This is a genomic window from Pseudomonas bananamidigenes (assembly GCF_001679645.1).
Taxonomy (GTDB): domain Bacteria; phylum Pseudomonadota; class Gammaproteobacteria; order Pseudomonadales; family Pseudomonadaceae; genus Aquipseudomonas; species Aquipseudomonas bananamidigenes.
Genome location: NZ_LRUN01000014.1, coordinates 56,011 through 112,405 on the forward strand (window position 1 = coordinate 56,011; position 56,395 = coordinate 112,405).

At 60.4% G+C, this 56,395-nt stretch carries 55 protein-coding genes and 1 pseudogene (2 of these 56 running past the window's edge); 26 read left to right on the top strand and 30 right to left on the bottom strand.

The features are described 5' to 3' along the window. The 5 genes from BBF94_RS06150 to dadA form a co-directional block, all read right to left on the bottom strand. A protein-coding gene (locus BBF94_RS06150; protein ID WP_082302372.1) for a c-type cytochrome crosses the window boundary here: on the bottom strand, positions 1–178 show its 5' portion. Its footprint begins 239 nt before the window's first position; the window shows 178 of its 417 coding nt (coding positions 1–178); the start codon lies at positions 176–178; its stop codon lies off the left edge, out of view. 182 nt (positions 179–360) lie between these two features. After that, positions 361–909, bottom strand: a complete 549-nt coding sequence (locus tag BBF94_RS06155) for a cupin domain-containing protein (protein ID WP_003229444.1) — start codon at positions 907–909, stop codon at positions 361–363. 89 nt (positions 910–998) lie between these two features. After that, positions 999–2,072 (bottom strand): alanine racemase, encoded by a 1,074-nt coding sequence (alr, locus tag BBF94_RS06160; protein WP_065258159.1) that lies wholly within the window; start codon positions 2,070–2,072, stop codon positions 999–1,001. A gap of 95 nt (positions 2,073–2,167) precedes the next feature. Further along, positions 2,168–2,521 (bottom strand): RidA family protein, encoded by a 354-nt coding sequence (locus tag BBF94_RS06165; RefSeq protein WP_065258160.1) that lies wholly within the window; start codon positions 2,519–2,521, stop codon positions 2,168–2,170. After that, positions 2,493–3,797 (bottom strand): D-amino acid dehydrogenase, encoded by a 1,305-nt coding sequence (gene dadA, locus BBF94_RS06170; RefSeq protein ID WP_065258161.1) that lies wholly within the window; start codon positions 3,795–3,797, stop codon positions 2,493–2,495. Before dadA ends, BBF94_RS06165 begins: the two co-directional genes overlap by 29 nt. 155 nt (positions 3,798–3,952) lie before the next feature. Between dadA and BBF94_RS06175 the strand changes: the two genes are divergently transcribed. Beyond that, positions 3,953–4,441, top strand: coding sequence for an Lrp/AsnC ligand binding domain-containing protein (locus tag BBF94_RS06175; RefSeq protein WP_003177284.1), 489 nt, complete (start codon positions 3,953–3,955; stop codon positions 4,439–4,441). 109 nt (positions 4,442–4,550) lie between these two features. Here BBF94_RS06175 and BBF94_RS06180 read toward each other — a convergent pair whose 3' ends face one another. Continuing rightward, a complete protein-coding gene (locus tag BBF94_RS06180) occupies positions 4,551–4,904 on the bottom strand; it encodes a YkgJ family cysteine cluster protein (RefSeq protein WP_065258162.1) in 354 nt (117 codons plus the stop codon). 145 nt (positions 4,905–5,049) lie between these two features. Between BBF94_RS06180 and BBF94_RS06185 the strand changes: the two genes are divergently transcribed. Beyond that, complete coding sequence (locus BBF94_RS06185; RefSeq protein ID WP_065258163.1) at positions 5,050–6,360, top strand: NAD(P)/FAD-dependent oxidoreductase; 1,311 nt, start codon at positions 5,050–5,052, stop codon at positions 6,358–6,360. Between the two features lie 34 nt (positions 6,361–6,394). Here the strand turns inward: BBF94_RS06185 and BBF94_RS06190 are convergent, their stop codons facing one another. Further along, positions 6,395–6,640: a DUF1127 domain-containing protein gene (locus BBF94_RS06190; protein ID WP_065258164.1), complete on the bottom strand. Its 246-nt coding sequence runs from the start codon at positions 6,638–6,640 to the stop codon at positions 6,395–6,397. A gap of 180 nt (positions 6,641–6,820) precedes the next feature. On the opposite strand from BBF94_RS06190, the gene BBF94_RS06195 reads away from it, so the two are divergent. Continuing rightward, on the top strand, positions 6,821–8,242 hold the full coding sequence (locus BBF94_RS06195; RefSeq protein WP_065258165.1) for an aminotransferase-like domain-containing protein: 1,422 nt from the start codon (positions 6,821–6,823) through the stop codon (positions 8,240–8,242). Between the two features lie 60 nt (positions 8,243–8,302). Then, positions 8,303–9,871: a phospholipase D family protein gene (locus BBF94_RS06200; protein ID WP_065258166.1), complete on the top strand. Its 1,569-nt coding sequence runs from the start codon at positions 8,303–8,305 to the stop codon at positions 9,869–9,871. 21 nt (positions 9,872–9,892) lie between these two features. Here the strand turns inward: BBF94_RS06200 and BBF94_RS06205 are convergent, their stop codons facing one another. Both BBF94_RS06205 and BBF94_RS06210 read right to left on the bottom strand, forming a co-directional pair. Beyond that, a complete protein-coding gene (locus BBF94_RS06205; RefSeq protein WP_065258167.1) occupies positions 9,893–11,038 on the bottom strand; it encodes an MFS transporter in 1,146 nt (381 codons plus the stop codon). Positions 11,039–11,225: 187 nt separating this feature from the next. Beyond that, entirely contained in the window at positions 11,226–12,719 is a 1,494-nt protein-coding gene (locus BBF94_RS06210) for an aldehyde dehydrogenase (protein ID WP_065258168.1), read from the bottom strand. A 235-nt stretch (positions 12,720–12,954) separates the two neighbouring features. Here BBF94_RS06210 and BBF94_RS06215 point away from each other — a divergent pair, with 235 nt between their 5' ends. Then, positions 12,955–13,317, top strand: coding sequence for a cupin domain-containing protein (locus tag BBF94_RS06215; RefSeq protein WP_065258169.1), 363 nt, complete (start codon positions 12,955–12,957; stop codon positions 13,315–13,317). Between the two features lie 72 nt (positions 13,318–13,389). Here BBF94_RS06215 and rpmG read toward each other — a convergent pair whose 3' ends face one another. Together rpmG and rpmB are read right to left on the bottom strand one after the other, a co-directional pair. After that, on the bottom strand, positions 13,390–13,545 hold the full coding sequence (gene rpmG / locus BBF94_RS06220; protein WP_003177274.1) for a 50S ribosomal protein L33: 156 nt from the start codon (positions 13,543–13,545) through the stop codon (positions 13,390–13,392). 11 nt (positions 13,546–13,556) lie between these two features. Then, on the bottom strand, positions 13,557–13,790 hold the full coding sequence (gene rpmB, locus BBF94_RS06225) for a 50S ribosomal protein L28 (RefSeq protein ID WP_003229474.1): 234 nt from the start codon (positions 13,788–13,790) through the stop codon (positions 13,557–13,559). Between the two features lie 446 nt (positions 13,791–14,236). Between rpmB and BBF94_RS06230 the strand changes: the two genes are divergently transcribed. Further along, the gene (locus BBF94_RS06230; protein ID WP_065258170.1) at positions 14,237–15,823 is read left to right on the top strand and encodes an ABC transporter substrate-binding protein; all 1,587 of its coding nucleotides are present in this window, start codon (positions 14,237–14,239) and stop codon (positions 15,821–15,823) included. Positions 15,824–15,962: 139 nt separating this feature from the next. On the opposite strand, the gene radC is transcribed toward BBF94_RS06230, so the two are convergent. Beyond that, entirely contained in the window at positions 15,963–16,637 is a 675-nt protein-coding gene (gene radC, locus BBF94_RS06235; RefSeq protein ID WP_065258171.1) for a RadC family protein, read from the bottom strand. Positions 16,638–16,772: 135 nt separating this feature from the next. On the opposite strand from radC, the gene coaBC reads away from it, so the two are divergent. The 4 genes and pseudogenes from coaBC (at position 16,773) to argB (ending at position 21,072) form a co-directional block, all read left to right on the top strand. Beyond that, positions 16,773–17,981 carry a bifunctional phosphopantothenoylcysteine decarboxylase/phosphopantothenate--cysteine ligase CoaBC gene (gene coaBC / locus BBF94_RS06240; protein ID WP_065258172.1) on the top strand — a complete coding sequence of 403 codons (1,209 nt, stop codon included), beginning with the start codon at positions 16,773–16,775 and terminating at the stop codon, positions 17,979–17,981. A gap of 5 nt (positions 17,982–17,986) precedes the next feature. Then, positions 17,987–18,442, top strand: a complete 456-nt coding sequence (gene dut, locus BBF94_RS06245; protein WP_065258173.1) for a dUTP diphosphatase — start codon at positions 17,987–17,989, stop codon at positions 18,440–18,442. A gap of 330 nt (positions 18,443–18,772) precedes the next feature. Then, positions 18,773–20,149: pseudogene (locus BBF94_RS06250) on the top strand (phosphomannomutase/phosphoglucomutase); the annotation flags it as partial. A 17-nt stretch (positions 20,150–20,166) separates the two neighbouring features. Further along, positions 20,167–21,072 (top strand): acetylglutamate kinase, encoded by a 906-nt coding sequence (gene argB / locus BBF94_RS06255; protein WP_065258175.1) that lies wholly within the window; start codon positions 20,167–20,169, stop codon positions 21,070–21,072. 70 nt (positions 21,073–21,142) lie between these two features. On the opposite strand, the gene pyrE is transcribed toward argB, so the two are convergent. Next, positions 21,143–21,787 (bottom strand): orotate phosphoribosyltransferase, encoded by a 645-nt coding sequence (gene pyrE, locus BBF94_RS06260; RefSeq protein ID WP_065258176.1) that lies wholly within the window; start codon positions 21,785–21,787, stop codon positions 21,143–21,145. An 82-nt stretch (positions 21,788–21,869) separates the two neighbouring features. Here pyrE and BBF94_RS06265 point away from each other — a divergent pair, with 82 nt between their 5' ends. Further along, positions 21,870–22,649, top strand: coding sequence for an exodeoxyribonuclease III (locus BBF94_RS06265; protein ID WP_065258177.1), 780 nt, complete (start codon positions 21,870–21,872; stop codon positions 22,647–22,649). Between the two features lie 63 nt (positions 22,650–22,712). Here the strand turns inward: BBF94_RS06265 and BBF94_RS06270 are convergent, their stop codons facing one another. Together BBF94_RS06270 and rph are read right to left on the bottom strand one after the other, a co-directional pair. Next, entirely contained in the window at positions 22,713–23,081 is a 369-nt protein-coding gene (locus BBF94_RS06270; RefSeq protein WP_065258178.1) for a DUF4870 domain-containing protein, read from the bottom strand. Between the two features lie 29 nt (positions 23,082–23,110). Beyond that, positions 23,111–23,833: a ribonuclease PH gene (rph, locus tag BBF94_RS06275; protein ID WP_065258179.1), complete on the bottom strand. Its 723-nt coding sequence runs from the start codon at positions 23,831–23,833 to the stop codon at positions 23,111–23,113. Positions 23,834–24,101: 268 nt separating this feature from the next. Between rph and BBF94_RS06280 the strand changes: the two genes are divergently transcribed. The 6 genes from BBF94_RS06280 (at position 24,102) to BBF94_RS06305 (ending at position 29,420) form a co-directional block, all read left to right on the top strand. Continuing rightward, positions 24,102–24,965: a YicC/YloC family endoribonuclease gene (locus BBF94_RS06280; RefSeq protein WP_065258180.1), complete on the top strand. Its 864-nt coding sequence runs from the start codon at positions 24,102–24,104 to the stop codon at positions 24,963–24,965. A gap of 13 nt (positions 24,966–24,978) precedes the next feature. Further along, complete coding sequence (gene gmk, locus BBF94_RS06285) at positions 24,979–25,599, top strand: guanylate kinase (protein WP_065258181.1); 621 nt, start codon at positions 24,979–24,981, stop codon at positions 25,597–25,599. Positions 25,600–25,767: 168 nt separating this feature from the next. After that, positions 25,768–26,037, top strand: a complete 270-nt coding sequence (rpoZ, locus tag BBF94_RS06290; RefSeq protein WP_065258182.1) for a DNA-directed RNA polymerase subunit omega — start codon at positions 25,768–25,770, stop codon at positions 26,035–26,037. A gap of 57 nt (positions 26,038–26,094) precedes the next feature. After that, positions 26,095–28,200, top strand: coding sequence for a bifunctional GTP diphosphokinase/guanosine-3',5'-bis pyrophosphate 3'-pyrophosphohydrolase (gene spoT / locus BBF94_RS06295; protein WP_065258183.1), 2,106 nt, complete (start codon positions 26,095–26,097; stop codon positions 28,198–28,200). Positions 28,201–28,224: 24 nt separating this feature from the next. Next, complete coding sequence (locus BBF94_RS06300) at positions 28,225–28,605, top strand: RidA family protein (RefSeq protein WP_065258184.1); 381 nt, start codon at positions 28,225–28,227, stop codon at positions 28,603–28,605. A gap of 74 nt (positions 28,606–28,679) precedes the next feature. After that, the gene (locus BBF94_RS06305; RefSeq protein WP_065258185.1) at positions 28,680–29,420 is read left to right on the top strand and encodes a putative periplasmic lipoprotein; all 741 of its coding nucleotides are present in this window, start codon (positions 28,680–28,682) and stop codon (positions 29,418–29,420) included. Between the two features lie 138 nt (positions 29,421–29,558). Here BBF94_RS06305 and BBF94_RS06310 read toward each other — a convergent pair whose 3' ends face one another. Beyond that, positions 29,559–30,416 carry an SDR family oxidoreductase gene (locus tag BBF94_RS06310; RefSeq protein WP_065258186.1) on the bottom strand — a complete coding sequence of 286 codons (858 nt, stop codon included), beginning with the start codon at positions 30,414–30,416 and terminating at the stop codon, positions 29,559–29,561. A 188-nt stretch (positions 30,417–30,604) separates the two neighbouring features. On the opposite strand from BBF94_RS06310, the gene exbB reads away from it, so the two are divergent. The 8 genes from exbB to BBF94_RS06350 all read left to right on the top strand — a co-directional run bounded on the left by exbB (position 30,605) and on the right by BBF94_RS06350 (position 38,517). Further along, entirely contained in the window at positions 30,605–31,564 is a 960-nt protein-coding gene (exbB, locus tag BBF94_RS06315) for a tonB-system energizer ExbB (RefSeq protein WP_065258187.1), read from the top strand. Positions 31,565–31,570: 6 nt separating this feature from the next. Continuing rightward, the gene (exbD, locus tag BBF94_RS06320) at positions 31,571–31,999 is read left to right on the top strand and encodes a TonB system transport protein ExbD (RefSeq protein WP_065258188.1); all 429 of its coding nucleotides are present in this window, start codon (positions 31,571–31,573) and stop codon (positions 31,997–31,999) included. Then, positions 31,996–32,745 carry an energy transducer TonB family protein gene (locus tag BBF94_RS06325; protein WP_065258189.1) on the top strand — a complete coding sequence of 250 codons (750 nt, stop codon included), beginning with the start codon at positions 31,996–31,998 and terminating at the stop codon, positions 32,743–32,745. Before exbD ends, BBF94_RS06325 begins: the two co-directional genes overlap by 4 nt. Positions 32,746–32,921: 176 nt before the next feature. After that, entirely contained in the window at positions 32,922–33,851 is a 930-nt protein-coding gene (locus tag BBF94_RS06330) for a hydrogen peroxide-inducible genes activator (RefSeq protein ID WP_065258190.1), read from the top strand. A gap of 9 nt (positions 33,852–33,860) precedes the next feature. Further along, a complete protein-coding gene (gene recG, locus BBF94_RS06335) occupies positions 33,861–35,936 on the top strand; it encodes an ATP-dependent DNA helicase RecG (protein WP_065258191.1) in 2,076 nt (691 codons plus the stop codon). A 79-nt stretch (positions 35,937–36,015) separates the two neighbouring features. After that, the gene (locus tag BBF94_RS06340) at positions 36,016–37,416 is read left to right on the top strand and encodes an aminoacyl-tRNA deacylase and HDOD domain-containing protein (protein ID WP_065258192.1); all 1,401 of its coding nucleotides are present in this window, start codon (positions 36,016–36,018) and stop codon (positions 37,414–37,416) included. 85 nt (positions 37,417–37,501) lie between these two features. Further along, positions 37,502–37,759, top strand: coding sequence for a hypothetical protein (locus BBF94_RS06345; protein ID WP_065258193.1), 258 nt, complete (start codon positions 37,502–37,504; stop codon positions 37,757–37,759). After that, positions 37,756–38,517 (top strand): Fic/DOC family protein, encoded by a 762-nt coding sequence (locus BBF94_RS06350; protein ID WP_065258194.1) that lies wholly within the window; start codon positions 37,756–37,758, stop codon positions 38,515–38,517. The genes BBF94_RS06345 and BBF94_RS06350 overlap by 4 nt, the downstream gene beginning before the upstream one ends. Before the next feature lie 22 nt (positions 38,518–38,539). On the opposite strand, the gene BBF94_RS06355 is transcribed toward BBF94_RS06350, so the two are convergent. Further along, the gene (locus BBF94_RS06355) at positions 38,540–38,923 is read right to left on the bottom strand and encodes an SCP2 sterol-binding domain-containing protein (RefSeq protein WP_065258195.1); all 384 of its coding nucleotides are present in this window, start codon (positions 38,921–38,923) and stop codon (positions 38,540–38,542) included. A gap of 425 nt (positions 38,924–39,348) precedes the next feature. Between BBF94_RS06355 and BBF94_RS06360 the strand changes: the two genes are divergently transcribed. After that, complete coding sequence (locus tag BBF94_RS06360) at positions 39,349–39,711, top strand: DUF6124 family protein (protein WP_065258196.1); 363 nt, start codon at positions 39,349–39,351, stop codon at positions 39,709–39,711. Positions 39,712–39,765: 54 nt separating this feature from the next. On the opposite strand, the gene BBF94_RS06365 is transcribed toward BBF94_RS06360, so the two are convergent. From BBF94_RS06365 to tagH, 13 genes are all read right to left on the bottom strand, one after another. Then, positions 39,766–40,191, bottom strand: a complete 426-nt coding sequence (locus BBF94_RS06365; protein WP_065258197.1) for a hypothetical protein — start codon at positions 40,189–40,191, stop codon at positions 39,766–39,768. Between the two features lie 22 nt (positions 40,192–40,213). Further along, positions 40,214–40,813 carry a lysozyme inhibitor LprI family protein gene (locus BBF94_RS06370; protein ID WP_065258198.1) on the bottom strand — a complete coding sequence of 200 codons (600 nt, stop codon included), beginning with the start codon at positions 40,811–40,813 and terminating at the stop codon, positions 40,214–40,216. A gap of 336 nt (positions 40,814–41,149) precedes the next feature. Continuing rightward, on the bottom strand, positions 41,150–41,878 hold the full coding sequence (locus tag BBF94_RS06375; protein WP_065258199.1) for a hypothetical protein: 729 nt from the start codon (positions 41,876–41,878) through the stop codon (positions 41,150–41,152). Positions 41,879–41,880: 2 nt separating this feature from the next. Next, positions 41,881–44,937, bottom strand: coding sequence for a hypothetical protein (locus tag BBF94_RS06380; RefSeq protein ID WP_176704424.1), 3,057 nt, complete (start codon positions 44,935–44,937; stop codon positions 41,881–41,883). A gap of 18 nt (positions 44,938–44,955) precedes the next feature. After that, positions 44,956–45,975, bottom strand: a complete 1,020-nt coding sequence (locus tag BBF94_RS06385; RefSeq protein WP_065258241.1) for a tetratricopeptide repeat protein — start codon at positions 45,973–45,975, stop codon at positions 44,956–44,958. 5 nt (positions 45,976–45,980) lie between these two features. Beyond that, positions 45,981–48,017, bottom strand: coding sequence for a type VI secretion system Vgr family protein (locus BBF94_RS06390; protein WP_065258200.1), 2,037 nt, complete (start codon positions 48,015–48,017; stop codon positions 45,981–45,983). A 28-nt stretch (positions 48,018–48,045) separates the two neighbouring features. Then, positions 48,046–49,047 carry a serine/threonine-protein kinase gene (locus tag BBF94_RS06395; RefSeq protein WP_065258201.1) on the bottom strand — a complete coding sequence of 334 codons (1,002 nt, stop codon included), beginning with the start codon at positions 49,045–49,047 and terminating at the stop codon, positions 48,046–48,048. After that, entirely contained in the window at positions 49,044–49,772 is a 729-nt protein-coding gene (locus tag BBF94_RS06400; RefSeq protein ID WP_065258202.1) for a PP2C family protein-serine/threonine phosphatase, read from the bottom strand. Before BBF94_RS06400 ends, BBF94_RS06395 begins: the two co-directional genes overlap by 4 nt. Further along, positions 49,772–53,311, bottom strand: a complete 3,540-nt coding sequence (gene tssM, locus BBF94_RS06405) for a type VI secretion system membrane subunit TssM (RefSeq protein ID WP_065258203.1) — start codon at positions 53,309–53,311, stop codon at positions 49,772–49,774. The genes BBF94_RS06400 and tssM overlap by 1 nt, the downstream gene beginning before the upstream one ends. 13 nt (positions 53,312–53,324) lie before the next feature. Continuing rightward, complete coding sequence (gene icmH / locus BBF94_RS06410; protein WP_065258204.1) at positions 53,325–54,200, bottom strand: type IVB secretion system protein IcmH/DotU; 876 nt, start codon at positions 54,198–54,200, stop codon at positions 53,325–53,327. Between the two features lie 5 nt (positions 54,201–54,205). After that, positions 54,206–55,537 (bottom strand): type VI secretion system baseplate subunit TssK, encoded by a 1,332-nt coding sequence (gene tssK, locus BBF94_RS06415; protein ID WP_065258205.1) that lies wholly within the window; start codon positions 55,535–55,537, stop codon positions 54,206–54,208. 2 nt (positions 55,538–55,539) lie between these two features. Continuing rightward, positions 55,540–56,040, bottom strand: coding sequence for a type VI secretion system lipoprotein TssJ (gene tssJ / locus BBF94_RS06420; protein WP_065258206.1), 501 nt, complete (start codon positions 56,038–56,040; stop codon positions 55,540–55,542). A gap of 5 nt (positions 56,041–56,045) precedes the next feature. After that, on the bottom strand, positions 56,046–56,395 hold the 3' portion of the coding sequence (gene tagH / locus BBF94_RS06425) for a type VI secretion system-associated FHA domain protein TagH (protein WP_065258207.1). It continues 844 nt past the right edge of the window; the window shows 350 of its 1,194 coding nt (coding positions 845–1,194); its start codon lies off the right edge, out of view; the stop codon is at positions 56,046–56,048.

Sequence of the window (56,395 nt, forward strand, 5' to 3'; positions counted from 1 at the left end):
TCTTCGCTCCGCCACCGCCGCCCGCCGAAGCGGCCACTTCCATCCCCTTGCACTCTTGCCCTTGAACACACACCTGGCCGACAGGCTCGAGGCGTTTGGCAATGTCGTCATTCGTCGCAGCTTGAGCGCTGACAGCCCAGAGGGCCAGTACGGTTGCTGGTACAGCCAGCATTTTCATAATTAGATTCACGCGTTCACCCTCAATGGTGGCTATTCACGCCTGCGGCCACGGTTCGCAGGCGGGCGCAAGTATAGCGGGTAGCCCGCCACACTGAAACAACCCCAAAGTTAAAGGGGTCTTGTTGCGCATCGGTCAGACAGTCCGGACACCTTTGCCGCGGTGGTCTGGCGTCTCTCGGTTTAAAAGTTCGCCGGCGTGGCTGCGCTGATTAGTCGCGCCGGTGCGTCGAACGGATTACGAAAACGATGCGGCTTGGTACTTTCAAAGTAGTAGCTGTCACCGGCTTCGAGGATAAAAGTTTCAAGGCCCACCACCAGTTCCAGACGACCTTCCACCAGAATTCCGGTTTCCTCGCCTTCGTGGGTGAGCATTTCTTCACCGGTGTCGGCGCCAGGCGGATAGATCTCGTTCAGAAAGGCGATGGCCCGGCTCGGGTGCGCGCGACCGACCAGTTTCATGGTCACGGCGCCGTCGGAAATGTCGATCAGCTCGTTGGCCTTGTAGACGATCTGGGTCGGTTTTTCCTGGAGGATCTCTTCGGAAAAGAACTCGACCATGGACATGGGAATCCCGCCCAGCACCTTCCTCAGCGAACTGATCGAAGGGCTGACGCTGTTCTTTTCGATCATCGAAATGGTGCTGTTGGTGACGCCCGCGCGTTTGGCGAGTTCACGCTGGGAAAGCCCTTTGAGCTTGCGGATCGATTGCAGTCGTTCACCGACGTCCAAGGCTTGGGCCTCCTGAGTGTTGTAGAAATATTGAGCGTTATCATGGCGACAGCGTTCAGTATTTACAACACTTGGGCCCGGCCCGGGCTTCAACCCCCGGAATAGAGCCTTGGCACCCGGCGCAGGTTGCAGAAGATCTGGTATGGAATGGTGTCCGCCCACTTCGCCACGTCGCTGGCGAGAATGTTTTTGCCCCACAGCTCCACGGTCGAACCGAGACCGGCTTGCGGTACGTCGGTCAGGTCGATGCACAGCATGTCCATCGACACGCGGCCCAATATGCGACTGCGCTTACCGGCCACCAGTACCGGGGTGCCGGTCGGCGCCTGACGCGGATAGCCGTCGGCATAACCCATGGCAACCACGCCGATGCGCATCGGTTTGTCGGTGACGAATTTAGCGCCGTAGCCCACCGGCTCGCCGGCCGGCAGTTCGCGCACGCTGATGACTTTCGATTCCAGGGTCATCACCGGTTGCAGGCGTTCTGCCACGGCGTTGGCTTCTTCGAACGGAGTGGCGCCATAGAGCATGATGCCCGGGCGCACCCAGTCACTTTGAATCTGTGGCCATCCCAGCACCGCCGGGGAATTGCGCAGACTGACTTCGGCGGCAAGGCCCTGACGCGCAGCTTCGAACACGGCAACCTGATCGGCGCTGCTTTGCTCATGCAGTTCATCGGCCCGGGCGAAGTGGCTCATCAGCACGATCTTCGCCACTTTGCCGCTGGCCAGCAGGCGTTGGTAGGCCGCCGGGTAATCCTTCGGATGCAGGCCGACGCGGTGCATGCCCGAGTCGAGCTTCAGCCACACGGTGATCGGTTTGCTCAACGCGGCCTGCTCGATCGCTTCGAGCTGCCACAACGAATGCACCACACACCAGAAGTCATGCTCGACGATCAGCGCCAGCTCATCGGCCTCGAAAAAGCCTTCAAGCAACAGCACCGGTGCGCGAATCCCCGCAGCACGCAGCTCCAGGGCTTCTTCGATACAGGCCACCGCGAAGCCGTCCGCTTGTGCCTCCAGCGCCTGGGCACAACGTACTGCGCCATGACCGTAGGCGTCGGCCTTGATCACCGCCAGTGCCTTGGCACCGGTGACTTCACGGGCGATACGGTAGTTGTGACGCAGGGCTTCTAGATCGATCAGGGCACGGGCAGGACGCATGGCAGCAGACTTCTTGGCGGTCATGGGAATAAAAACCGGCGCTGGCTGGCGGCGTGAACCGCCAACAGCACCGGGAGAGGGATCTTTGCAGCAGGTTACGGCAACGCGGCGACGATGGAGATTTCCACCAGGATGTCCGGCCTGGCCATCTTCGCTTCGACTGTGGCACGGGCCGGCGCGGCGCCTTTGGGCAGCCACTGGTCCCACACCGAATTCATCCCGGCAAAGTGCGCCTCGATGTCGTTCAGGTAGATCGTCGCCGACAGCAGATGCTGTTTGTCGGTACCGGCCAGATCCAGCAGACGCTCGATATTGGCGAGTACGTCGCGGGTCTGCTGTTCTACCCCGGCGTTGAAGTCATCACCGACCTGACCGGCCAGATACACGATGCCGTTGTGGCTGACGATCTGACTCATGCGCTCATTGGTGAGCTGGCGCTGGATTGCCATGCTTTGCGGACTCCTGGGTCTTGTTGCCATAACGGGAAATATCGAGGCCTTCGGCGCTGATCTGCGGCTTTTTCTTCGCCATCAGGTCAGCCAGCAGGCGACCGGAGCCGCACGCCATGGTCCAGCCGAGGGTACCGTGACCGGTGTTCAGGAACAGATTCTTGAACGGCGTGGCGCCGACGATCGGCGTGCCGTCCGGCGTGGTTGGGCGCAGACCGGTCCAGAAACTGGCTTCGGCCAGATTGCCGCCCTGAGGATAAAGGTCGTTGACGATCATCTCCAGGGTTTCGCGCCGACGCGGGTTCAGCGACAGGTCAAAACCGGCGATCTCCGCCATGCCGCCGACGCGGATGCGGTTGTCGAAACGGGTGATCGCCACCTTGTAGGTTTCGTCGAGAATGGTCGAAGTCGGGGCCATGGCCGGGTTGGTGATCGGCACGGTCAGCGAGTAGCCCTTCAACGGATAGACCGGGGCCTTGATGCCCAGCGGCTTGAGCATTTGTGGCGAATAGCTGCCGAGTGCCAGCACGTAGCGGTCGGCGGTTTCCAGCTTGCCGTCGATCCACACGCCGTTGATGCGATCACCGGCAAAGTCGAGGCGCTGGATGTCCTGGTTGAAACGGAATTCCACACCCAGGTTCACCGCCATTTCGGCGAGGCGGGTGGTGAAGATCTGGCAGTCGCCGGTCTGGTCGTTCGGCAGGCGCAGCGCACCGGCCAGGATGTCAGTGACGCTGGCCAGGGCCGGCTCGACGCGGGCAATGCCGGCGCGGTCGAGGACTTCGAACGGCACGCCGGACTCTTTCAGCACGGCGATATCCTTGGCGGCGCCATCCAGCTGGGCCTGAGTGCGGAACAACTGAGTAGTACCGAGGCTGCGGCCTTCGTAGGCAATGCCGGTTTCGGCGCGCAATTCGTCGAGGCAGTCGCGGCTGTACTCGGACAGACGCACCATGCGCTCCTTGTTCACTGCGTAACGGCTGGCGGTGCAGTTACGCAGCATCTGCGCCATCCACAGGTACTGATCGATGTCGGCTGTGGCCTTGATCGCCAGCGGCGCGTGGCGTTGCAGCAGCCACTTGATGGCCTTGAGCGGCACGCCTGGAGCAGCCCACGGCGAGGCATAACCCGGCGAGACCTGGCCTGCGTTGGCGAAACTGGTCTCCATGGCCGCGGCTGGCTGCCGGTCGACCACCACCACTTCAAACCCGGCACGGGCCAGATAGTAAGCACTGGCGGTACCGATGACGCCGCTACCCAAGACCATAACGCGCATTTTTTGTATCCCTCTCGCGGCGTGCCGCGTACGTCTGTTGTTAGAGCAATGATGCGCGCAGTGTAAGAAAGATTCGCCAGTGCTTTTCACTGTATAAGCGCCTATATTTGGCGACAATTCTCGGCAAAAACCCTTTTCACGGAGGCGCATCCCCTATGCGTACCAACACTCAGACCAAACGTGAGCTGGACAAGATCGACCGCAACATCTTGCGGATCCTGCAGGCGGACGGGCGGATATCATTCACTGAACTGGGCGAGAAGGTCGGGCTCTCCACCACGCCGTGCACCGAGCGCGTGCGGCGCCTGGAGCGCGAGGGGATCATCATGGGCTACAACGCCCGGCTGAATCCGCAGCACTTGAAGGGCAGCCTGCTGGTGTTCGTCGAAATCAGCCTCGACTACAAGTCCGGCGACACGTTCGAAGAGTTCCGACGCGCCGTGCTGAAACTGCCTCACGTGCTGGAGTGCCACCTGGTGTCAGGGGATTTCGACTATCTGGTGAAGGCGCGGATTTCCGAGATGGCCTCTTACCGCAAACTGCTGGGCGACATCCTGCTCAAGCTGCCGCACGTGCGCGAATCCAAGAGCTACATCGTGATGGAAGAAGTGAAAGAGAGCCTGAGCCTGCCGATTCCGGACTGAGATTTGTGGTGCCCCCCTTCGCGAGCAGGCTCGCTCCCACAGGAAAATACATTTCAAATGTGAGAGCGAGCCTGCTCGCGAAGGCCTCGACTCGATTCAGAATGAGCTGCTAAACCAGCACCTGCCGATTCGCAGCCATGTACTCGAACACCTGCTTCTCGACCCGTGGATGAATCAGCTCCACGGGCCGCCGGCCGTTGGGGCACGGCAAGGTCCGGGTGGTGCCGAACAACCGGCAGATCAGCGGCCGCTCGTCATACACCGTGCAGCCGTCCGGCCCAAGGTGCACGCAGTTGAGTGCTTCCATGGCCGTATCCTGCTCGGCGCGGGTCTTGCGCGGTAACCGGGCCATTTCCTCGGGCGAAGTGGTCACCGGCCCGCAGCAGTCGTGGCAGCCCGGAACGCACTCGAACGTGGGGATCTGCTGGCGCAGGGTGCGGATTTTCTGACTGTTGCAGCTCATTGCAGCGGTAACCGGAGCGGAATAGGCGGCAATTGTGCCGCAAAAGCCGTGATCCAGACACTACAGGCCGACCGATGTTGCCCGGCCTCGGGCCTGCGGCTTATGCTCCGTCAAATTTTCTCGACACCCGTTCAGGATGACGCCCATGAATGCCCGCGCCCACGCCTTCGCGAGCCAACCCCACATTGCCTCTTATTACGCCGCCAGCAGCCTGCCGCAGCCCGACCATCCGGTGCTGCAGGGTGAGCTGACTGCGGATGTGTGCGTGGTCGGTGGTGGTTTTTCCGGGCTGAACACCGCGCTGGAACTGGCAGAACGCGGCTTGAGCGTGGTGCTGCTGGAAGCGCACCGGATCGGCTGGGGCGCCAGCGGCCGCAACGGCGGGCAACTGATTCGCGGGGTCGGTCACGGCCTCGACCAGTTCGCCAACGTGATCGGCGCCGACGGTGTGCGTCAGATGAAACTCATGGGGCTGGAAGCAGTGGAAATCGTCCGACAGCGCGTCGAGAAATTTCAGATCCCCTGCGACCTGACCTGGGGTTACTGCGACCTTGCCAACAAACCGTCCGACCTGGAAGGCTTCGCCGAAGACGCCGAAGAACTGCGCAGTCTCGGCTACCGCTACGAAACCCGTCTGCTTCAAGCGAACGAAATGCACACGGTCGTCGGCTCCAAGCGTTACGTCGGCGGCCTGATCGACATGGGCTCCGGTCATTTGCACCCGTTGAACCTGGCGCTGGGCGAAGCGGCGGCGGCACAACGACTGGGCGTCAAACTGTTCGAACAATCGGCGGTCACCCGCATCGACTACGGCCCCGAAGTCCGGGTACACGCTGCACAAGGTTCGGTGCGAGCGAAAACGCTGGTGCTCGGCTGCAATGCCTATCTCAACAACCTGAATCCGCAACTCAGCGGCAAGGTGCTGCCGGCCGGCAGCTACATCATCGCCACCGAACCCCTGAGCGAAGCACAGGCTCGGGAACTGCTGCCGCAGAACATGGCGGTCTGCGACCAGCGGGTGGCGCTGGATTACTACCGGCTCTCGGCGGACCGGCGCCTGCTGTTCGGTGGTGCCTGCCATTATTCGGGGCGTGATCCAAAGGACATCGGCGCGTACATGCGGCCCAAAATGCTGGAAGTGTTCCCGCAGCTCGCCTCAGCGAAGATCGATTATCAGTGGGGCGGGATGATCGGCATCGGTGCCAACCGCCTGCCGCAGATTGGCCGGCTAAGCGATCAGCTGAACGTGTATTACGCCCAGGCCTATTCCGGCCATGGCGTGAATGCCACACACCTGGCGGGCAAATTGCTGGCCGAAGCCATCAGCGGTCAGCACAGCGGTGGCTTTGATCTGTTTGCCAAAGTGCCGCACATCACCTTCCCCGGCGGCAAGCATTTGCGCTCGCCGCTGCTGGCACTGGGGATGTTGTGGCATCGGCTCAAAGAGCTGGTCTGAGCTCGTTCCCACGCAGAGCGTGGGAACGATCCTTCTAGATCCGCCAGAACGGCTTCAACCCCTCCTCCAGCGCCTGCTCCCGGGTCAGCCCGACATCCTTGAGCTGCTCCGGCGTCAGCCCGAGCAGGGCCTTGCGCGTGTGCAGACGGTGCCAGAACAGGCCCCAGCGACTCAGGCCGGACGGTGCGTTGCGCAATATCTCGTTGCGCGCCTTGTCCTGTTGCCCCGCCTCCAGTTCCTGACTGTGTAACGTCAGCCGCACATCGCTCAAGCCATTCATTTTTTGTCGCTCCTGTTTACTTGGGTAGCCAGAGATTCCATGATGCGCGGGCCGACTAAAGCATTACAGATTCAACGCATCTGTATTATTTCCATACAGATTTGCTGTCTCCGGGACTGAATTGTCGATTTACGCCGCATCTGTACTGGTTTTTCGAATCACCTGCATCGAGGCAGTGCCATGACCCTGTATGTGAACCTTGCCGAACTGCTCGGCACCCGCATCGAACAAGGCTTCTACCGTCCTGGTGATCGCCTGCCGTCGGTACGCGCCTTGAGCGTAGAACATGGGGTCAGCCTGAGCACGGTGCAGCAGGCCTACCGAATGCTGGAAGACAGCGGCCTGGCCACCCCGAAACCCAAATCCGGGTACTTCGTGCCGGTCGGCCGCGAGCTTCCCGAACTGCCGGCCATCGGGCGTCCAGCCCAGCGCCCGGTGGAGATTTCCCAGTGGGATCAGGTGCTGGAACTGATTCGCGCCGTACCGCGCAAGGACGTCGTGCAACTCGGTCGCGGCATGCCGGACATTTCGTCACCGACGATGAAACCGCTGCTGCGCGGACTGGCCCGTATCAGCCGCCGTCAGGACATGCCCGGTCTGTATTACGACAACATCCACGGCACCCTCGAACTGCGCGAACAGATCGCCCGGCTGATGCTCGATTCCGGCTGCCAGTTGAGCGCCAGCGACCTCGTCGTCACCACCGGTTGCCACGAAGCGCTGTCCACCAGCATTCACGCGATTTGCGAGCCGGGCGACATCGTCGCGGTGGATTCGCCAAGCTTTCACGGCGCCATGCAGACCCTCAAGGGGCTGGGCATGAAAGCCCTGGAAATCCCCACCGACCCGCTCACCGGCATCAGCCTCGAAGCCCTGGAACTGGCGCTGGAGCAATGGCCGATCAAGGTCATCCAGCTCACGCCCAACTGCAACAACCCGCTCGGCTACATCATGCCGGAGTCGCGCAAACGCGCGTTGCTGACGCTGGCACAGCGCTTCGACGTGGCGATCATCGAGGACGATGTGTATGGTGAACTGGCCTACACCTACCCGCGTCCGCGCACGATCAAATCCTTCGACGAAGACGGCCGCGTGCTGCTGTGCAGCTCGTTTTCCAAGACCCTCGCGCCGGGCCTGCGCATCGGCTGGGTCGCGCCGGGTCGCTACCTCGAACGGGTGCTGCACATGAAATACATCAGCACCGGCTCCACCGCACCACAGCCACAGATCGCCATCGCCGAATTTCTCAAGGCCGGGCACTTCGAACCGCATTTGCGGCGGATGCGCACTCAATATCAGCGCAATCGCGACGTGATGATCGACTGGGTGACCCGTTATTTCCCTGCCGGCACCCGCGCCAGCCGTCCGCAGGGCAGCTTCATGCTCTGGGTCGAACTGCCGGAAGGTTTCGATACCCTGAAACTGAATCGTGCGCTGCACGATCAGGGCGTACAGATTGCCGTCGGCAGCATTTTTTCCGCCTCGGGCAAGTATCGCAATTGCCTGCGCATGAACTACGCTGCCAAGCCGACACCGCTCATCGAAGAAGCCGTGCGCAAGGTCGGTGCAGCGGCGATCAAATTGCTCGCTGAAACCGACTGACCTTTTTCAAGAGCCCCGCGTCCAAATGCCGACCCTTGCCGCCAATCGGAACGATCCCGCGTGAGCCTCAGACAGCCCCTGCTTGCCCTGCCTTTATTCGCCGCGCTCCTGGGCGGTTGCGCGACCCTCGACGTGCCGCGCGAGCCAAGCCAGGCATTGCCGGCCTCGGCATCGAGTTTCGGGCGTTCCATCCAGGCCCAGGCCGCGCCGTACAAAGGTCAGTCGGGGTTCCGCCTGCTGTCCAACAGCACCGAAGCCTTCACCGCCCGCGCCGAGCTGATCCGCAACGCTCAACGCAGCCTCGACCTGCAGTACTACATCGTCCACGACGGCATCAGCACCCGCATGCTGGTGGAAGAAGTGTTGAAGGCTGCCGACCGTGGCGTGCGGGTGCGGATCCTGCTGGACGACACCACCAGCGACGGCCTCGATTTGATCATTGCCACGCTGGCGGCGCATCCGAACATCCAGATCCGCCTGTTCAATCCACTGCACCTGGGCCGCAGCACCGGCGTGACCCGCGCTGCCGGCCGGTTGTTCAACCTGTCGCAGCAACACCGACGAATGCACAACAAACTGTGGCTGGCGGACAACAGCGCCGCGATCGTCGGCGGACGCAATCTGGGTGACGAGTATTTCGATGCCGAGCCCAACCTGAACTTCACCGACATCGACATGCTCAGCGTCGGACCGGTCGCCGAACAACTCGGGCACGGCTTCGATCAATACTGGAACAGCGCCCTGAGCAAACCGATCGAGGAATTCCTCTCCAGCAAGCCCTCGGCCAGGGATCTGCAAAACACCCGCACGCGCCTGGAAGAATCCCTGGAGGAAACCCGCAAACAGAACCACGCGCTCTACCAACAGCTGATGACCTTCACCACGCATCCGCGCATGGACATCTGGCGGCGGGAACTGATCTGGGCCTGGAACCAGGCGTTGTGGGACGCACCGAGCAAGGTGCTGGCGGACGGCGAACCAGACCCGCAGCTGCTGCTGACCACGCAACTGGCGCCAGAGCTGCGGGGCGTGAGCAAAGAGCTCATGATGATTTCCGCCTACTTCGTGCCGGGCCAGCCGGGGCTGGTTTACCTGACCGGGCGGGCCGATGCGGGCGTGTCGGTGAGCCTGCTGACCAACTCACTGGAAGCCACCGATGTGCCGGCGGTGCACGGGGGTTACGCGCCCTATCGCAAGGCGTTGCTGGAACATGGCGTGAAGTTGTATGAACTGCGACGCCAGCCTGGGGATAACTTCGGCAGTGGCCCGCACCTGTTTTACAGCAAATCGTTTCGTGGCTCGGACTCCAGCCTGCACAGCAAGGCGATGATCTTCGACGGGAAAAAATCGTTTATTGGCTCATTCAACTTCGACCCGCGTTCGGTGCTGTGGAACACCGAAGTCGGCGTGCTGGTGGACAGCCCCGAACTGGCTGCCCATGTCCGGGAATTGGCCTTGCAGGGCATGGCGCCGGCGCTGAGTTACGAGGCAAAACTGCAGGACGGGAAACTCGTCTGGGTCACCGAAGACAACGGCCAGATGCACACGCTGACCAAGGAACCCGGCAGCTGGTGGCGGCGCTTCAATGCGTGGTTCAGCACCACGGTGGGACTGGAGCGGATGCTTTAGCCATCCGCCCCGGGGGGCCTGTCAAGCGGGCTCCGGCACCTTGCCGAACGCCCCTTGCCGCGACAACAGAATCACCAGCCCGAACGCTCCGGCCGCCATCAGCCACGGCAGCGCATGCCCGCTGATCCACTGACTGCCCGCCCCCGCTGCCAGCGGCCCGATGAGGCAACCGACACCCCACAACTGCGCGACATGCGCATTGGCGCGTACCAGCGCGTCGTCGCGGTAGCGCTCGCCGATCAGGATCAGCGACAGGGTGAACAAGCCACCGGCACTGGCGCCGAACAGCACCCACAACGGCCAGATCAGCAAGGTGTCGAGCAGTATGGGAATCGCCAGGCTCGACAACATCAGCACCACCGCGCAACCGGCAAACAGGGTTCGCCGTGACAGGTAGTCGGCCAGGGCCCCGATGGGCAATTGCAGCAGCGCGTCGCCCACCACCACGGTGCTGACCATCGCCAGCGCGATTTCCGCCGTGAAGCCCTGTTGCAGGCAGTACACCGGCAACAAGGTCAGGATCATCGCCTCGAACCCGGCGAACAGCGACACCGCCCAGGCGATCGCCGGCAACTCGCGACTGAAACCCCACAGATCGCCGAAGGTCACGCTGCTGGCCTCGCTGCTCGGCGCCCCGCTGCGACCCAGCAACAACAACGGCGAAGTCATCAGCAGAGCGACCCCGACCCAAAAGCCGTAATCATGTTCGGTGCCGAGCGCGCCCAGCAGCAACGGACCGGACAGTTGGCTCAACGCATAACTGCTGCCATACAGCGCCACCAGCCGTCCGCGCCACTGCTCGACCACCAGCTGGTTGATCCAGCTTTCGCCGAGGATGAAGACGATGGTCAGGATCACCCCGATCATCAAGCGCAGCACCAGCCAGATCGGGTAGCTCGGCAGCAGCGCCAGCAGACCGATGGACAATGCCCCGCCCCACAGGCACAGACGCATCAGGTTCGCCGTGCCGAAGCGCGCCGCCAGATGACTCGACACCTTCGCTCCCAGCAATACGCCAATCGCCGGCATCGCCGCCATCACACCGATGGCGAACGAACCGTAACCCCAGCCCTCCAGACGCAACGACACCAGCGGCATGCTGACGCCAAGGGCCAGGCCAACACTCAAGACAGACGCCAACACGGCGAAATACGTCGCCCAACGCATGGTCCACGCTCCTGTGGATAATTGTTATGTGCACCACAAAACACTGTGGGAGCGAGCTTGCTCGCGATAACGGTTTCACATTCAGCAGATGTGCTGACGGATACACCGCTATCGCGAGCAAGCTCGCTCCCACATGGGATCTCTGTTTCGTCAGGGAGCCCGGGGTGCCCGGGCTCCCCTCAACGGTTTACAGCTTGATCCAGGTCGCCTTCAGCTCGGTGTATTTGTCGAACGCGTGCAACGACTTGTCACGGCCGTTACCCGACTGCTTGAAGCCGCCGAACGGCGCAGTCATGTCGCCGCCATCGTACTGGTTGACCCACACGCTGCCGGCACGCAGGGCCTTGGCAGTCAGATGCGCCTTGGAGATGTCCTGGGTCCAGACCGCTGCCGCCAGGCCGTAAGGTGTGTCGTTGGCGATGCTGATCGCTTCCTCGGCCGTGTCGAAGGCGATGACCGAAAGCACCGGGCCGAAGATCTCTTCCTGGGCTATCTTCATCGCGTTACTCACGCCGTCGAAAATCGTAGGCTCGACGTAGGTGCCACCGGTTTCCTGAAGAATGCGCTTGCCGCCGGCCACCAGTTTGGCGCCGTCGGTGTGGCCCGACTCGATGTAGGACAGCACGGTGTTCATCTGTTGGGTATCGACCAGCGCACCGACATTGGTGGCCGGGTCCAGCGGATTGCCCGGTTTCCAGGCTTTCAGCGCCTCGATCACCATCGGCAGGAATTTGTCCTTGATCGATCGCTCGACCAGCAGACGGGAACCGGCGGTGCAGACCTCGCCCTGGTTGAAGGCAATGGCGCTGGCGGCGGATTCGGCCGCAGCCTGCAGGTCCGGCGCATCGGCAAACACGATGTTCGGGCTTTTGCCACCGGCTTCCAGCCAGATGCGCTTCATGTTCGATTCGCCGGAATAGATCATCAGTTGTTTGGCGATTTTGGTCGAACCGGTGAACACCAGGGTATCGACGTCCATGTGCAACGCGAGCGCCTTGCCGACGGTATGGCCATAACCTGGCAGCACGTTGAACACGCCTTTCGGAATACCGGCCTCGACTGCCAGGGCGGCGATGCGGATGGCCGTCAGCGGAGACTTTTCCGACGGTTTGAGAATCACCGAGTTACCGGTCGACAGCGCAGGACCCAGCTTCCAGCAGGCCATCATCAGCGGGAAGTTCCACGGGACGATGGCACCGACCACACCCACGGGTTCACGGGTCACCAGACCCAGTTGATCGTGCGGCGTAGCGGCAACTTCGTCGTAGATCTTGTCGATCGCTTCACCGCTCCAGCTCAGCGCTTGCGCCGCGCCCGGAACGTCGATGTACAGCGAATCGCTGATCGGTTTGCCCATGTCGAGGGTTTCGAGCAGGGCCAGTTCTTCGGCGTGCTGCTTGAGCAGGCCGGCGAAACGGATCATGGTGGCTTTGCGTTTGGTCGGCGCCAGGCGCGACCAGACGCCGGAGTTGAAGGTGGCGCGGGCGTTTTCCACGGCGCGCTGGGCGTCGGCGGCGTCACAGCTGGCAATCTTGCCCAGCAGACGGCCATCGACCGGGCTGATGCACTCGAAAGTCTCGCCGGAGACGGCATCGGTGTACTCGCCATTGAGGTAGGCGCGACCTTCGATCTTCAGGTCACGGGCGCGTTGTTCCCAGTCGGCGCGAGTCAGGGTGGTCATTCGAGTGTCCTCCTCTTGTTGAGTAAGAGCGCCGCGCGATCTTCGCCGGCGACCTCAGGAATTCTGCCCGGCCAGCCTGTTTTCGGCCCGAGGCACCCGCCACCCTAAACCAGCGGCCGGGTTTGTTTCAATATATTTGACATAAGCTCGCGATACGGCCTTGCGGTGTTCATTTTAATAAACATAGACTTTGGCCCCTCAAGCCACCGCGCCGTCACTACAGGAGAAAACAACAATGAACATCCAGAACGTCGTCGACATCAGCCTGACCATGGACCAGGCCGAGCGCTACCGCCCGGACTCGGCCAAAGTACTCAAAGGCGATCCCGAGCAGGCGGTGTTCAATCAGTACGACAGCCCTTGCGGGCAGATGGGCGTCGGTGTGTGGGAAGGCGCGGTCGGTCAGTGGACCGTGAATTACACCGAGCATGAATACTGCGAAATCCTGCAGGGCGTTTCGGTGCTGCGAGACAGCGAAGGTAACGCCAAGACCCTGCGCGTGGGTGACCGCTTTGTGATTCCGGCCGGTTTCCGTGGCACCTGGGAAGTGCTGGAAGCCTGCCGCAAGGTCTATGTGATCTTTGAACAGAAGGCCTGATGCCTTTCGCCAGGCAACAAAAAAGGCCCGTATCGTGAGATACGGGCCTTTTTTGTCGGTCGGGAAAATCAATTACTTGATTTTGCCTTCCTTGTAGATCACGTGCTTGCGAACAACCGGATCATATTTCTTGATCTCGATTTTGTCCGGAGTAGTACGCTTGTTCTTGTCGGTAGTGTAGAAGTGACCAGTACCGGCGCTCGAGATCAAACGAATCAATTCACGCATGATTAGCTCCCTTAGATCTTGCCGTCGCGACGCAGCTCGGCCAGCACAACGCTGATGCCACGCTTGTCGATGATGCGCATGCCTTTGGCGGAAACGCGCAGGCGTACGAAACGTTTCTCTTCTTCAACCCAGAAGCGGTGATGCTGCAGGTTCGGCAGGAAACGACGACGGGTTTTGTTGTTTGCGTGGGAAATGTTATTCCCGGTTACCGGACCCTTACCGGTAACTTGACATACTCTAGACATGCCTCAGCCCTCTAAAACCACATGCCCAACCCGGCATGGGTTGGCCGCTTAATCTCTAGTCATTGTGGCGCCAGGCGCCGCGATTCTTTAGAGGTCTTACCGGCTACACCTACAAGCGAAGGAACCGGGCCCCTAGAAAAGAGCGCTGCTTTATACCAGAAAGACCACGGAGCAACAACTTTCCGTGTGCAATGAATGGCTAAAAAGCCGTTTTTCCTGCCTGCAAGCGCCTTGGGTAAAGGCTGCCGGCAATTTTTACCATTCGTCGAAGAAAATCGATCATACCTGCAATCGCGACTTTTCCTGCCGCCATTTCCGACAATTTCCCCGCTCCCAGGCCCCGAAAAAGCAAAAAGGGGATAGTCATTTGCAATCGCGACCACTAGGGTAGGCCTTTTCCAGACTGCACTTGCAGATGGGCCTTCGATCTGTAAAGGAAGCCGACCATGCGCCTCGCTGCCCTCCCCCTGCTGCTCGCCCCGCTCTTGCTGAGCCCACTGGCCCATGCCGCCGCCCTGAGCGTCTGCACCGAGGCCAGCCCTGAAGGCTTCGATGTGGTGCAGTACAACTCGCTGACCACCACCAACGCTTCGGCAGATGTGTTGATGAACCGCCTCGTGGACTTCGACACGGCGACCGGCAAGGTGGTCCCGAGCCTGGCCGACAGCTGGGAAGTCAGCACCGACGGCCTCACTTATATATTCAAACTGCACCCGCAGGTGAAATTCCACAGCACCGAGTACTTCAAGCCGACCCGCGAACTGACCGCCGAAGACGTCAAATTCAGCTTCGACCGCATGCTCGACCCGGCCAATCCATGGCACAAGGTCGCCCAGAGCGGCTTTCCCCACGCTCAGTCGATGCAGTTGCCCAGCCTGATCAAGAAGATCGACGCACTGGATCCGCTGACTGTGCGTTTTACCCTCGACCATCCGGACTCGACATTCCTGGCGACCCTGAGCATGGGCTTCGCCTCGATCTACTCCGCCGAGTACGCCGACAAACTGCTGAAAGCCGGTGCGACCGACAAGCTCAACAGCCAGCCGATCGGCACCGGGCCGTTCGTGTTCAGCCGGTTCCAGAAAGACGCATCGATCCGCTACAAGGCCAACCCGGATTATTTCGGCGGCAAGCCAGCGGTGGATCCGCTGATCTTCGCCATCACCCCGGACGCCAACGTGCGCCTGCAAAAGCTGCGGCGTAACGAATGCCAGATTGCCCTGTCGCCCAAACCACTGGACGTACAAGCCGCGAAAGAAGAACCGGCGCTGAAAGTCGAAAAGACTGACGCGTTCATGACTGCTTTTGTTGGCATCAACAGCCAGCATCCCCCACTGGACAAGCCGGAAGTGCGTCAGGCGATCAACCTCGCCTTCGACAAGGCCAACTACCTCAAGGCCGTGTTCGAGGACACCGCCGAACCCGCCAACGGCCCTTACCCGCCGAATACCTGGAGCTATGCCAGGAATTTGCCGGGCTACCCGCACGACGTAAACAAAGCCAAAGCCTTGCTGGCCAAGGCCGGCCTGAAGGACGGTTTCCAGACCACCATCTGGACGCGCCCGTCCGGCAGCCTGCTCAACCCCAATCCGAGCCTTGGCGCGCAACTGCTGCAATCGGATCTGGCGGAAATCGGCATTCAGGCGGAAATCCGTGTGATCGAGTGGGGTGAACTGATTCGTCGGGCCAAGGCCGGCGAACATGACCTGCTGTTCATGGGCTGGGCCGGTGACAACGGCGACCCGGACAACTTCCTCACCCCGCAGTTTTCCTGCGCAGCGGTGAAGTCCGGGACCAACTTCGCCCGCTACTGCAACGCCGACCTGGACAAGCTGATCAGCGCCGGCAAGACCACCAGCGAACAGGGCGTGCGCACCAAGCTCTACGAACAGGCGCAGGCGCAGATCCAGCAGCAGGCCTTGTGGCTGCCGCTGGCGCATCCGACGGCGTATGCGCTGACGCGCAAGGATGTGCAGGGTTATTCGGTGAGCCCGTTCGGTCGGCAGGATTACTCCAAGGTCACCCTCAAGTAATCCACCACAACACAAATCTCCTGTGGGAGCGAGCCTGCTCGCGATAGCGCCAGACCAGTCACCGAATGCATCGACTGATATGACGCCATCGCGAGCAGGCTCGCTCCCACAGGGATTCACCTCGCTTTCTGAGTCTCGATTACATCCAGCCACACTCCGCCATCGACAACGGTTCCCCGTCACCAACGATGAAGTGATCGAGCACCCGAACGTCGATCAGCTCCAGAGCCTTCTGCAAGCGCTTGGTCAGCACACGGTCTGCCTGACTGGGATCGCTGTTCCCCGACGGGTGGTTGTGGCACAGGATCACAGCCGCCGCGTTGTTGGCCAGCGAGCGCTTCACCACTTCGCGGGGATGTACGGCTGTGTTGTCGATGGAGCCGCGAAACAGCGGCTCGAACGTCAGCACTTGATGCTTGGAATCCAGAAACAGGCAGCCGAACACTTCGTGCGGCTCGTGGCGCAGCATGGCTTTGAGGTAATCACGGACTACTTGCGGATTCTCCAGCGCCGTTTTCTGCCGCATACGCTCGGCCAAGTGTCGCCGCCCCATCTCCAGCACGGCTTGCAACTGGGCGAACTTCGCCGGCCCCAGACCCAATTGCTCGCTGAACGCGCCGAGATCAGCCTCCAGCAACGCACGCAGGCTGCCGAACTGATTCAACAAGTGTCGCGCCAGATCCACCGCGCTTTTACCGGATACGCCGGTCCGTAGAAAAATCGCCAGCAATTCGGCATCGGAAAGACTTCCCGAGCCCTGTTCAAGCAGCTTCTCCCGCGGCCTTTCCGCCGCCGGCCAATCGCGAATACTCATACACACTCCTTGTCTATGGGCGCCGCTGTTCCATAGCGGTCGCTGTGATATCGTAGCCCATCTTTTTTGCGGGCGAATTCACCCTGGGGAGGGGGTTTCGCCACGCATGTCACCCACGAAATGAAAGGCAGACCTATGCAGCGGCTGTATCGGAAACGCATCGTTCTGGGCGTCGGCGGCGGCATCGCTGCCTACAAGAGCGCCGATCTTGTGCGCCGCCTGATCGATCAGGGCGCCGAGGTGCGCGTGGTCATGACCCGTGGCGGCAGCGAATTCATCACCCCGCTGACCATGCAGGCCCTGTCCGGCCACCCGGTTCACCTGGACTTGCTCGACCCGGCCGCCGAAGCGGCAATGGGCCACATCGAACTGGCCAAATGGGCCGATCTGGTGCTGATCGCCCCGGCCACCGCCGACCTGCTCGCCCGCCTGGCCCAAGGCATCGCCAATGATCTGCTGACCACGCTGGTGCTGGCCACCGACGCCATCGTCGCGGTCGCTCCGGCCATGAACCAGGCCATGTGGCGCGACCCGGCGACCCAGGCCAACCTGCAACTCCTTGAAAGCCGTGGTCTGAAGACCTTCGGCCCGGCTTCAGGCAGCCAGGCCTGCGGCGATGTCGGCATGGGTCGCATGATGGAAGCCACCGATCTGGCCCAGCTCGCGGCGGACTGCTTCCAGCGTCAGGCACTGACCGGCAGGCACGTGGTGATCACCGCCGGCCCGACCCAGGAAAACATCGACCCGGTGCGCTACATCACCAACCACAGCTCCGGCAAAATGGGCTTCGCCCTGGCTGAAGCGGCGGTGGAAGCCGGCGCCCGCGTCACGCTGATCAGCGGCCCGGTGCATTTGCCGACGCCGGACCGCGTCACGCGGATCGACGTGGTCAGTGCCCGTGACATGCTCGCTGCCTGCGAAGCCGCGATCCCTTGTGACATCTTCATCGCCTCGGCGGCGGTCGCAGACTACCGCCCGGAAGTCGTCGCCCCGCAAAAACTCAAGAAAGATCCTACGAGCGGTGACGGCTTCGTCCTGCAAATGGTGCGCAACCCGGACATCCTGGCCACCATCGCCACCCGTCCCGACCGTCCGTTCAGTGTCGGCTTCGCCGCCGAGACAGAACACCTGCTCGACTACGCTGCGCGCAAGCTGAAAGACAAGAATCTCGATCTGATCGTCGCCAACGACGTCGCCAACCCGAGCATCGGTTTCAACAGCGAAGAAAACGCCTGCAGCGTCATCGACCGTGGGCTGCACGCCACGGTTTTCGCCCAGACCAGCAAGAGCAAGATCGCTCGCCAGCTCGTCACTTTTATCGCCGAACGTCTGAACCAGGTTTAATTTACATGCACGCTTTGCAAGCCAAGATCCTCGACCCACGCATCGGTACCGAATTCCCGTTGCCGCAATACGCCACACCGGGCTCCGCCGGCCTCGACCTGCGCGCCATGCTGGAACAGGACATCGTGATCAAGCCGGGCGAAACCGTACTGATTCCGACCGGTCTGTCGGTGTACATCGGCGACCCGAACCTCGCCGCGCTGATCCTGCCACGCTCGGGCATGGGCCATAAGCACGGCATCGTGCTGGGCAACCTCGTCGGCCTGATCGACTCCGACTACCAGGGCCCGCTGATGGTGTCCTGCTGGAACCGTGGTCAGACCGAATTCACCATGCCGGTGGGCGAGCGTCTGGCGCAGCTGGTGCTGGTGCCGGTGGTGCAGGCGCACTTCGAAATGGTTGAAGAGTTCGTCGAGACCGAGCGTGGCGCGGGTGGTTTCGGCCATTCCGGCACCAAATAACCGAGGAAAATCCATTGTGGCGAGGGCGCTTGCCCCCGCTTGGGTGCGCAGCACCCATAAGATTTCGGGTCTGCTTCGCGCCCCGCCGGGAGCAAGCTCCCTCGCCACAAATATGATTGTTCTTCGAAATTGGTTTTAGCGCCGAAAATCAAGGCATTGGCAGGTCCAAGCCACGCCGGACAAGGCGTCATGGCCCTTTCACACCACGAACTCTCTGTGAAAACCGCCGTCATACCCTTCAGTTTGAGCCTGCCGTCGAGATGATTCGCCGGTGTGTCCCGCCACTTTCGAGATGGAGCATTTTCGCAGATGAGCACCCCCGCCCAAGTCGCCCCGAAGCTTCCCGACAGCATCTTCCGCGCCTATGACATTCGCGGCACCGTGCCGGAATTCCTCAATGCCGAAACCGCTTACTGGATCGGTCGCGCCATCGGCTCCCAGAGCCTGGCCCAGGGAGAACCGAACGTGTCCGTCGGTCGTGACGGTCGCCTGTCCGGTCCGGAACTGGTTGCCGAGCTGATCCGCGGCATCGCCGAAAGCGGCTGCCATGTCAGCGACGTCGGCCTGGTGCCGACGCCTGCGCTGTACTACGCCGCCAACGTGCTGGCCGGCAAATCCGGCGTGATGCTCACCGGCAGCCACAACCCGTCGAATTACAACGGTTTCAAGATCGTGATCGCCGGCGACACCCTGGCCAACGAACAGATCCAGGTCCTGCATGAGCGCATCAAAAGCGGCAATCTGAGCAGCGGCACAGGCAGCGTGACCCAGGTCGAGATCCTCGATCGCTACACCACCGAAATCGTCCAGGACATCAAACTGGCCCGACGCCTGAAAGTCGTGGTCGACTGCGGCAACGGCGCGGCCGGCGTGATCGCCCCGCAACTGATCGAAGCGCTGAACTGCGAAGTCATCCCGCTGTTCTGCGACGTCGACGGCAACTTTCCGAACCACCACCCGGATCCGGGCAAACCGGAGAACCTCGTCGACCTGATCGCCAAGGTCAAGGAAACCAAGGCCGACATCGGCCTGGCCTTCGATGGCGACGGTGACCGCGTCGGCGTGGTGACCAACACCGGCAGCATCGTCTTCCCCGACCGCCTGTTGATGCTGTTCGCCCGCGACGTGTTGGCCCGCAACCCAGGCGCGGAAATCATCTTCGACGTCAAATGCACCCGCCGACTGATCCCGCTGATCAAGGAATATGGCGGCCGGTCGCTAATGTGGAAGACCGGTCACTCGTTGATCAAAAAGAAAATGAAGCAGTCCGGTGCGTTGCTGGCCGGCGAAATGAGCGGACACATCTTCTTCAAGGAACGCTGGTTCGGTTTCGACGACGGCATTTACAGCGCCGCACGGCTGCTGGAAATCCTCAGCAAGGAAAAATCCGACGCGGAAACGCTCTTCGCGACCTTCCCGAACGATATTTCCACGCCGGAAATCAATATCCATGTGACCGAAGAGAGCAAATTCAGCATCATTGATGCACTGCACGATGCACAGTGGGGTCCAGGCGCCGACCTGACCACCATTGACGGCGTGCGGGTCGATTACGCCAAAGGCTGGGGCCTGGTGCGCGCGTCCAACACCACACCGGTGCTGGTGCTGCGCTTCGAGGCCGATGACGAGGCTGAATTGCAGCGCATCAAGGCTGTGTTCCATGCCCAGTTGAAACGCGTTGCACCTGATCTCCAACTACCGTTCTGATTCACCCGGAGCCCTGAATGACCCTCGAACGCGAAGCCGCCGCCCAAACCGCCAAGGTCCTGTCCGAAGCGTTGCCTTACATCCGACGTTATGTCGGCAAGACCCTGGTGATCAAATACGGCGGCAACGCGATGGAAAGCGAGGAGCTGAAAACCGGCTTCGCCCGCGACATCGTCTTGATGAAAGCCGTGGGCATCAACCCGGTGGTGGTTCACGGCGGCGGCCCGCAGATCGGTGATCTGCTCAAGCGCCTGTCGATCGAAAGCCACTTCGTCGACGGCATGCGCGTCACCGACGCGGCGACCATGGACGTGGTGGAAATGGTCCTTGGCGGCCAGGTCAACAAAAGCATCGTCAACCTGATCAACCGTCACGGCGGCAGCGCCATCGGCCTGACCGGCAAAGACGCCGGGCTGATCCGGGCGAAGAAGCTCACCGTCACCCGTCAGACCCCGGAGATGACCCAGCCGGAAATCATCGACATCGGCCAGGTGGGCGAAGTGGTCGGGATCAACACCGAACTGCTGAACCTGCTGGTCAAAGGCAATTTCATCCCGGTGATCGCGCCGATTGGCGTGGGTGAGAACGGCGAGTCGTACAACATCAACGCTGACCTGGTGGCCGGTAAAGTCGCCGAAGCGCTGAAAGCCGAGAAGCTGATGCTGCTGACCAACATCGCCGGCCTGATGGACAAGTCAGGCAAGGTTCTGACCGGTCTGAGCACCCAGCAGGTCGACGACCTGATCGCCGACGGCACCATCTACGGCGGCATGCTGCCGAAGATCCGCTGCGCACTGGAAGCGGTTCAGGGCGGCGTGGGCAGCTCGCTGATCATCGACGGTCGCGTGCCGAACGCGATCCTGCTGGAAATCTTCACCGACACCGGTGTGGGCACGCTGATCAGCAATCGCAAGCGTCCGTAAGCGATCGCGTAAATAAAGAGACCCCGCTCAGCCTGGCTGAGCGGGGTCTTTTTTTTGCTGAACGAAGCGATCAGACGCCAAACTGGGCGCGATAGGCTTCAACGGCTGGCAGATGCTGCTTGAGCTGCGGATCGTCTGCCAGGAATTCCAGCACCTGGTTCAGCGACACGATGCTGATGACCGGGATGCCGAAATCACGCTCGACCTCCTGGATGGCCGACAGCTCGCCATTGCCGCGCTCCTGACGGTTCAGGGCGATCAGCACGCCGGCGGCCCTGGCGCCTTCCTGCGAGGCAATGATCTGCATCACTTCACGGATTGCGGTACCCGCGGTGATCACGTCGTCGATGATCAGCACGTCGCCGGTCAGTGGCGCGCCGACCAGGCTGCCGCCTTCCCCGTGAGCCTTGGCTTCCTTGCGGTTGAAGCACCATGGCAGGTCACGGTTGTGGTGCTCGGCCAGCGCCACGGCAGTGGTGGCTGCCAGCGGGATGCCCTTGTAGGCCGGGCCGAACAGCACGTCGAAGGGAATACCGCTGTCAGCGATGGCCGCGGCGTAGAAACGGCCCAGCTGCGCCAGCGCGGAACCCGAGTTGAACAGGCCGGCATTGAAGAAGTAAGGACTGGTGCGCCCGGACTTCAGGGTGAACTCACCGAAGCGCAAAACGCCGCGATCGATGGCAAAACGAATGAAATCGCGCTGATACGCTTGCATGAAAAAAACCCCAAATACCACGGATTTAGCTAATTAGCTTGACGCCGTGTATCATACACGCACGCGATTTTTGGGGCCATTTATGCGGATCATCAGTGTGAACGTCAATGGTATTCAGGCTGCAGTCGAGCGCGGTTTGCTCAGTTGGCTGCAGGCACAGAATGCCGACGTCATCTGCCTGCAGGACACCCGTGCCTCCGCCTTTGAACTGGATGACCCAGCCTTCCAACTGGACGGCTACTTCCTTTATGCCTGCGATGCTGAAGTCCCTGCCCAAGGCGGCGTGGCTTTGTATTCGCGGTTGCAACCGAAGGCTGTCATCAGCGGTCTCGGTTTCGAGACGGCCGACCGCTACGGGCGCTACCTGCAAGCAGATTTCGACAAAGTCAGTATTGCCACCTTGCTGCTTCCTTCGGGGATGAACGGCGATGAAGACTTGAACCAGAAGTTCAAGCTCATGGACGACTTCGGCAAGTACCTGGACAAACAGCGGCGCAAACGTCGCGAGTACATTTATTGTGGCTCGCTGTTCGTCGCGCAGCAGAAGCTCGACATCAAGAACTGGCGCGACAGCCAGCAATCCCCGGGCTTCCTGGCGCCGGAGCGCGCCTGGATGGACGAGATTGTCGGCAACATGGGTTATGTCGACGCCCTGCGCGAAGTCAGCCGCGAAGGCGATCAGTACAGCTGGTGGCCGGACAACGAACAGGCCGAGATGCTGAATCTGGGCTGGCGCTTCGACTACCAGATCCTGACCCCGGGCCTGCGACGCTTCGTGCGCAGCGCACGCCTGCCGCGTCAGCCTCGGTTCTCGCAGCACGCGCCGCTGATCGTCGACTACGACTGGACGCTGACCATCTGAGCGGCCTTTCGCAGACACAAAAAAAACGACATCAGTGTCGGTTTTTTTGTGCGCGATCGTTCGTTATTTGATCAACCGCCAAGTGAAAGGATAACGGTACGGAAAGCCCTCGTTAGCCTTCACACCTGCAATGATCGTCAGGATCAGCGCACCGATGGCCAACAGGCCAAACAGGAAGAAGCCAATCACCAGCACCATCAGCAAGAAGCAGATCATCGAGGCAATCGCGACCGTAATCTGGAAATTCAGAGCCTCCTTGCCCTGGGCATCGATAAACGGATCCGTCTCGCGCTTCATCTGCCACAGGATCAACGGCCCGATCAGCGTTCCGAACGGAATCCAGATACCCAGCAACGCGGACAAGTGACAAAACATCGCCCACTGGCGAACCTCGTGGCTCGGCTTGGGCAGCAACTCTTGCTCATCACTCATCGCATTCTCCTTGCGGGTTGCGAACCGTCTCAGTCGGCCAGTGCGGCCGTTTGCAGTTCGAAGATCTCGTTCATGCCTTTCTTGGCCAGCTCCAGCATCGCGTTCAGCTCTTCAGGCTGGAACGGCGCGCCTTCGGCGGTGCCCTGCACTTCGATGAAGCCGCCGGTGCCGGTCATCACCACGTTGAGGTCGGTCTCTGCGGCGGAATCTTCAAGATAGTCCAGATCCAGCACCGGCTCGCCCTGGTACATGCCCACGGAAACGGCACCGATCATTTGCTTGAGCGGGTCGCCACCTTTCAGACCGCCGCGCTTCTTGATCACTTTCAGGGCATCGACCAGCGCAACCATGGCACCGGTGATCGACGCGGTGCGGGTGCCGCCATCAGCCTGGATCACGTCGCAGTCGACGTACAGAGTAACGTCGCCCAGCTTGGACATGTCCAGCGCGGCGCGCAGGGAACGGCCGATCAGGCGCTGGATTTCCAGGGTACGACCGCCCTGCTTGCCACGACTGGCCTCACGCTGGTTACGCTCGCCGGTGGCGCGCGGCAGCATGCCGTATTCGGCGGTCAGCCAGCCCTGGCCCTGGCCTTTCAGGAAGCGCGGCACGCCGTTCTCGACGCTGACGGTGCAGATGACTTTGGTATCACCGAATTCGACCAGTACCGATCCCTCGGCGTGCTTGGTGTAGTTGCGGGTAATGCGGATCGAGCGGAGCTGATCGGCAGCGCGACCACTTGGACGTTTCATAGGAGATACCTGTACTGAGGACGGAAAACTGCGGAGCATTATAGAGCTGCGCACCGCGCCTGGGCACTGCCTAAAAACTCCAGCCGTCGATCGAAGGCCCTGAAACGCGCTTCGCCGACGGCCTGCAGCCCTTTGTCACACCGTGTGTTTGGGCGCATCTGCCGCACTGCGCTACAATCCTGCGCCTTTGCTGCCAGTCGGCTTAAATTCACTGATATCGAGCTGCGAAGCTTCAGTTCGCGCCGATCCGTATCGCGAGGTCACCGCCATGGTGCATAGCATGACCGCCTTCGCCCGCGTTGAAAAAGCCGGCGTTCAGGGCACCCTGAGCTGGGAACTGCGCTCGGTCAACAGCCGCTACCTGGAACCCCACCTGCGCCTGCCCGAGTCGTTTCGCGACCTCGAAGGCGCCGTTCGCGAAGCCCTGCGTCAGGGTTTGTCGCGCGGCAAACTGGAATGCACCCTGCGTTTCACCGAGGAAAGCACCGGCAAGCCGCTGCAAGTGGATCGCGAGCGTGCCGCGCAACTGGTCGCCGCTGCCGAAACCGTCGCCGGCCTGATCAAGAACCCGGCGGCGCTGAACCCGCTGGAGGTGCTGGCCTGGCCCGGCGTGCTGGTGGCCGATGCGAGCGACCCGCAAGCCCTCAACGCAGAAGCGCTGGAGCTGTTCAATCAAGGCTTGAAGGAACTCAAGGCTGGCCGTGAGCGCGAAGGCGCGGAGCTGGCGCGCCTGATCAACGATCGCCTGACCTCCATCGAGGAAGACGTGGCAACCCTGCGCGAACTGGTTCCGCAGATGCTCGCCGCCCAGCGCCAGAAAGTCCTCGACCGCTTCGCCGACATGAAGGCCGAGATGGACCCGCAGCGCCTGGAACAGGAAATGGTCATGCTCGCGCAAAAAAGCGACGTGGCTGAAGAACTGGATCGCCTGAGCACCCACATCATCGAAGTTCGCCGGGTCCTCAAGTCCGGCGGTGCCGCCGGCCGGCGCCTGGACTTCCTGATGCAGGAGCTCAACCGCGAAGCCAACACACTGGGCTCCAAGGCCTTCGACCCGCGCAGCACCCAGGCGGCGGTCAACCTCAAGGTGTTGATCGAGCAGATGCGCGAACAAGTGCAGAATATTGAGTAAGGCTAACCCCGACATGACCCACAGCACCGGCACCCTGTACATCATTTCCGCCCCCTCGGGCGCGGGCAAAAGCAGTCTGGTCAAGGCCCTGACCGACGCCAACCCGGAAATCCGCGTTTCGATTTCCCACACCACCCGCGCCATGCGTCCGGGCGAAGTGGACGGCGTGAACTATCACTTCGTGACCCGCGAAGAGTTCGTGAAGATGGGCGAGCACGGCGACTTCCTCGAACGCGCCGAAGTCTTCGGCAACTTCTACGGCACCTCGCAAAGCCGCCTGCAGCAGACCCTGGACGAAGGTCATGACCTGATTCTGGAAATCGACTGGCAAGGCGCCGAACAAGTGCGCAAGCTGATGCCCCAGGCCCGTTCGATCTTCATTCTGCCGCCATCGCTGCAGGCCCTGCACCAGCGCCTGACCAACCGTGGTCAGGACAGCGACGAGATCATCGCCGGCCGGATGCGTGAGGCAGTCAGCGAGATGAGCCACTACGTCGAGTACGACTACTTGATCATCAACGACGATTTCGCCCACGCCCTGGATGATCTGAAGGCGATTTTCCGCGCCAATCAGCTGCAACAAAAACGTCAGCAAGTGCGCTTCGGCAAATTGCTGGCTGAATTGCTGGGCTGAAACAGCCCTTCCCAAAACCGCTGCAACGGCTTTACATTGGCAGTTGCAGCGCGTTGAAGGGTCTGGTCAAAAAATCAGCGCTTCCCTAATCGCTGGTGATTTTTTAAACTGTCGAGTCCGCTCGCCCAACCGGGCAGCGCGCATATTGCATTCGCTCCGAGGAATACCATGGCCCGCGTAACCGTTGAAGACTGCCTAGAACACGTGGATAACCGCTTTGAGCTGGTCATGCTCTCTACCAAGCGTGCCCGTCAACTGGCCACCGGCGGCAAAGAGCCGAAAGTGGCATGGGAAAACGACAAGCCTACCGTCGTCGCCCTGCGCGAAATCGCTGAAGGTATCGTGACTCCCGAATTCATCGCCGCCGAAGAAATTGTCACCGAAGACCCGGTCTTCGCTGCCTTTGCTCCAGAGGACGAGTCCAACGAGGCCGTTTAAGCCTATGCCTGGTCGACGTAGCAAGGCGCGGGATCACAGCTTGCGGCAGGAGTCATCATGCCGAGCATAGACGCCCTCGCCGATCGAATATCGACCTACCTCGGTCAGGACCAGGTCAATCTGGTCCGCCGAGCGTATTTCTACGCCGAACAAGCCCACGACGGCCAACGCCGCCGCAGCGGCGAGGCGTATGTCACGCATCCTCTTGCCGTGGCGAACATTCTTGCCGACATGCACATGGACCATCAGAGCCTGATGGCCGCGATGCTGCATGACGTGATCGAAGACACCGGCATCGCCAAGGAAGCGCTGCAAGCGCAGTTCGGCGAGACCGTGGCCGAACTGGTCGACGGGGTCAGCAAACTGACCCAGATGAACTTCGAGACCAAGGCCGAAGCCCAGGCCGAAAACTTCCAGAAAATGGCCATGGCCATGGCGCGCGACATTCGCGTGATCCTGGTCAAGCTCGCCGACCGTCTGCACAACATGCGCACCCTGGAAGTGCTGTCCGGCGAAAAGCGCCGGCGCATTGCCAAGGAAACCCTCGAGATCTATGCCCCCATCGCCAACCGGCTGGGCATGCATTCCGTGCGCATCGAGTTCGAAGACCTCGGTTTCAAGGCCATGCACCCGATGCGTTCTGCGCGGATTTACCAGGCGGTCAAACGCGCCCGCGGCAACCGCAAGGAAATCGTCAACAAGATCGAAGAGTCCCTCGGCCACTGCCTCGCCATCGACGGCATCCAGGGCGAAGTCAGCGGTCGCCAGAAACACCTCTACGGCATCTACAAGAAAATGCGCGGCAAGCGTCGGGCCTTCAACGAGATCATGGACGTCTACGCGTTCCGGATCATCGTCGACAAGGTCGACACCTGCTACCGCGTGCTGGGTGCCGTGCATAATTTGTACAAACCGTTGCCGGGACGCTTCAAGGATTACATCGCGATTCCCAAGGCCAACGGCTATCAGTCGCTGCACACCACGCTGTTCGGCATGCATGGCGTACCGATCGAGATCCAGATCCGTACCCGTGAAATGGAAGAAATGGCCAACAACGGCATCGCCGCGCACTGGCTGTACAAATCCAGCGGCGACGAACAGCCCAAAGGCACCCACGCCCGGGCCCGTCAGTGGGTCAAAGGCGTGCTGGAAATGCAGCAACGTGCCGGCAACTCGCTGGAATTCATCGAAAGCGTGAAGATCGACCTGTTCCCGGACGAGGTCTACGTGTTCACGCCAAAAGGCCGGATCATGGAGCTGCCCAAAGGCTCCACGGCGGTCGACTTTGCCTACGCGGTGCACACCGACGTCGGCAACAGCTGCATTGCCTGCCGGATCAACCGTCGTCTGGCGCCGCTGTCCGAACCGCTGCAAAGCGGCTCCACGGTCGAGATCGTCAGCGCTCCCGGCGCGCGGCCAAACCCGGCGTGGCTCAACTTCGTGGTCACCGGCAAGGCGCGCACCCACATCCGTCATGCCCTGAAACTGCAACGCCGCTCCGAATCCATCAGCCTTGGCGAGCGCCTGCTGAACAAGGTGCTCAACGGATTCGACAGTGCGCTGGAACAGATTCCGCCAGAACGTGTGAAAGCGATGCTGACCGAGTACCGCCTCGAGCTGATCGAGGATCTGCTCGAAGACATCGGCCTGGGCAACCGCATGGCCTACGTCGTGGCGCGTCGACTGCTGGGCGAGGGCGAACAATTGCCAAGTCCGGAAGGTCCGCTGGCGATTCGCGGTACCGAAGGCCTGGTACTCAGCTACGCCAAATGCTGCACGCCGATCCCGGGCGACCCGATTGTCGGTCACCTGTCGGCGGGCAAAGGCATGGTCGTGCACCTGGAAAACTGCCGCAACATCAGCGAAATCCGCCACAACCCGGAAAAATGCATCCAGCTCTCGTGGGCCAAGGATGTCACCGGCGAATTCAACGTCGAACTGCGCGTCGAGCTGGAGCACCAGCGCGGCCTGATCGCTCTGCTGGCCAGCAGCGTCAACGCGGCCGACGGCAATATCGAGAAAATCAGCATGGACGAACGCGATGGCCGCATCAGCGTCGTCCAGTTGGTGGTCAGCGTCCACGACCGTGTGCACCTGGCCCGCGTGATCAAGAAACTGCGCGCCCTGACCGGGGTCATCCGCATCACCCGCATGCGTGCATAACTCAAACAATACAAGGAGTCATACATGACCAAGACTGTTATCAGCAGCGACAAGGCCCCGGCCGCCATCGGCACTTATTCCCAGGCGATCAAGGCCGGCAACACCGTGTACATGTCGGGCCAGATCCCGCTGGACCCGAAAACCATGGAACTGGTCGAAGGCTTCGAAGCCCAGACCGTACAGGTCTTCGAGAACCTGAAAGCCGTGGCCGAAGCCGCCGGCGGTTCGTTCAAGGACATCGTCAAGCTGAACATCTTCCTCACCGACCTGAGCCACTTCGCCAAGGTCAACGAGATCATGGGCAAATACTTCGAACAGCCATACCCGGCCCGCGCCGCCATCGGCGTTGCTGCCCTGCCGAAGGGTTCGCAGGTTGAAATGGATGCCATTCTGGTCATCGAGTGATGCGCACGGCGCGGCTTGCCGAGAGCCGCGCCAACTGCTCTGCGGTAAAGAAAAGGTTTTGAAAGGATTCCACCATGCGCAAAGCGCTTGCTCTCTCGCTGCTCGCCATTTTCCTCGGCGGTTGCGCCAGCAACCCGGCCGACCGTGACATCAGCGGCACCTGGATCAATCAGGTCGCCATCGATGCCGCCGCCAAGGGCGGCCCCCTGCGTGAAGCGCTTCAGGCCTACGGCCCGAATCTGGAATGGGACATCAACACCAGGGCCGGCCAGGCCCGCTACACCAACGGTTTCGAGAACGTCGAAGGACGGCTGCAGGGTGAACAGTCCGGCGCCTGGAAAGTCGACTTCTACGGCAGCTCCGCCAGCGAACTGAAGCGCGACGGTAGCCAGTTGCACCAGGCTGCCAGCGAAAACGAACCACAACAGCTGTTCGACCGTGCACAGATCCCGGTGCCCGAAGGCGCGCCGATCGGTGCCAGCTTCGAACGTGCGCTGTATTCGGCCTACCTGGGCGGTAACTGGACAATCGCCAGCGGCCAGGGCGAAGGCGCCACCGTGCAATTCCAGGCGGACGGACAAGTCTCCGGCCTGCCCGGTGTCGACCGCTACGCCCTGTGCCTGGCGGGCGACTGCGCATCGATGAGCAGCGGCAACGACAGCATGTGGTTGCAGCAGAACGGCCAGGGCAACAACTGGATCTTCGTTCGCAAGGGCAAGGAGCTGGAAATCCTGCAGGCCGTGAACACGGCACTGGCGGATGAACAGCCGCAGTTCAGCCCGGGTGAGCGCAAGTGGTTGCTCAAGAAGCAGTAACTGCACTTGAGAGCAGCCTATAACCCTGTGGGAGCGGGCTTGCCCGCGATGAGGCCTTAGCATTCAACATTTATGCTGATTGTTATGCCGCCATCGCGAGCAAGCTCGCTCCCACAGTTGTTTTGAAGTGTTTGAAAGTCAGCAGCGCCCCTCAAGAATCGCGGCGTAACCCTCGCGATAGCTCGGATACTTCGGCGCCCAGCCCAACGTTTTCGCCCGTGCATTGCTGCAACGTTTGCTGCCGGTTCTGCGCACGCTTTCGTCTTCCGACCATTGCATGACGCCCAGATACTCCCGCAGCCACGCCACCACCTCGGCCAGCGGTGCAGGCGCATCGTCCACGCCGATGTAGATATCATCGAGCGCCCTGCCCTTGCGATCCGATTCCAGCAGAAACGCCATCAGGCCCGCCGCATCATCGGCGTGAATGCGATTGCCATACAACGGCGGATCGACCGCCACGCGATAACCGCGACGCACCTGAGTCAGCAGCCATTCACGGCCCGGCCCGTAGATGCCGGTCAGACGCACGATGCTCGCCGGAATGCCGCTGTTCAACGCGACTTGCTCCGCCTCCAGCATCAACCGTCCGGAATAACCCGCCGCCACGGTTTCGGAGGATTCATCCACCCATTCCCCGTCTTTCTGCCCGTAAACGCTGCTGCTGGAAACGAACAACAACCGATCAGGTACTTGTCCGTAGTCGTTCAGCCAACCCAGCACATGCTGCAGACCCTGCACATAAGCTGCGCGATAGCCGGCTTCATCGTGCTCGGTCGCGGCTGCGCAATACACCAGGTAATCCACGGCCCCTACCGGCCAGGACGCAGGGCACTCTTCATTGAACAGATCACCGGCCACACCGATGACACCTGCCGGCAACCGAGAAACATCCCGGCGCAGGCCATATACCTGAAAACCTGCGGCCAGCAATTGCGTGGCCAGACGGCTGCCGACATCGCCGCAACCGGCGATCAATACAGAAGGGGCGGACATCAAAAAACTCCCGGCGCAAAGCCACAGACTAGCCCTGACAAGGGACGAGCGGCTAGCAATGAAGGAAAAAAAGCAACACTATTGCTTCTGTTAACAAGAATTACTTGCAATAATGCACGTCACTTTTGTTCTCGGCCTTACGAGGCCTGGAAGAGCATCACCGTTTTTCTATCTCAGGTCCGGCCAGCATGACACGCATTCAGAACCCCGCTTCGCCAACCAAACGACCTCGCGCCTGGAGCGTGGCCGCCCTGCTCCTCAGTCTGACGCTGGCGCCGGTCGCCGCTTTCGCTGACGCCCAGGCACCGGCCACACCAGCCGCCCACGAACAGACCGCCCCGGCAGCTCCCGCCGCAGCGCCAGCGGCGACCGAGCCGGTTCAGGCCGTGGATACCGGCGCCGAAAACGCACCTGAAGTCCTCGAAGCCGACAACACCCTGGGCATGGCCCACGACCTGTCGCCGTGGGGCATGTACCAGAACGCCGACATCATCGTGAAGATGGTGATGATCGGTCTTGCCATCGCATCGATCATCACCTGGACCATCTGGATCGCCAAAGGCTTCGAGCTGATGGGCGCCAAGCGTCGTCTGCGTGGTGAAATCGCCGCCCTGAAGAAAGCCGCCACCCTCAAGGAAGCCAGCGCCACTGCAGCGAAGGAAGGCACCCTCGCCAACCTGCTGGTGCATGACGCCCTCGAAGAAATGCGCCTTTCGGCCAACTCCCGCGAGAAAGAAGGCATCAAGGAGCGCGTCAGCTTCCGCCTCGAGCGCCTGGTGGCCGCCTGTGGCCGCAACATGAGCAGCGGCACCGGCGTACTCGCCACCATCGGCTCCACCGCACCGTTCGTCGGTCTGTTCGGCACCGTGTGGGGCATCATGAACAGCTTTATCGGTATCGCCAAAACCCAGACCACCAACCTCGCCGTCGTGGCCCCGGGCATCGCCGAAGCCCTGCTGGCTACTGCACTGGGTCTGGTCGCCGCGATTCCTGCCGTGGTCATCTACAACGTGTTCGCCCGCTCCATCGCCGGTTACAAGGCCCAGGTGTCCGACGCATCGGCACAAGTCCTGCTGCTGGTCAGCCGTGACCTCGACCACCAGCCCGAGCGCAGCGTCTCGCAACCGCACATGGTGAAAGTGGGGTAATCGGCCATGGGCCTGCATTTGAAAGAAGGCGCAGACGACGATCTGGCCGAGAACCACGAAATCAACGTCACGCCGTTCATCGACGTGATGCTGGTGCTGTTGATCATCTTCATGGTGGCTGCGCCGCTGGCCACCGTGGACATCAAGGTCGACCTGCCTGCCTCGACCGCGAAGCCGGCACCGCGGCCGGAGAAACCGCTGTTCCTCAGCGTCAAGGCTGACCAGCGCCTGTACATCGGCGACGACGAAGTCACAGCCGAGACCCTCGGCGCCACGCTCGACGCCAGGACCAAAGGCAAGAAAGACACCACCATCTTCTTCCAGGCCGACAAGGGTGTGGACTACGGCGACCTGATGAGCGTGATGGACAAGCTGCGCAGCGCCGGTTACCTGAAGGTCGGTCTGGTCGGCCTCGAGAGTGCAACCAAGAAATGATCACGACGCGCCATAAGCTGACGCGTTACGGCGGTAGCCTGGCCGTGGTGCTGGGTGTGCATGCACTGGCCATTGCGCTGGCGCTGAACTGGACCGCCCGCCCGCCCATCGAACTGCCGCCCCAGGCAATGATGGTCGAGCTGGCACCGGTTCCGGCCCCGCCACCGCCTGCACCGCCGAAGGTCGTCACGCCACCACAGCCGCCGGCTCCGGTTGAAGAACTGCCGATCCCGAAACTGGCCGAAGCACCCAAGGCAGAAATTGCCGTGCCCAAGCCGAAACCAAAACCCAAGCCAAAGCCGCAACCGCCCAAGCCGATCGAGAAGAAGCCGGAGCCCGTGAAGGAAAAACCTTCCGAGGAAAAACCGGCGGAGCCTCAGCAGACTCAGGCGCCGACGGAGAAATCCGCCCAGCCGGCACCGGGCCCGTCGCCCGCGCAAGTGGCGGCCAAGGCCAGTTGGCAAGGTGCGCTGCTCGCGCATCTGCAGAAGTACAAAAAGTACCCGGACAGCGCCCGTTCACGGAACAAGACCGGGACCAATCGCCTGCGTTTCGTGGTCGACGGCGAAGGCAACGTGCTGTCGTTCGAGCTGGTGGACCGCTCCGGCAACGCCGATCTGGACAGGGCCACGCTGGAAATGATCCGTCGCGCCCAGCCGCTGCCCAAACCACCAGCCGATATGCTGAACAACGGCTCCATCGAAATTGTTGCGCCGTTTGTTTATTCGATCGAGAAACGCCGCTGACACATAACGCCCCCGCCGGGGTTGACCACACCGACAAAGGCACCGAAAGGTGCCTTTGTCATATCTGCAAACGGCAAAACGGCATTGCCCGGTGTCGCATCTATCACTCAGTCTGATAACGTGCGTCTATCGATCGCAGCCGGTATGCTTGGCCCGCATCTTCATGGACGCTTGCTATGACTCTCACAGAATTACGCTACATCGTTACCCTCGCCCAAGAGCAGCATTTCGGCCACGCGGCCGAGCGTTGCCACGTCAGTCAGCCGACCCTGTCGGTGGGCGTGAAAAAGCTTGAAGACGAACTCGGTGTACTGATCTTCGAGCGCAGCAAAAGCGCCGTGCGCCTGACCCCGGTCGGCGAAAGCATCGTCGCCCAGGCGCAGAAAGTGCTGGAACAGGCCCAGGGCATCCGCGAACTGGCCCAGGCCGGCAAGAACCAGCTGACCGCTCCGCTGAAAGTCGGCGCAATCTACACCGTCGGCCCGTACCTGTTTCCGCACCTGATTCCACAACTGCACCGGGTCGCCCCGCAGATGCCGTTGTACATCGAAGAAAACTTCACCCACGTGCTGCGCGACAAACTGCGCAACGGCGAGCTGGACGCGATCATCATCGCCCTGCCGTTCAACGAAGCCGACGTGCTGACCCTGCCGCTCTATGACGAACCGTTCTACGTGTTGATGCCGGCCCAGCATCCGTGGACGCAAAAAGAATCCATCGACCCGGCCCTGCTCAACGACAAGAGCCTGTTGCTGCTCGGCGAAGGCCACTGCTTCCGCGATCAGGTGCTGGAAGCCTGCCCGACCCTGACCAAGGGCAACGACGGCGCCAAGCACACCACGGTCGAATCCAGCTCGCTGGAAACCATCCGCCACATGGTCGCCTCCGGCCTGGGCATCTCGATCCTGCCGCTGTCGGCGGTGGACAGCCATCACTACGCCCCGGGCGTGATCGAAGTGCGACCGCTGTCGGCGCCGGTACCCTACCGCACCGTAGCCATTGCCTGGCGCGCCAGTTTCCCACGGCCGAAAGCCATCGAGATCCTTGCCGACTCCATCCGCCTGTGCTCGGTCGCCAAACCCGCCGCGCCGGTTACGGCCGGTTAAGCCAGCGTCATGACGGAGCTGTCGCAGATCCCGGTCACCGCACTCAAGGGTGTCGGCGAGGCCATGGCCGAAAAACTGGCCAAGGTCGGCCTGGAGAACCTCCAGGACGTACTGTTCCACCTGCCGCTGCGTTATCAGGACCGCACCCGCGTGGTGCCCATCGGCGCATTGCGACCGGGGCAGGACGCCGTGGTCGAAGGCACCGTCAGCGGCGCCGATGTGGTCATGGGCCGACGCCGCAGCCTCGTCGTGCGTCTGCAGGACGGCACTGGCGGCCTGAGCCTGCGCTTCTACCACTTCAGCAACGCGCAGAAGGAAGGCCTCAAGCGTGGCACGCGGATTCGCTGCTACGGTGAAGCCCGGCCCGGCGCCTCGGGGCTGGAGATCTACCACCCGGAATACCGCGCCATCAACGGCGACGAACCGCCGCCGGTGGATGAAACCCTGACCCCGGTCTACCCGCTGACCGAAGGCCTGACCCAGGCCCGTCTGCGCCAGTTGTGCATGCAGACCCTGACCCTGCTCAAACCGGCCACCTTGCCCGACTGGCTGCCGACCGAACTGGCCCGCGACTACCAACTGGCGCCGCTGGCCGATGCGATCCGCTACCTGCACAACCCGCCCGCCGACGCCGACGTCGACGAACTCGCTCTCGGTCATCACTGGGCCCAGCATCGTCTGGCGTTCGAAGAACTGCTGACCCATCAACTGTCCCAACAGCGCCTGCGCGAAAGCATGCGCGCCCTGCGGGCACCGGCGATGCCGAAAGCCACGAAACTGCCGGCGCGGTATCTGGCCAACCTCGGCTTCAACCCGACCGGCGCGCAACAGCGGGTCGGTAATGAAATCGCCTACGACCTCAGTCAGCACGAGCCGATGCTGCGGCTGATTCAGGGCGATGTCGGCGCGGGCAAAACCGTGGTGGCCGCTCTCGCCGCGCTGCAAGCACTGGAGGCGGGTTATCAGGTCGCGCTGATGGCGCCGACCGAGATCCTCGCCGAGCAGCACTTCATCACCTTCAAGCGCTGGCTCGAACCATTGGGCATCGAGGTGGCGTGGCTGGCCGGCAAGCTCAAGGGCAAGAACCGCGTGGCCGCGCTGGAACAGATTGCCGGCGGCACACCGATGGTGGTCGGCACCCACGCGCTGTTCCAGGACGAAGTGCAGTTCAAGAATCTGGCGCTGGTGATCATCGACGAACAGCACCGCTTCGGCGTACAGCAACGCCTGGCACTGCGGCAGAAAGGCGTCGGCGGGCGCATGTGCCCGCATCAATTGATCATGACCGCCACGCCGATTCCACGGACGCTGGCCATGAGCGCCTACGCCGACCTCGACACCTCGATCCTCGACGAATTGCCGCCCGGTCGCACGCCGGTCAACACCGTGCTGGTCACCGACACCCGCCGCGTCGAAGTCATCGAGCGCGTGCGCAGTGCCTGCGCCGAGGGCCGTCAGGCCTATTGGGTGTGTACGCTGATCGAAGAGTCCGAAGAGCTGACCTGCCAGGCCGCCGAAACCACATTCGAAGACCTCACCGCCGCCCTCGGCGAGCTCAAGGTCGGGCTGATCCACGGTCGCATGAAACCCGCCGAGAAAGCCGCCGTCATGGCCGAGTTCAAGGCCGGCCACCTGCAACTGCTGGTTGCCACCACCGTGATCGAAGTCGGCGTGGACGTGCCCAACGCCAGCCTGATGATCATCGAAAACCCCGAGCGCCTCGGCCTCGCCCAGCTGCACCAGTTACGCGGCCGCGTCGGCCGGGGCAGCGCGGTCAGCCATTGCGTGCTGCTCTACCATCCGCCGCTGTCGCAGATCGGCCGCCAGCGCCTGGGCATCATGCGCGAGACTAACGACGGTTTCGTCATCGCCGAAAAAGACCTCGAACTGCGCGGCCCCGGCGAAATGCTCGGCACCCGCCAGACCGGCCTGCTGCAATTCAAGGTCGCCGACCTGATGCGTGACGCCGATCTGCTGCCCGCCGTGCGCGATGCCGCCCAGGCCTTGCTGGAGCGCTGGCCGACCCACGTCAGCCCGCTGCTCGACCGCTGGCTGCGACACGGGCAGCAATACGGCCAAGTGTGAGCACTGTCGCAGTTTCTCAAAGCCCGTTCCAACCAAGCTGGTTATACTCAAGCAATTGTTTCAAAAACGGATACAGACCATGACCGAAGCTGCTCTCGCCCCCGAACTCCCGCACGCTCCGTCTGTAATTCGGCTGCTGCTCAACAAGCTGGGCGTCGCCTACGAAGAAGTGCTCGATCACCACGGCCTCAATGCCTCGCGCAAAGTGCAGGCCGCGTTGCTGGACGACGCAGTGGGTGCGCTGATGGTGCTGTTTCCACAGAGCCAGCTGCTGGATCTCAACCGCCTCGCCGAGCTGACGGGCCGCCGCCTGACCGCCGTGTCCACCGAGCGCCTGGAAAAGATGCTCGGCAAACACAGCCTGAGCCTGCTGCCGGGCCTGCCGGCGCTGACCAGCTCGCCGTGCCTCTACGAAGAAAGCCTGCTGCGCGAGCCGAAGTTGCTGATCAACTCCGGCGAACCGGGCCTGCTGCTGGAAATCGCCAGCGAAGATTTCAAGACCATGCTGACCAAGGCCAGCGCCGCCAACTTCGGCGAAGCCCTGAGCAGCATTCGCCCGAACCTCGACCGCCCGGACGATGACCGCGAGGAAATCACCCAGGCCGTGCAGGCGTTCACCGCGCGGCGCATTCAGCAGCGTCTGGAAGCGACCATCGAAATTCCGCCGCTGGCCGAAACCGCACAAAAAATCATCAAACTGCGCGTCGACCCGAACGCCACCATCGACGACATCACCGGCGTGGTCGAAACCGACCCGGCGCTGGCCGCGCAAGTGGTGAGCTGGGCGGCATCACCGTACTACGCTTCGCCGGGCAAGATCCGCTCGGTGGAAGACGCGATCGTGCGCGTGCTGGGTTTCGATCTGGTAATCAATCTGGCGCTGGGCCTGGCCCTCGGCAAGACGCTGAGCCTGCCCAAGGATCACCCGCAACACACCACGCCGTACTGGCAGCAGTCGATCTACACCGCCGCCGTCATCGAAGGCCTGACCCGCGCCATGCCGCGCGCCCAGCGCCCGGAAGCAGGCCTGACCTACCTCGCCGGCCTGCTGCACAACTTCGGCTACCTGCTGCTGGCCCACGTGTTTCCGCCGCACTTCTCGCTGATCTGCCGACACCTGGAGGTCAACCCGCATCTGTGCCACAGCTATGTCGAGCAACACCTGCTGGGCATCAGCCGCGAACAGATCGGCTCCTGGCTGATGCGCTACTGGGACATGCCGGACGAACTGGCTACCGCCCTGCGCTTCCAGCACGACCCGAACTACGACGGCGCCTACGCCGAATACCCGAACCTCGTCTGCCTGGCCGTGCGCCTGCTGCGCAGCCGCGGCATCGGCTCCGGCCCGGACGAAGACATCCCGGATGCGCTGCTGGAGCGCGTTGGTCTGACTCGCGACAAGGCCAATGACGTGGTCAGCAAAGTGCTTGAGGCGGAAGTGCTGCTGCGTGAACTGGCTTCGCAGTTCAGCCAGGCTTAAAGCACTCTTCGGCACGTCAACCAGGGCCTGTTTTGATTGCAAATAGGGCCCTGCTATGATTTGACGGCAATCAGAGGAATTTCCGATGACCCAAACAGATGCTGCCAGCGTTGCTAGCGAAGTCCGCAAGCTCGCCAAAGACAACAAGGTTACGGCCAGTCGAGACGGCATGAGTCGTATGGCCGTGGGGATTACCCGCTTGTCTGGTGATGTCGTCGAGCTGGATGGCATCGAACAGTTGCTCGTCAATCTCAAGCGAAAAGGCGTCCTGAGCAAGTCTGAAATCCTGGCGCTGCAGGGGCGCTATCTTCAGGAAAGGCGTGCGAAGAAACGCAGCGCATGACTTTTGACCCGTTCGGCGACTTCGAAACGGCTGGATACCTTCAAAACTCGCTGCAACTGAAAGATCCCGTTGAAGTAAAAGAGTCGGAGCATCTTTCGTTCGAATTGAGTATCGAAGATGCACTCGCCTATCTGGCCGGGAAAAAGCCCATCGATTACCAGACGGTACTCAAGGTTCACGAGATCCTGTTTTCCGGCTTCTACCACTGGGCTGGAAAAGACCGAAACGAACTGGTCCCTCACCTGGCAGTCTTCAAGGGCCCCCTCAACGATCCTCGCAGCACCATCTTCGAGCGCCCGGACTTCATCAGAATGTCCGTCGACTATGCGCTCAAGCTCGCAGCAGACAAGCAACGCTTCAGAGACCATCCCGGCGGAGTGATGGGCCAGCTGGCTTTCGCGCACCCTTTCCTCGACGGCAACGGACGCACGATTCTGTTGGTTTTCATGGAACTCTGTTATCGGGCCGGGTTCGCCATCGACTGGTCGAGGACAAACAAGGACGACTACTTGCGGGCACTCAGCGACGAGATCCGCGAACCTCGCGAACGGCATCTCGATCGCTACCTCACCCCGTTCGTCGTCGACATATCCAGCCGTGACGAATGGCCCGAGACCATAAGCGGCATCCGAGGCCTGGATGGCCTGGACAAGGAAGACATCACTTACGAGAACCTGGACAACCCGCAAGTCCAGCAGATCTACAAGACCTACCGGAGCCAGCCACTGGACGGCGAGCCTCCTGAGCCGGACAGCTGAAGAGGCGAGCCGCCTGAAAGGTTTATGACTTCGGCTTGGCCTTCCGCGGCATCAAATACTTCATCAACCCCTGAAACCACATCACCAGCGCCGGATTGCCCTTGAGCTGGATGGTCTTGTCCTGAATCCCCTGCATGAACGCCAGCTGCTTGTTCTTCGCCTGCATCGTGGCAAACCCGAACGCCGCATCCTTGAACGCAATCGCAAACGCCGGCTCCGCCACCACCCCGGACTTGCTGGTAATGCGCTGGTCCTTCACCACGAAATGCCGCGCCACCTTCCCGTCCAGAGTCTGCAGCTGAAACACCAGATCCTTGTCACCCAATTGCTGCTGGAACGCAGGATTTGTCCGACTGGCCTTACCCATCAAAAGACCCAGCATCCACAGAAGAAAACGAAATTTCATGCGCACAGCCTCAAAAGGAAAATGAACGGCCGGGGGAGTGTAAGGGATTCGGACGGATTCGCCACTATCTTGCATGGATAGAAGACGATGCATGGATTTTCCTGAAAGATGACTACCAAGTCACGATTTCCGCCCCACAACCTGATCGTTCCCACGCTCCGCGTGGGAACGCATCCCGTGACGCTCCGCGTCACACCATCCCCCCGTCCTACACCTGAAGAAACACATTTCTGTAGGAGCTGCGATCTTTTGATCCGCTACCTCGCAGATCCTTGGGAAATGTCCTTCAAACTGCGGTGCTGTCCGTGAACTAGGCGAACTTGAGCATCATCGTTAGCCTCTGTGTGTCACCGCAAAATCGGTGACCGGATGTGCAAGTCCGAAACCCGGGGCAAATCTTTCCAACATCAAAAGGATTTACACCGATGATCGATCCAACCCTCACTGACGAAGAAGTTTCCCCCTACGAATTCCCAGACTCGAAGAAACTCCACGAAGCCGCCGAACGCGCCCTCGACCACCACTTCAAACCCAGAGCCAAACGCCCCAAACGCCTGGGCGGCCTGTTCGCCCTCTGCCCCAACGCCGACGCCGAAGCCCTCATGGCCAACGCCTCCGAAGACCTCCTGTCCATCAGCGCCATCGCCGCCAACCTGGCCGACGACCTCGACGGCCCCCGCCGCTCGATGGCATTGGGCCTCAGCAGAATGGCGGACGGCGTTCGATTGATGGTGGAAGGCACGCTCGATCACATTGAGTTTCGGGAGTATCAGGGCAGCCGTAGCTGAATCGCGGGCGGAAAAAAGGGGACGTTGAGTCCCCTTTTACAACTTTCCAACGCCTCACCAATGACAGCCCGTCTCCGGTGAGAAATCCATACTGAAATCGTGTCCGAAAGAGTACTTCTTCCCGGTTTTGTAGTTCGTATAAGTCATTCCATAGACCCGGGCACCCTGACTCACCATTTCATACTCCCCCGTCAGCGCGCCCTCCGAAACCTCAATCCAAGTCGTCGTGAACTGATACGGACGATCCTCTGCCAGAATTTCTTGCTCGGTATTCCGATACACCAGAGAAATGGCCTTCTTCGACTTGCTGTACCTGACAGCCGCTGCGCTCCATTTGGAGAAGGAGTCGTAATAAGTTCTGAGTTCGAAATTGATGCTTTTGGCGCTCTCTTGCGAACGGAAGCAATAAATCTCCGTCGAGACCTCACTGTGCGCCGCCATCGGAAAGAGAACAAACAGTGCAGCAGATAAAACTCGCATTGATTTCAATCTGATCATTCCTTCAACGATTCAGAGGCAACTGAAAACGCATTCGCACTGCGCAGTTAGCGATGTCCTCCCGGAACACACGCTCACTCATTTCGCAGTGCCCATCGACGTATTGCCGCCACAACGGATCGTCGAAGTGTTCACCCCCCAATCGCTCCATGGAAGCCGTCAGACCTTTTTCTCGATCCTGCCCCGCCATGGCCGACGCAGCTTTATAAAAACCGTCCAGAGGTAACCCCGTCTGCAGAGCAACCAATTCCCCCAACCGGGCATTGCTTGTTTGCACCAGGCACCCAAGCCTTTCGATGGGCGCCTCTGCGCCGGGCAAGGCCGACTGATAGACATCCTCGCAATACGCCTCTTTGAAGCGCACCCACTTCTTTTGCACATCAGTCAGTTGCTTCTTGTCGGCGGGCGCCAGACTGACCAACGCTTTCTTGTATTGCTCATTCAATACTGCGTCGACTTTCTCGAAAGACTGCTGACCGCATATGATCAAATCGGGATTGGAAAAGCTGTCGGGATTGCAGGTTTCCTGAGCATGCGCTGGAACCAGCAAAGCAGCCAAAGAAACACCCGCGACCAGTTCAAGGAACGTCCTCAGTTTGATCATGATCCGGATACTCCGGCGCTACGCTCAGCTACCCGAGCAGGAATTTTCGAAGCCTTTCCCGCGTCCGACATACGCAACGCGTATTGCTTGTACGCCGGCACCGCGCGCTCTTTATCGTTCATAGCCCATTACTGTCCGAAGCGGTTTCAAGCAAAAACGGGACGAATTTGTTTTCGCAAAATCGAGCGCAACAAATAAATCCGCCCCCTTTAACTCAGAGCAAATTAACGTGGACATTGAATCAAGCGGAACTGATCTATGTGCCCTCGCAATTTAGAAAATAATCGCAGCGCGACCAAATAGATCCAAATCCTGCCCTGATAAAAGAACCATTAATCAGAAGAACTTAGCTATATCAGCCCGATCATATCGTACGAATACACTGTCAAGCTTTCCAGATGACACATCAAGATAGAGCGGGTTAATTAAGTCCCCGGGGGTATAAACGGAAAATACGTAGCTATCACCAAAGGAGTGGCTGAATTTATCTTTCTTTACAACGCTCTCAGGACGTGAGAATTTGAGGTCATTCGGAGAATGATAGATCCGGGATAACTTAACCCCATCTAGAACCGACTCTTCAACCGCTAGCAATACCGGCGGTGTTGCTAACAAAGGAGTTATAGCAACCTTGTTAGTTAGGTTCTTCCACTGATCTGAAAATTCAGACACCACCTCCTCGTACTCTTCAGCTAACGGGCGCTCCAAACCACAAACGGCCTTGTTTATTAGAATTCCGTTCTGCTCGTTCCGAATGTTTGTATAAACGCAGTCTATGAAAACCTCCGCGCCATGCCTAGTCAACGTAAAATACGCTTCGAAAGGAGCACGCGACGCCAAGTTTTCATAATGGAGGGCCTTCCCCCCATTAAACTCAACTAGCTCTCTGGTTGTCTCGCCTTGGCTGCCGATTACGCCCTCAATTGTTTTACTACCACCTGACCAAGTTACAGTTAAAGAGTGGGCGTCGATATCGGCTGAATACACGTCATGCGGATCGGCGAATGCAACATCTGCTAACACGAAAGTTATGATAACCGAGACTACGTGCAATTTGATATTCATACTTATTTGGTCTCCGGCGCAATTGACGTGGCTTTTAGTATCGCTTCGAATTTTACGGCATAACTCGCGATGAGTGCCTTCTGGTCGGACCCGTTGATAACCTTCCGAGCCCCTTCATAATCCTTAGAAGTATTATTAACGTAATCCCCAAGTTTCTTCCCAGTAAATATACCTTCCTTCATACCCCATATCATGATGGGCACAGAATTCTCAAACCCTGCAGCCTTATCGGGATGTTCGACAAAATCAATTCCGAAGTAATCTTTCGCCTTTTGATAATTTTTCTTCCAAGTTAAATGAACGAGACCACGCCCTCGATATTTATAGCCATCCCCTTGCACCGTATTACCGTTATCTATTGCAGTTTGTCTGCGTGTAGCGGTATCTGCAAGCACGGGGTCATATTTGTCGAAATAGGAAACCGGCCCATACTCAGGAGCAGCACTAAAATACTCAGCAATCATAAATTGATAAGCCTCGTGGCGCGCCGTAGCGAACATATACGACAACTCATAGATGGTATAAACTTCTTTTGTTTTGTCTAGATACTTATTAACATTCTCTGCAATCTTACGTAAATTAGACTTGGACGTATCAGACAGCTGAGGCGCACCAGCCTGAAACGAAGCATGTTGCTCAGCATACATAGCTACAAAACGCTCGACATCAATAAATTCAGAACGCCTCATGAAATTACTCAGCATTTCAATAGAATGAAAATGCCAAACCACGTCCGAACTCATGGCGGCCTTGTCTTTCAAATCCTCCCAAAACACATACTTCGTGATTCGTTCTTTCTCATGCTTCAGTGTCTTCGGGGCGTGCTCAAGCTCTGTATCGAGCCGGCTCCATTTGGGAGCATCTGCTTTCGCTTTCCACTCGGTTGGATGATGGGCCACCAGCCTGGACCATTGCGAGCGCGTATCAGGGTTTTTCAAAGCCTCGGCCAACTCGGTCGGATCGACGTCCCCGCTCTGGTCCTTATCGATCTTCGCAAACAGATCCTGAAAGAACTGAGGCATATCCTTAGGATCAAGAAAACCGTCCGCTGTCGCATTGGTTTCTTCGACGATCTGAAACCCCAGCTTTTCCCAATCATGCTGAGTGATGATTTGTGCACCGGCTTTCTTGACCAGGCCGTTAACTGATTGAGCATTGTCAGTAACGGTCACATCGTAATAATCGTCAGTACCCACCTTGATGACAGGTGCCTTATTCAGATCAATCGCATGTTCCGCTTTCAGCACCACACTGTCTGTCGCAGGTGCTTTTTTCTTCAACTCACCTCCGGCCGGCAAATACAGATATTGCTTGCCGATCTTCAGCCCAGCCGTATTCTTGAGGAAGTCTTTTACGTCGGCTTCGGCAGTAAATATCTCGACGTGTACCTGATACTTACTCGCCACACCGCCATCTTCGCCGGTCAGATTTTCAGTCAATCCCAGATAGCCAATCGGATCTCCCGCCTTGATACCGGTACTTGCAGGTTCTACGGAGTCGAAGCTACTCGGGATTACATCCCAGGCAACGTAGTCGTTTTCCACAATTGCCCAGAAGCTGGGAGGAAGGCTTCCCGCCCCTGCCAAACTACCACTGCTGGTACACTTCGCCATTCGGCGAATTGTTCCTGAAACATTGAGATTCAGAACCTCTTTGCTTTCAAACTCCACCGTACTATGAGGGGTGAGTTGCAGCGAGCCCATCTTGGCACCGGCAGCCTGCCCATTTTGGAGCGAGACAGGATCTTGATAAAGATCCAATCTCTTCAACGCGGTCCCCTTCACCTTGCCTTGCCAATATTTGGGCTTTAAGCGCTCCGGGATCGGATCTTCCAGCCATATACGTGCGGGTTTGGAGTTTTTGTAAGGCTCTCCATCTTTCAAGTATGCGAACCAGACCTCTTTGCCAGCTTCGCGAACTTTTTGGCCACTTTTTTTAACGCTACCTGACAGGATTTTCCCTTTCGCATAGGTAACGTTGCCTAAGTCCTTTTGATCCAATATTTCAAGTTTGGTCCCCGCAACGAGCTTTCCGACGTTCTGTATGCTGCTGGATTCAGGGAAGTCGTCGTAAGCGTTGAAGTCACTTACTTTCATGGTCACTTTCGGCTTCGGAGTTTCTTCCTCAGTCAGCGGATAACGCTTGAAGGGCAGAAGGTGCATGTACAAGCTGTAGAAATTAAGCTTGTTTTGCTTGCCTTTATTCGGTCCTTCTTCTGGGTTTGGTACAGATTTGTACTCATGTCGCACCAAACAAAACGAGTTGGAATACTTCAGTTTCTTCTCATTTTCGCCGAACGTAGACTCCAAATAATCTTCGTTAAGTCGGTAGGCCACGACTTCACCGTCGGCCATACACCGAATTGGTTCGTTCAAAATGCATTGAGGAGCGCTGGCATTGCTGATGTGAATGCCACCGTGCCAAAACTTGTTGCTGCCCAGCAGGTAGTGGCCGGCAGTTTCAGCCTCGAGGGCTTTGTATACTTCATCTGCTTCAGTGAACTGCTTACCATCTGGTTTTCTGAATGGATATTGAAAACTCATCAATGGTGCAGCCCCCGCAGCTGCCGGTGCGGGAGCGGGAGCTGGAGCGCCACCCCCCGTCCGAGTCGACTCCTTAACCCTTAAAAATTTTGTAGGGACTGGCCAGTACCAAGCCTTCCCAACGGCACCGAATTTGGCAGTGGCTGGTCCAGAACTTTGTGCTCCGAAGAATTCTCCAAACTCAGAATCCAGCGTACTGTCATAACTTTCTACAATACCTGTATGGTTTAACGTCTTATTTTGATGATTTGACGTGGCATTAATCCAGAGTACGATATCTCCCCGCTTCACATTAGCCGGGCTTATCACATCGTAATATTTGAGCGCTTCCTGGCTATTAAGCCCGGCGGTATTCTGATAAGGAACTTCGTAGCCCGCCCCCGTCAGCAACAAGTTAACCATATGAGAACAGTCGACAATTTTTTTACCATTCTCTACAGCGTAACCATCCCCGCCCTCCTTATAGCTATAATTCGCGCTGGTGTAATTTCCAGATAAATCCAGTGGCTCTGTCATTTCTGCTTCCTGCAATAATCAATAGCAATAGCTGGCTTTAGCAATTCCAGCAGGCTGCTTATTCAGACGTTCCAAATGTGCGATAGACCCTTTGCTGCCTTTTTGGGCAGCGAGTTGGTAGCAGGCAATCGCCCTGGACATGTCCTTAGTAACCAATTCTCCAGTTTCAAAGGCTCGACCGAGTGCATTTGTTGCAAAGGCATCTCCCATACGGGCCGCCTGCGTCAACGCTTCTTCAGCCTCTGCTGGATGCTGGCATGGAGCATTAGAGGAAACATTGTTTCCATCGCAATAAAACAACGAAAGGCTCATCGCACCCTCAGGCAAAGTGGTCGCTGCTGCCTTGAATAGCTGTTCAACCTTATTAGTTTCTAGCTGCGGAGCCATGCCAGAAAGGCTCAAACTTGCAGCATTCAAACTAGCCTGAGGATCACCGGAAGCTGCTGCGCATAGGTAGTTTTCCAAAGAAGCTTCAAATAACTCACCTGTGAGTCGGTACTGCTCTAACCCCCCCAGGCCTCTGAAGGCTTCTGCACGCTGGAAGCAAAAGTTCTCTGCCTCGCTCATGTGGGCATTGCTCGCCTCTACGAGATCTTTTTCTCTGATCGACCAATCTTCAATACCCTCAAGCACCCAACACGCTTGGCGAGAAAAGTTGAAAATCTTGATGTTGCTGTTGCCCGCCCGTTTATCCACTACGTTGAAATGACTATCGTCGATCGCTTCAACCACCACGCCTTCAGTCTTGTCTGGGCCCACAGGCGACATTAGCGGAAATGGCAAACTGGAGCTCTTGACTCCCGTCGTTTGTGGCTCAAAAACTCCGTGCTCTCCCACCGGTTTCAAAACCAGTGACTTCACCGTCATCGCAGTCAACCGCTGCTGAGTTTCAGCATTCGCAGAGAACTCTGGCAGGAACTGGGAAAAGTCCTCAGACGGACACTCATCCGCATAAGCGCTGCCATGAAACAGGCTCAGCAGCGAGGCGGTGAAAGCCGCTACGGCGAAGCCATTTCTCTTCTTCAACAAACCATTCATGTCGATCACTCAGAAAACACAAAAAAAGCCTTCGGCTTAACCTTCTCAGGCGGCGCATTCAACAACGCCTGATCCATCAAACTCCCCGCCTTGTCCTTATCCGCCGCCCCCGGCAGCACCGGCGGTTTGATCCCGATGCCAGTGCCCGCTCCCGGCGAGCCGCCGGCGTTGATCTTCACCACCGGCCCAACCACGGTCACTCCGCCGCCATCGAGCTTGATGAAACTGCCGCCGCCGAGAATCGTCAGTTCGGAGCCGGCCTCGATGACGATCTTGTCCCCCGCCTTGATGTGTATCTCTTTGCCGACGCTGGTCAGTTGCGCCGTCCCGAGCTTCACATGCTGGCTCTCGCCGATGGTCAGGTGGTCGTCCAGCCGTGCTTCGATCTTGCGGTCGCTGATGGTGGTGCGGTGTTCTTCGGCCTTGAGTTCGGTGTAGGTGTTTTTCACCACGGTGTCGTGGCGTTCGTTGCCGACGCGGATCTTCTGGTCGTGTTCGATGTTTTCATCCCAGTCGCGCTGGGCGTGGATGAAGATTTGTTCGGCGCCTTTTTTGTCTTCGATGCGCAGTTCGTTGTAGCCACCGCCGCCCGGGGAGCTGAGGGTTTTGAAGACGGTGCGGGTCTTGTTCGCCGGCAAGGCGTAGGGCACCGGGTTTTCCTTGTGGTACAGGCAGCCGGTGACCAGTGGCTGGTCGGGGTCGCCTTCGAGGAAGGTGACGAGGACTTCCATGCCGATGCGCGGGATGGAGATGGCGCCGTAGCGGTCGCCGGCCCAGGAGCTGGAGACGCGCAGCCAGCAACTGGTCTTGTCGTCGGCCAGGCCTTCGCGGTCCCAGTGGAATTGCACCTTGATGCGGCCGTACTGGTCGCAGTGGATTTCTTCGCCTTTGGGGCCGGTGACGTGGGCGGTCTGGCTGCCGAGGACGCGGGGTTTCGGGTGTTCCAGCGCCGGGCGGTAGAACACGTCCCACGGGGTGGCGAGGAAGCGGTTGCGGTAGCCCTGATGGAAATCGTCCTTGTTGTCGGTGGTGTCGCTGGTCACCGATTCTTCGAGGACTTGCGGCTGTTTGCCTTCGTGGAAGATTTCGGTGAGCAGCCACAGGTCGTTCCATTCGCTGCGCGGGTGGTCGGACATTTCCATGAAGTGGCCGCTGACCAGTTTCGTCTGGTCGCTGCGGCCTTCGGCCTGACGGTAGTCGGCGCGGTGGCGTTCGAGGGCGCGCTGACTGAGGAACTTGCCTCGCGCACGGTCGATGAAGCGGCCGGGGTAGTCGTAGTCTTCCAGATCCGGTTCAGTGCTCTCGCCGTCCGGCTTGTAGGCCGCTTCCATTTGCAGACGCGGCTTTTCAAAGTCGTAGTCGCGGCGGGTGGTGCGGCTGGTGCGGGTTTCCAGACGCAGCTTGAAGCCCTTGATCACCGGCTCTTCGGCGACCATGCCGCTGCCCTGCACATACGCGGTCGGCTGGCCGAGATTCGGGAACACGGTCTGGTCGTCGCCGAACACCAGCAGATGGCCTTTCTTGCTGTGCTGGAAGTGGTAGTGAATGCCTTCTTCTTCGCACAGGCGCTGGACGAAGTGCAGGTCGGTTTCGTCGTACTGCACGCAGTAGTCGCGGTCCGGGCACGGCTGGCTGAGCTGGAAGCTGTAGGCGTTGCCCTTGATGCCGTGCTCGTCGAGGATCAGCGCGATGATTTTCGGCGCCGACATCTGCTGGTAGATGCGCTGGTTGGTGCGGTGATGCAGGTATTGCAATTGCGGCACCAGCGAAACCTTGTAGCGGGTCAGGCGCTTGCCGGCATCGCCCTGGGCGACACGGTAGATCTGGCCGTGGATGCCGGAGCCCTGCGGATCGAGGGCGAGGAACGCCTGTTTGTGCAGGAGTTTTTCCAGGTCCAGATCCGGGTTTTCGCTGACCAGTTCCAGGTCGAAGCGAAACGGCTGGCTGATGCCTTCGGTGCCGGTGAACGACAGGACTTGCAGGTCGCCCACGTAGTCTTCGACCGTGAGGCTGAAGTGCGTTTCGTTAGCTGGGTTGAACATAAGGAGCTCCCTGTTCGAATGTCATCCGTTACGCCCTCAGCCGCAAACGCTGCAACCAGGACGAAGTGGCGCCCAAGGCGTCACGCAATTGGTCGGCAGAAATGTTGCGCTCTGCCGCGTCAAAGGCCAGCGCGGTGCGCAGCGCCGGCCAGCAGTGTGTCGGCAGATGTGCCGGGGCTTGCAGTTCGCGATCCAGGTGTTCGTCACGGGCCTGGGTCGAAGGCAAACGGCGGAACGGGTGTTTGCCCCCCGCCAGTTCATAGATCACGCAGGCCACGCCGTACACGTCCGCGCTGGCCGACAACGGTTGGCCCTCAAGCAGTTCGGGGGCGGCGTAGCCCGGGGTCCAGGCGTTGAAGCGCTCGCGGCTCAGGTGCGGCAGCCCGGGCAGGATGCCCTCCTCGGCCTGCCCGAGACCGAAGTCGAACAGGCGCACGCCGTCTTCGCTGAGCATCACGTTGCTCGGCTTCATGTCACCGTGCAGCACGCCACGACGGTGGGCACAGGCCAGCGCGTCGAGCAGCGGCAGCGCGATGTCGCGCAATTCCTTCCACGGCAGGCCCAGCGGCCGCTCGCAGAGCAGTTTGTCCAGGGTCAGGCCACGCATGAGTTCCATGGTGATGAAAGCCCGCTGGCAATCGGTGTCCACTTCGAACGTGTGCGCGCGCAGCACATTGTCGTGGCGCAGGCGTCGGGTCAGGGCGAACTCGCTGTAGAGCAAGGCACTGGCGTCCGGCGACTCGGCAAATTCTTCGCTGAGGATTTTCAGCGCAACGTAAGGGTCGGGATCGCCAAACTGTTCGTGCAGCAGATCCCGGGCCCGGTAAACCACGCCCATGCCGCCGGCCCCGAGCAGGCGCTCGAGGTGATAGCGACCGGCGAGTACGTCCGGCAGCGCACCGATGCTGGCCCTGGTCGGTGCCAGCAAAGGCTCTGCCTTGTTTTCCCTGGCGAAGGCGAAGTAGGTCAGGTTGTTGGCCTGCTCTTCGCTCATCAGCAGGTCGTCCACCGAGGATTCGAGTTCAGTCATTGGCGGATCACCACGGCTGTCAGATTGTCCCGGGCGGCTCCCCGCAGGGCGCCGTCGAACAGACGTTCCAGCGCCACCTGCGGCGCCGCCAGGCTGAGCGCATTGCCGAGGGCATCGCTGCTCAGGCCTTGATACAGACCATCGCTGCACAGCAGGAACACATCGCCCGGGTAGACCTCGAGTTCCAGCACATCCAGCGTCAACTGTTCCGCCGCGCCGACCGCCCGGGTCAAGGCCTGGGCAGCCGGGTGCGCCGCCGCCTGCTCGGCGCTCATCTGTTGCTCGTCGATCAGTTGCTGTTGCAGCGAATGATCCTTCGACAGCTGATACAGACGCTGCCCGCGCCACAGGTAGCAACGGCTGTCGCCGGCCCAGATGCAGGCCGCGCGATTGCCTTCCATCAGCAGCGCCACGACGGTGCTGCCCATGATGCTGTCGTGACGCCCGGCGGTGACGGTCAACTCCTGCCCCAGGCGCCGGTTCAGCCAGTGCAGGCACTGGCGGATGGCTTTGAGGCGTTCGTCGAAGTCCTCGTGCTGCGGCAGTTCAGCCAGGCTGGCGACGATCATCTGGCTGGCGACGTCGCCCGCGTGATGACCGCCCATGCCGTCCGCGACCACCCACAGCCCATGCTGCGGGGTGTCGAGGAAGGCATCTTCGTTGCGCGACCGCACCTTGCCCGGGTCGGTTCGCGCCGCGCTGCGCCAGGGACTGGCCACCAGCATCAGAGCTGCACCGGCATACGGAAGGTACGCATCACGCCCATGTCGAACGGGTTCGGCGTGCGCTGGCTGGTCAGCAGATAGTTGGCACGCAGGCCACCCACATCGGCTTTGAGCACCAGCACGTCGCGACCGGTCAGGTACTCGGTCTGCATCAGGTCGAACAGACGGAACAGCGACCACGGGCCGGAGTTCTTCTCGATGCCGATCGGGCGCCCGGCCATCTTGTCCATGACCAGACTGGTGCGTCCGTCTTCAGCATCGGTCGGCCACTTGAAGTTCATCGGCAGGATCGGACCGTGGCGGTATTCCATGGTCTTGTCGCCGAACTTGAACTCGGAACGGCTGACCGCCGGATCGAGGGTGTACGGCTCCAGTTTGAACTGCACGGTCGGCTCGGCCGGATTGATCGAGAAGAAGCTCTGACGAATGTTCAGTGCGGCGGCCATCTGATCGAGGAAGACCTTGGACACCGGCAGGCTGCGACCGTCGACGCTGCGCATCCGGTAGTTGCCCGGGTCACCGCTGACGAACGGACGCATGTAGTTGTCGAAGAAGCGGTCGAGGGTGCCCTGAGCCCGGAAGAACTCGCGGAAATCGCTGATCGCCACATCGCTGGTGCTTGTTGCGCTGAACGGATAACGCTGGCTGATGGTCTTGCCATACACGCTGTACAGCTCGCTCTGATAACGGCCGTTCAGGTATTGGTAGGCATCATTGAGCACCAGGCGCCACGAGTCTTCGGCCAGCACGTTGAACCACACGCTCAACGGACGCGGCAGACGACCGGAGGCATTGCGCAGGTTGGTCAACGCATCGCGCTGGCCGCTCATGCGGGTCTTGGCCAGTTCGAACGCGGCCTGCTCCGGCGTGCTGGAACGGGCGAGGCCCGCCAGTTGCAGTTGCAGGTCATTGAGCGCAGTGAAGGCCGGCGTCAGGTCGGCAGCCGGGCCGTTGTTGTCGTCGAGCAGTTTATGCAGCGGCTCGAAGCGACGTTGCAGGGCCTTCTTGGCGGTGTCCGGCAGGTTCTTCGCCACGTTCATGGCCGCAGCCTTGTCCGTCAACGCGGAAGCGATCTTGCCGACCTTGCCCAGTTTGCCCTTCTGCCCAGCCAGCGCATCGGCGGCTTCGCCGGCTTCGTCCACAGGTTCGGGTGCGGCCGGGAAGCGGGTGTTCTCACGCACTTCGGTCAGCAGCGCCAGCACCGGCGAGTTGGCCGAGGTCAGGCCTGCCAGTTGCTCGGCGCCTTCACCGGCATCGCTGATCGGCGGCAGTGCCACCTGGCCGACGGCCTCGCTCCAGTAGTTGGCGTAGTCACGAAAGTACAGTTGCTCCAGCTCGACCATCAGGCGACGCAGGTCCATGTCGCTGATGCCCGCGCCCTCGCCCAGCACCCAGTTGTCACGCAGGATGTCGGTGACCAGCGCAGAGCCCTGCACCGAGAAGTACTGCTGATAGCCGGACTGGGTGTAGAAGCCCGGAATCACGTACTCGGTACCGATGAACAACGAACCTTGCGGGCCGAGGTGCTGGCTGAAACGGTAGTCCGGCAGGTTGCGCGCCTGCTCGCGGAGCATGCGGTAGACCACGGTGGCCAGCGACTCGCTGCGCAACACCTGACGCGCCTGGGTCACCAGTTGCTCATTGAGCGGATAGATGAACGGCAGCTTCAGCAGACGCTCGAGGTGTGCGTTCAAACCGTTCTGCACCGCGGTGTTGCCGGTGTAGCGCTGGGACCAGTCGCTGGCGATCCAATCCTTGAGCCACGCCGCGTCGCGACGATCCTTCATGTTCAGCATCAGGTACGCGCGCAGGCTGTTGATCAGCTTTTCGCGGTCCTTCATGTTGGCGCGGATCTGACCCTCGAGCATCGTGGCGACCCGTGGCAACAGTTGCTTCTCAAGCTCGCGCTCGTAGGCTTCCTGAACCACCGGATTGACGTCCTGGCCCTGATACAGACCGACGCGCTCGTGGTACGCGGCATCGCCCTTTTTCGGGAACACCTGGGTCGCGGCGTAGCTGGTGTCGAGGGTTTTCAGCGTGCCCATGGCATCGTCGCGGGGCGACAGCGCCGTACGGAGCTGAGTCCAGTTCTGCGCCAGATTGCGCAGGTTTTCCAGGCGCTCGTAGTTGGCCGAGAAACCGCCGGCCCAAAGCATGCCGAACAGCGCCAGCGCGCCCAGCGCACCGACGTACAGCGCACGCTGGCCCCAGTGGATGCGGCTGCGCTCGCGCTTGTCCAGACCGGCCAGATCGGCCTCGGGGAAAATCACCCGGCTGAGCAAGTGGTGGATGAAACGCGAACGACCGCTGCGCAGCGTCGGCAGCACGCCGGCGTTCATGCCCAGGCTTGCACCGATACCGGCGGTGGTCGCATCCATTTCCTGAGTGAGGTGCGGAGCACTGGTCAGGTAGAAGCCACGCAGTTGCGTCGCACGCTGGTAGCGGTTGCCGGTGAACGCCATGTCGACGAACAGGCACAGGCGCTCGCCGATCTGGCCCATCTGGTGCGGGAAATCGAGGATGCGGCCACGGCGCTGGGTGTCGCGCTCGGAGTGCATGCGCATGATCACCTGGCTGTTGAGGCGACGCAGCAGCTCTTCGAACTCGTTGCGCAACACGGCCACGTCGGTGCCGACCTGGTCCTTGCGGAAACTGGTCCCCAGCACCTGGTCGCTTTCTTCGCGGGTCAGCTGATCGAAGAACTCGTCGAAGCCCAGCAGCTTGTCAGCCTTGCTCAGCACCAGATACACCGGTACGTCGACGTGCAGCTTTTGATACACGTCCTGCAGACGCGCACGCACCTGACGGGCCAGGGTTTCGATGTCCTGCTCGTTGCCGCCGGTGAGGGTTTCCACCGGAATGGTCACCAGCACGCCGTTCAGCGGACGGCCGCGACGACGTTTGCGCAGCAGCTCCAGCAAGGTGGTCCAGGCGCTGCCGTCGACTTCCGGATCCGGTTGGGTCAGGTAGCGGCCGGCGGTGTCGATCAGCACACCGTGGTCGGCGAAGTACCAGTCGCAGTGACGGGTGCCGTGGGTGTCGCGGGTCAGCTTGCGGTCGATCTTGTTGATCGGGAATTCCAGCCCGGAAAAATCCAGCAGGCTGGTCTTGCCGCTGGCCTGCGGGCCGATCAGCAAGTACCACGGCAAGTCACTGCGCCAGCGCTCGCTGCGACCGCGATACAGGCTCGAGGTCTTCAGGGTTTTCAGGGCGTCCTTGAAACGCTCCTTCAATTCCTTCTGCTCTTCCTCGATCAGGTCATCGCGACGGATGCGGTCCTGGCCGTCTTCGGTTTCCTCGATGGCTTTCTTGCGGATGCCGGCGCGCCAGCTGACGAAGACCATGGTCAGGCCCCAGATCAGGAACAGCACGGCGATGGTCAGCAGGCGGGAGGTCGGACTCTCCCAGAACTTGTAGTCATCCACGGCCAGCAACGGACCGACGAACCACACCAGCAGCGCCACGAACAGCACCAGCAGCAAGGTCCAGACCCAGGTCTGGCGCAGGAAGGCGCCGACTTTCTTGAAGAACTTTTTCATCACACGTCCCTGTTTACGGCTGCGACTGCGGCTGGGCCGCGGCCGGATCAAGCGGCTGATAAGGTTGCAGAACGGTGTCGCGCTGCTCGCCCAGGACCCAGGCGAAGCCCGAATACATCATCACCAGGCAGACGAAGGTGAACAGCACCACCATCCACGCCGGCACGATGCGCACCAGGTTGCGGCGCTGATCGTTGAGGCCTTCCCACTGCGGCGACAATTCACGCGGCACGTCGCCCCGCAACTGGCGGATCTGCCGGTACAAGGCATCGCGGATGCCTTCGAGCTCCAGCATGCCGCGGGCCTGCACGCGGTACTTGCCCTCGAAACCGAGGGACAGGCACAGGTACATCAGCTCCAGCATCGGCAGGTGCTTGACCGGGTTTTTCGACAGCCGATCGAGCAGCTGGAAGAACTTCTCGCCACCGAAGGTTTCGTTGTGGAAGCTGCTGAGCAGGCTCATCTGCGACCACTCGCTCTCGTTGCCCCACGGCGTGGTGACGACGGCTTCATCGACCACGGTGCAGAGCACGTAACGGGCGGCCATCACCTGGCTGCTTTCGGCGCCGTTGTGCAGGGCGCGCACTTCGAACAGCTTGAGCCCGGCGGTCAGGCGCTCGTTGAGCGCGTAGAGATCCTCACGGGTTTCGCTGTGCTTGAGGCGCACTACTTCCGAGAGCAGTTCGGAAGACGCCGCCACCAGCGAATTGAGGCTGATGTTGAAGGCTTCCGCCGGGCGCAGGCGCGCGGCGTAGATCATCCGTTCTTCCAGTTGTTCGAAGCGCGGCGGCGCGGCGAAGTCGGTCAGCGGACTCGACGCCGGGCCATGGCCCTGACGGTCGAGCAGGACGGTTTTGTCGTCCTGGTTGTGTTCCATGTCCTTGATCATGTCGGTCAGTTCCTGATGGCCCAGAATTTCAGTTCAAGCTCGGCGAATTCGCCGGACACGTGGAACGCGAAGCCGCCGGAGCGCTCGAGTTGCGCCAGGTCTTCGGAACTGAGTTCGAGGATGAAATAGGTTTTGTTGGAGTGGAACGCGATCTGCCGCGGGGCCACCGGCAACGGTTTGACCTTGATCCCCGGCAGGTGCAGGTTGACCAGTTGGCGGATGCGTTCCACCGGGCCGACCTTGAGGTGCGCAGGCAAGCGATTGCGCAATTCTTCGGAGTCGCAGTTGGCACTGGCTGCCAGCACGAACGAGGCCGAGCCCAGCAGTTTGTGGTCGTGCAGCGGCGACACGATGATCCCGTACTGACGCGCCTGCAGGATCAGTTCGATGGCGTGCTGTTCCAGCACCATCGACAGCACCTGACGGATCGACTCCATCAGTTTGCGGAAACTCGCACCCTGGTCGGCGTGGGAGTAGCGGCTGTCCAGACGCGGGCGTTTGCTGTCGCTGGAGAAGGTCGCCAGATCGCCGAGCATGGTCAGCAGCGTGCGGTACAACTCTTCCGGGTGAACCTGCTCCAGGCCCAGGTAATGGCGCAGCAGCAGTTCGGTGCGGTTGATCAGTTGCAGCATCATGAAATCGCCGATTTCCGCGCCGCCGACCTTGCCGTTGGAACGAATGCGTTCGGCAATGGTGTCGCCCCGGTGACCGAGCATGCTGATCACTTCCTTCAGGCACGACAGCAGGTAGCTGGAGGCGTGAGCCTGAATGTAGGTCGGCACGAAGTCCGGGTCGAGGCTGATCACGCCGTCCGGCGTGGTGTCGAGCACGTCGCAGATCTTCAGCTTCACGTAGGCCTGATCGCTCTGCTGCTCGCCGAGCAACAGCTTGAAGTCCGGCCTACCGCAACTGACCTGACTGGCGGAATCGTCGCCGGCGTTGGAGTCGGCCACTTCGGCGTCATACGCGGTGTAGCGTGCGAGCACGTCCGACTGCTCCGGGCGACGGGCCTCGATGTGGTTACCGGTGACCAGCGGCAGCGCCAGATAAACCGGCATGTTGCCGGTGTTCGGCGGAATGTCCAGGGCCAGGGGTTCGGTGTTGCCGCCGAGTTCGAACAGGCTGCCGTCCGGCAGGATCCCCGAGGCTTCACTGATCACCAGTTTGCCCATGTTGAGGAACTGCAAGTCGATTTGCAGGTTGAGAAAACCCCAGGTGTAGCCGCCCAGCAACTGGGTGCGGGTCTTCATCTGATGGTCGTAGTAGCGGTCGTTGTGCTGGAAGTGCTGCGGACGCAGCAACATGCCTTCCTGCCAGATGACTTTATGGGTATTCATGATCAGTCATCCGCCTTGGCGAGCACTTCATTGGTTTTGCGGATACCGGCCTGGTCCAGGGTCAGATCGGCCTCGGTGACTTCCAGCGGGGTGACCGGGAAGGTGTGACGCCATTTGGTTTCCGGCAGGTCGCGGTAAGCGGCGAGGATGCCGATGTAACGGCTGCCCTCCTCCACGCTAAGTTTGAGTTCCACGGTTTCACCCGGGCGCAGTTCGAGTTCTTCGCTGGCCACCAGATCCGGGTTGAGAGATTCCTTGGCGCGCTCGTAGAGGCTGAAAAAATCGGCGTTTTCGAAGGTCACCGGGTGCTTGAGCTCGAACAGCCGCACCACGATCGGCGACGGACGACCGTTGAGGTCCGGATTCAGCTGATCGCTGCCGGTCAGTTTCAGGTTGATCTTGGTCACTTTCGAATACGGCGACAGCGACGAGCAACCGGCGAGCAGCACCATCAGGGTGAGCGCGGTCAGCGTCTTGAAAAAAGCGGTCGAGCGGCGAGACATGCGCATCATCCTTGGTGGTCGGTGTGAAGGGTGGAGATCAGGCGGATCTGTTCTTCGTAGGCCTGGGCGAAGTCACGGGCCAGCAGACGCTCGCTCCAGTCATCGTCCTGACGCAGCGCCTGGTGGTAACGGTTGAACGCTCTCCAGCGACCGCCGGCGGTGGCGAGCAACGGCGTGTTGTCGCGTTCGAAACGCAGGGTCAGCTGCTCCGGCGAGAAGTGCTCCAGCGTGCCGCGCACCGCCGCCCGGCTGGCGGTCAGCAGCGCCACCTGATGCGCCTGCAAGTCGCGGAATGCCCGGGAGATCGCCTGCTCGGCCGGCAAGTGCCCCGGCTTGTGCGGCTGCAACAGGATGT

Bases quoted from the DNA above. Each gene is read 5' to 3' on its own strand.
- BBF94_RS06165 (WP_065258160.1), bottom strand. From the start codon at position 2,521: ATGGCAATCCAGCGCCAGCTCACCAATGAGCGCATGAGTCAGATCGTC.
- coaBC (WP_065258172.1), top strand. From the start codon at position 16,773: ATGCAGCGGCTGTATCGGAAACGCATCGTTCTGGGCGTCGGCGGCGGC.
- exbB (WP_065258187.1), top strand. From the start codon at position 30,605: ATGACACGCATTCAGAACCCCGCTTCGCCAACCAAACGACCTCGCGCC.
- BBF94_RS06330 (WP_065258190.1), top strand. From the start codon at position 32,922: ATGACTCTCACAGAATTACGCTACATCGTTACCCTCGCCCAAGAGCAG.
- tssJ (WP_065258206.1), bottom strand. From the start codon at position 56,040: ATGTCTCGCCGCTCGACCGCTTTTTTCAAGACGCTGACCGCGCTCACC.
- BBF94_RS06380 (WP_176704424.1), bottom strand. From the start codon at position 44,937: ATGACAGAGCCACTGGATTTATCTGGAAATTACACCAGCGCGAATTAT.
- BBF94_RS06375 (WP_065258199.1), bottom strand. From the start codon at position 41,878: ATGAATATCAAATTGCACGTAGTCTCGGTTATCATAACTTTCGTGTTA.
- BBF94_RS06350 (WP_065258194.1), top strand. From the start codon at position 37,756: ATGACTTTTGACCCGTTCGGCGACTTCGAAACGGCTGGATACCTTCAA.
- BBF94_RS06310 (WP_065258186.1), bottom strand. From the start codon at position 30,416: ATGTCCGCCCCTTCTGTATTGATCGCCGGTTGCGGCGATGTCGGCAGC.
- BBF94_RS06270 (WP_065258178.1), bottom strand. From the start codon at position 23,081: ATGAGTGATGAGCAAGAGTTGCTGCCCAAGCCGAGCCACGAGGTTCGC.
- BBF94_RS06300 (WP_065258184.1), top strand. From the start codon at position 28,225: ATGACCAAGACTGTTATCAGCAGCGACAAGGCCCCGGCCGCCATCGGC.
- BBF94_RS06345 (WP_065258193.1), top strand. From the start codon at position 37,502: ATGACCCAAACAGATGCTGCCAGCGTTGCTAGCGAAGTCCGCAAGCTC.
- BBF94_RS06305 (WP_065258185.1), top strand. From the start codon at position 28,680: ATGCGCAAAGCGCTTGCTCTCTCGCTGCTCGCCATTTTCCTCGGCGGT.
- BBF94_RS06215 (WP_065258169.1), top strand. From the start codon at position 12,955: ATGAACATCCAGAACGTCGTCGACATCAGCCTGACCATGGACCAGGCC.
- dut (WP_065258173.1), top strand. From the start codon at position 17,987: ATGCACGCTTTGCAAGCCAAGATCCTCGACCCACGCATCGGTACCGAA.
- BBF94_RS06180 (WP_065258162.1), bottom strand. From the start codon at position 4,904: ATGAGCTGCAACAGTCAGAAAATCCGCACCCTGCGCCAGCAGATCCCC.
- BBF94_RS06385 (WP_065258241.1), bottom strand. From the start codon at position 45,975: ATGAATGGTTTGTTGAAGAAGAGAAATGGCTTCGCCGTAGCGGCTTTC.
- BBF94_RS06340 (WP_065258192.1), top strand. From the start codon at position 36,016: ATGACCGAAGCTGCTCTCGCCCCCGAACTCCCGCACGCTCCGTCTGTA.
- BBF94_RS06400 (WP_065258202.1), bottom strand. From the start codon at position 49,772: ATGCTGGTGGCCAGTCCCTGGCGCAGCGCGGCGCGAACCGACCCGGGC.
- BBF94_RS06370 (WP_065258198.1), bottom strand. From the start codon at position 40,813: ATGATCAAACTGAGGACGTTCCTTGAACTGGTCGCGGGTGTTTCTTTG.
- rpmB (WP_003229474.1), bottom strand. From the start codon at position 13,790: ATGTCTAGAGTATGTCAAGTTACCGGTAAGGGTCCGGTAACCGGGAAT.
- rpmG (WP_003177274.1), bottom strand. From the start codon at position 13,545: ATGCGTGAATTGATTCGTTTGATCTCGAGCGCCGGTACTGGTCACTTC.
- icmH (WP_065258204.1), bottom strand. From the start codon at position 54,200: ATGATCAAGGACATGGAACACAACCAGGACGACAAAACCGTCCTGCTC.
- BBF94_RS06365 (WP_065258197.1), bottom strand. From the start codon at position 40,191: ATGCGAGTTTTATCTGCTGCACTGTTTGTTCTCTTTCCGATGGCGGCG.
- recG (WP_065258191.1), top strand. From the start codon at position 33,861: ATGACGGAGCTGTCGCAGATCCCGGTCACCGCACTCAAGGGTGTCGGC.
- alr (WP_065258159.1), bottom strand. From the start codon at position 2,072: ATGCGTCCTGCCCGTGCCCTGATCGATCTAGAAGCCCTGCGTCACAAC.
- argB (WP_065258175.1), top strand. From the start codon at position 20,167: ATGACCCTCGAACGCGAAGCCGCCGCCCAAACCGCCAAGGTCCTGTCC.
- rpoZ (WP_065258182.1), top strand. From the start codon at position 25,768: ATGGCCCGCGTAACCGTTGAAGACTGCCTAGAACACGTGGATAACCGC.
- BBF94_RS06280 (WP_065258180.1), top strand. From the start codon at position 24,102: ATGGTGCATAGCATGACCGCCTTCGCCCGCGTTGAAAAAGCCGGCGTT.
- BBF94_RS06195 (WP_065258165.1), top strand. From the start codon at position 6,821: ATGACCCTGTATGTGAACCTTGCCGAACTGCTCGGCACCCGCATCGAA.
- BBF94_RS06185 (WP_065258163.1), top strand. From the start codon at position 5,050: ATGAATGCCCGCGCCCACGCCTTCGCGAGCCAACCCCACATTGCCTCT.
- BBF94_RS06355 (WP_065258195.1), bottom strand. From the start codon at position 38,923: ATGAAATTTCGTTTTCTTCTGTGGATGCTGGGTCTTTTGATGGGTAAG.
- BBF94_RS06360 (WP_065258196.1), top strand. From the start codon at position 39,349: ATGATCGATCCAACCCTCACTGACGAAGAAGTTTCCCCCTACGAATTC.
- BBF94_RS06175 (WP_003177284.1), top strand. From the start codon at position 3,953: ATGCGTACCAACACTCAGACCAAACGTGAGCTGGACAAGATCGACCGC.
- BBF94_RS06210 (WP_065258168.1), bottom strand. From the start codon at position 12,719: ATGACCACCCTGACTCGCGCCGACTGGGAACAACGCGCCCGTGACCTG.
- BBF94_RS06190 (WP_065258164.1), bottom strand. From the start codon at position 6,640: ATGAATGGCTTGAGCGATGTGCGGCTGACGTTACACAGTCAGGAACTG.
- BBF94_RS06265 (WP_065258177.1), top strand. From the start codon at position 21,870: ATGCGGATCATCAGTGTGAACGTCAATGGTATTCAGGCTGCAGTCGAG.
- gmk (WP_065258181.1), top strand. From the start codon at position 24,979: ATGACCCACAGCACCGGCACCCTGTACATCATTTCCGCCCCCTCGGGC.
- pyrE (WP_065258176.1), bottom strand. From the start codon at position 21,787: ATGCAAGCGTATCAGCGCGATTTCATTCGTTTTGCCATCGATCGCGGC.
- tssK (WP_065258205.1), bottom strand. From the start codon at position 55,537: ATGAATACCCATAAAGTCATCTGGCAGGAAGGCATGTTGCTGCGTCCG.
- dadA (WP_065258161.1), bottom strand. From the start codon at position 3,797: ATGCGCGTTATGGTCTTGGGTAGCGGCGTCATCGGTACCGCCAGTGCT.
- tssM (WP_065258203.1), bottom strand. From the start codon at position 53,311: ATGAAAAAGTTCTTCAAGAAAGTCGGCGCCTTCCTGCGCCAGACCTGG.
- BBF94_RS06395 (WP_065258201.1), bottom strand. From the start codon at position 49,047: ATGACTGAACTCGAATCCTCGGTGGACGACCTGCTGATGAGCGAAGAG.
- rph (WP_065258179.1), bottom strand. From the start codon at position 23,833: ATGAAACGTCCAAGTGGTCGCGCTGCCGATCAGCTCCGCTCGATCCGC.
- BBF94_RS06325 (WP_065258189.1), top strand. From the start codon at position 31,996: ATGATCACGACGCGCCATAAGCTGACGCGTTACGGCGGTAGCCTGGCC.
- spoT (WP_065258183.1), top strand. From the start codon at position 26,095: ATGCCGAGCATAGACGCCCTCGCCGATCGAATATCGACCTACCTCGGT.
- BBF94_RS06205 (WP_065258167.1), bottom strand. From the start codon at position 11,038: ATGCGTTGGGCGACGTATTTCGCCGTGTTGGCGTCTGTCTTGAGTGTT.
- exbD (WP_065258188.1), top strand. From the start codon at position 31,571: ATGGGCCTGCATTTGAAAGAAGGCGCAGACGACGATCTGGCCGAGAAC.
- BBF94_RS06390 (WP_065258200.1), bottom strand. From the start codon at position 48,017: ATGTTCAACCCAGCTAACGAAACGCACTTCAGCCTCACGGTCGAAGAC.
- BBF94_RS06230 (WP_065258170.1), top strand. From the start codon at position 14,237: ATGCGCCTCGCTGCCCTCCCCCTGCTGCTCGCCCCGCTCTTGCTGAGC.
- radC (WP_065258171.1), bottom strand. From the start codon at position 16,637: ATGAGTATTCGCGATTGGCCGGCGGCGGAAAGGCCGCGGGAGAAGCTG.